This window comes from Amycolatopsis sp. CB00013 (genome assembly GCF_001905755.1).
Classification (GTDB): domain Bacteria; phylum Actinomycetota; class Actinomycetes; order Mycobacteriales; family Pseudonocardiaceae; genus Amycolatopsis; species Amycolatopsis japonica.
Genome location: NZ_LIWC01000004.1, coordinates 1 through 57021, shown reverse-complemented (window position 1 = coordinate 57021; position 57021 = coordinate 1). Strand labels below are relative to the sequence as shown.

Here is a 57021-nt window from a genome sequence, read left to right as displayed (position 1 = left end):
GGCGAGACCGGCGTCGGCGACCGCTTCGGCGATCCCGACCAGCTCCCACGCGGACCGGGAACCGAGGCTCGTCACGACGACGACCCCGTCCGCGTCGGTGTCCGCGACGACCGGCCGTGCCGGGGACACCGTCACGACGGTGAGCCACCGGCCGGCGAGCGCGGCGAGCCGTTCGGCTGCCGCCTGCCCGGCGGGGTCGCCGTCCGCGGCGAGCACGAGCAGCCGCCGGTGCGGCAGCCGGGAGACCAGGCGCCGGTACAGGACGTCGGAGTCGATCTCGTCGGCGGCGACGTCGATCCGCGGGACGTTCCACGGCCTGTCGTCACGGAGGAGTTTGGCCCGCACCGTGGTGCCGGCGGGCGGCCGCTCCACGGCGTCGAAGGTGGCGAGCACCGGGCCGCCGATCGCCGCGGCGATCTCCTCCTCGTCCCGCAGCCGCCGGTCGGTGCGGGCGGTGAAGAGGTGACCGAACAGGCCGATGAGGAAGAACAGCGCCGCGCCGCCGAGGGCGAGCTGCGGGAGCGTGGGCGCCGCCGCCGAGGACGGCAGCTCGGCCGAGCCGAGGACGACCATGTTGCCGAGGCCGCTGGCCGTGTCGGCCGCGTTCAAACTGGACATCGCCGACTCGATCGACGAGCGCAGGCCCTGCAGTTCGGTGCGGAGCTGGACGCTCTCCACGGTCGTCTTGCCTTCGTTGACCTTCGCGGAGAGTTCGCTGATGCGCTGGTTCGTCTGCTGGACCTGCTGGCGCAGCGTCTCGCGGCGTTCCTGCGCCAGCTGGACCGCCGCGTCACCGGAACCGGCGATGATCTGCGTCGAGTACTTCACGAACTCGCTCGCGATCTGATCGGCCATCCGCTGCGTCTGTTCGGCGGTGTCACCGGTGGCCTCGATGGTGATGACATTGCCCTGTGCGACCGAGGTGGCCACCCTGTCCCGCAGCTCGGCGCCGGTCATCCCGTCGCCGAGGCCGGCGGCGGCCCGGTCGAGCACGACCGAACTGGTCGCCACCTCGGCCTGGGTGAGCAGTTCGTCCGCCTCGCGCGGGCCCTGCAGCAGGACACTGGACGTCGTCCGATAGCCGGGCGAAAGGATCACCGACGATCCCGCGCCGATCAGGGCGCCGAGCACGGCGAGGACCACCAAGGTCCGCCATCGCCCGCGCAAGACCTGTCCGATCATGGACAGGCGCACCGTGTCGTCAGTCAAAGCCGGGGTCTCCCATCGGTGCGTGCGGGTGCAGCATCAATCCCGTCGGAGCGACCGCGATGTTGGTTACAGGATTGCCCGAGTCTTGTTCAAAACGCGACCGGGATGTCGATCACCGGACCGCGGCCGCGTAGGCCGCGAGCAGGGCTTTCTGGGAGTTCTCCCACGAGAGCGGACCGGCGACGCGTGCCCGCCCCAGCTCACCCATCTCCGCCCGCTGCTCCGGCGAGTCGAGCAGATGCGCGATCAGCTTCGCGAACTCCGGTTCGTCGTTCGCCGGCGCGTACAGCGCGGCCTCCCCGGCCGAAACGCGGGCCTCCCGCAGTTCGAAGGAGACGATCGGACGGCTCATCGCCATGTACTCCATGATCTTGTTCATGGTCGACACGTCGTTGAGCGGGTTCAGCGGATCCGGCGAAAGGCAGACGTCGGCCGAGGACAGGTAGCGCAGCAGATCCTCGTCGGAGATCCGGCCGGTGAACTCGACCTGATCGTCGAGCTTCAGTTCCTTGGACAACGCCACCATGGCGTCGAAGGCGTCACCGGAACCGATGAAGACGGCATGCCAGTCGTCGCGGCCGACCTCGTCACGCAGCGAAGCGAGCGCGCGCAACGCGTAGTCGACGCCGTCCTGCGGGCCCATCACGCCGAGGTATGCCAGCAGATGCGGCTTGCCCTTCTTCAGTTCGGGCTCGGCAGGCACCAGGTGGAACCGCTCGACCACCGGCGCGCTGCGCACGACGAAGACGTCGTCCGGCGACTTTCCGCCGCGTTTCACGGCGACGTCCTTATAGCTCTCGTTGGTCGCGATGACGACGTCGGCCGTCTTGTAGGTGCGGCGCTCCAGCGCGCAGACCGCGCGGTACAGGAAGTCCTCGCCGCGGTCGAAGCGCGAGAGGTACAGCTCGGGACAGAGGTCGTGCTGGTCGAAGATGAACCTCGCGCCCTGGCGCTTGAGGTACAGCGCGACCAGGAACAGCAGGTCCGGCGGATTGCAGGCGTGCACCACGTCGACCCGGCCGACCTTGCGGGCGAGCCGGAGCGTGTGCCACAGCGCGGATCCGTACTCCTGGACGTATCCGGCCGGACCGCCGGTGGCGGCCTTCAGCGGGTACCGCAGGATGTGGACGCCGTCGATGGTGACCTCGGCTTCGGTGTCCCGTTTCGTCCCTTGTGGACAGATGACGTGGACTTCCCAGCCGGCGTCGCGGAGGGTCTGGCACTCCTGCCAGACGCGGCGATCGAAGGGGACGGAAAGGTTCTCGACGAGGATGAGAGCTTTACCAGGCAAGACCGACATATCCCTCTTCAGCCCGGCGCTCGGCGGCGTCGGGTACGCGGACGAGATCGATGATGGTGTGGCCGCCACCGGCCGGGAGCGCCGCGAGGACCTCCGGGTCGGAGGAGCCGACGAGGCAGACCTCGGCGTGGTCGACGACCTCGCCGATGGAGCCGGCCAGCAGCTGGCCGAGATGCGGCAGCCTGCCCTCGATGTACTCGCGGTTCGCGCCCATCAGCCGCGAAAGGCTGACGTTGGCGTCGTAGATGCGGAGGTCGTAACCCTTGCCGAGCAGCCGCTCCGCGAGCTCGACGAGCGGGCTCTCGCGGAGGTCGTCGGTGCCGGGTTTGAACGACAGGCCGAACAGGCCGATCTTGCGTTTTCCGGTGCGCGCGACCAGGTCGAAGGCGCGCTGGAGGTGTTCGTCGTTGGAGGGCAGCACGTGCGAGAGGATCGGGACGGCGACGTCCGCGCGGTGCGCGGCGTAGACCAGGCCGCGCAGATCCTTGGGGAGGCACGAGCCGCCGAAGGCGAACCCGGGGCGGAGGTAGGCGGGGCTGATGTTGAGCTTGCGGTCGGCGAGGAAGACGTCGATCACCTGGTGCGAGTCGAGCCCCAGCGCGCGGCAGATCGCGCCGAGCTCGTTCGCGAAGCCGATCTTGAGCCCGTGGAAGGAGTTGTCGGCGTACTTCGTCATCTCGGCGACCGGGATCGCGACGCGGAAGACCTCGCCGGGAAGCCCTTCGTACAGCGCCGCGACGACGTCGCCACTGGCCGGGTCGAGCTCGCCGATGACGGTCTTGGGCGGGTCGAAGAAGTCCTTGACGCTGCTCCCCTCGCGCAGGAACTCGGGGTTCACCGCGACGCCGAAGTCGACGCCGGCGGTGCGGCCGGACGACTTCTCGAGGATGGGGACGAGCAGGTCCAGGCAGGTGCCGGGGAGCATGGTGCTGCGGAAGACGACCGTGTGGCGCTCGGTCTTGTTTCGGAGCGCTTCGCCGATTTCCTCGGCGACGCGCTCCAGGAACGCCGTCGACAGGCTGCCGTTCGGCGCGGACGGGGTACCGACACAGATCAGGGAGACTTCGCTGTCCGCGATCGCCTGTCTGACGTCGGTGGTCGCTCTCAACTTGCCCTCGGCGACCACTTGCGCGGTCAGTTCCCCGATCCGCTCCTCGACCACCGGCGCCTTGCCGCTGGAGACGAGTTCGATCTTCACCGGGTTCACGTCGACCCCGACGACCTCGTGCCCGCGTCCGGCCAGGCACGCCGCCGACACGCAACCGACGTAACCGAGCCCGAAGACACTGATCTTCATGACGAATTCCTCCAGCCGCATTCCGCTGCCCGTTGGTCGGCCGTGGGACCGGGTTCGTTACCGGTGTCCGTCGTTCGCCTGCTTTTGGCGGAATGCCTGTGCGGCAAGGGAATTACTCATCGTCCGAGGGGCGCGAAACGCTACAGGGCGCGCGTAAGGGACGCGTAACGATCTCGGGAGCGCGCGGGCTGCGGTGCGGGATGGGTCCGGTTGGTCGTGAGTGGCGTTTCGGGTTCTAACCCGAAACGCCACTCACGACCAACCGGACCCAGCTATCCACAGCCACGTCGTCTCTCACCCTTGTTATCCACAGATCCGTTCCATGCCCGCCACACGTATCGCTCAGCGACGATCGTCGAAGGGTGCCTCTTCACCAACGCTGGTCGGCGGAATCCATCCCGGCCGAACAACGCCCGAGCTGGCCGGTCCTCCTGACGGAACAGCATGGAGTCGTCGACACCCGCCAGCTTCGCGCCTACGGCCACTCTGTCGCCGACATCGAAGCCAATCTCGAGGCCGGACGCTGGCAGCGGGTGCTACCGCGTGTTTATGCGATGTTCACCGGCCCACTCCCCAGGTCTGCCAGGATTCACGCCGCGCTGAGGTACGGCGGCGGCCACGCGGTCTTGAGCCACCGCACCGCCGCCGAGGAGTGGGGGCTGATGCCCGTCATCGAAGGCCCTGTCGAAATCACTGTTCCGTACACGTTCTCGGCGGTTTCCTGCCCACCTCTGGTAATCGTGCACCGTTCACGCGCCCTGCCGCATATCGCGCTCGGGACGTCTCCCCCACGGACCCGGCTGACCGACACGATCCTGGATCTGGCCACCGCGCAGAGAACTCCGAAAAGGGCGACCAATACCGTCGTCGACCTCGTCAGTCGAAGCAAAGTCTCGTTGACGGAGATGGAGGCGTGCGTGTTCTTCCGGCCGCCCTTCCGTTACCGGCCCGCCATCCGCCATGGTCTCGCGCTCCTCGGCGGCGGGCTGATGTCGGCACTCGAAGTGGAGTACAAGGAAGCTGTCGAAGACGCACACGGTCTCCCGCAAGGCAGTCGACAAACGCCTTTCGAGGTGAAAGGCAAGATCCTCTGGGAGGACGTCACCTACGACCCCCACGGTGCCGCGGTGACGGTCAGGCTCGACGGCCGTGCCACCCACGTCATGCCGGACATCGCCTTCCGAGACCGGAATCGGGACAACGCGGCCGAACTGGCCGGCCGGGCACGCCTCGTCTACGGCTGGATCGACGTACGGAACTCCCCTTGCGAGGTCGCAGCCGAGGTCCGGACCATTCTTTGCCGCGAAGGCTGGGAGCCGACCGGCGGCCGCGCCCCGACCTGCGGAAAGTGCGGAAAGCGGGGCCGGTGACAAGAGGGCGGCGGGTGGCGCGTCGGTCCGGTTGGTCGTGAGTGGCGTTTCGGGTTCTAACCCGAAACGCCACTCACGACCAACCGGACCCAAGACTCACCGCAGCCGCCCCTTCCCTTCTGGTCAACCGAACGTTCAGGCTCTAGGTTCGGAATCGTCGACGACGAACGCCGTGGGGGCGCCCGCCAACAGGGCGGGACGTGCGTCCAGGCGTGACTTGGGGGAACTACCGATGCGAAGAACCCTGCCCGGAAGATCGCTCCGCACCGTCGGTGCGATGACCGTGGCCCTGACCGTCACCGGTGTCCTGGCGGCGACACCCGCCTCCGCCGAGCCGGGACCGAACCTCAAGGTGACGGCCACCGTCCAGCAAGGCCGTTGGCTGCCGACGGATTCCATCCCCATCGACCTGACGATCACCAACACCGGTGACGCGACCGCCCAGCAGGTCAAGGGCTACGACTCCCCTCAGTCCGGGGAGTACTTCCAGTTCGCGCAGAACACTTGGGGCGACCTGGAGTACCGAGGCAACGGTACGACCTTCGCGCCGGGCGAAAGCCGGACCTATCGCCTGCACGGCAGCGTCGGCAGTCTCGCCAGCGGCGACCCGGTGCTCGAAATCAGAGTCTCCGGTTCGGCCGAAGCCGATCCTTCGGACAACTTCACGACCGTCACAGTGGGCCTGGTGCCCGCCGGCACGACCGAACGCGTCGCGGGACACCTCTACGCGGACGCGAATCGCGATGGCCTGCCGTCCCCCGGCGAGGACGTGGCCGGAGCGCAAGCCCGGATCGGCGGTCCGGGAATTCCCCAGGATCTGGTCTCGGTCACCGACGCCAACGGCAGGTTCGTGATCGACGGCGTTCCGGCGGGCACCCAGCGCTATCTCTTCTTCTGGGGCCTACCCGACGGCTGGCTGGTCCCGTACCGGCCGGCGTTGCGAATCGACGGCAGCGGCCCGCACACCGGCATCGACAACCCGATCAAACGGCCGCTGTCCGAAGCGATCCAGGCGAGCATCACCCTCGACAAGACGAGCTACCAGCCAGGCGACGCGGTCAAGGCGACGGTCACGCTGACGAACGTCGGAACCGTGCCGCTGACCGGCCTCTATGCCGCCTGCGATCCGGTCGGCGCCGCGAACGCCGTGGAAGTCACACCGTCGAACTGGGGCCCGTTCAGTCCGCTGACCCAGGCCGGCTCGCTCGCGCCCGGCCAGCGTCTCGTCCTCGATGTCGCGGGCAAGGTGCCCGCGAAGGCTCCGTACTTCGGCTCGACCCACCTCCATTGCCTCTTCGAGGGCAAGACCCACCTGAACGGTCCGGGCGCGACAGGCCAGGCCAAGGCTCCGGGTATGAGCGGAGACAGCCGCGGACAGCTGTGGCAGGACAAGAACGGCAACTACCGGCCGGACCCGGGCGAAGGCTTGTCGAACACCACCGTCACCCTGACCCGGGAGGGCGACAAGCGGCTCGTGTCGTTCGCGCGGACGGACGCCGATGGCTTCGCGACCTTCAGGAACGTCGCCATGGGTGAGTACCTGCTTCACGTGACCGGTTCATGGCGGCCGGCCGAGCATTCGATGATCTACCACTACGCCCCGCCGCACGATTTCGGCTGGGATTTCCGGGTCGTACCGAGCTGACCCGCTGAACGAAGAACGGCCCCGGGCGCGAAAGCTCCCGGGGCCGTTCGATTTTCGTTAGCCCTGAACGAACTTCGCCGCGAGCCCCTCCCCAACGGAAGTCGCTTTCCCGTGGTTCTCGATGGGCGAGACCTTCGAGTTCTTGAAACAGATGTACGTGACGCCCGAGTCGACGCCGCCGTTCTTCGGGTCCGGGTTGATGCCCAGCGCCTTCGCGGTCGCGTAGGACGCTTCGCCGATGATGTCCTTCGGGCCGGTGTCACCGATGACGGTGTAGAGCACCTTGTTGTTGTAGATCACCGCGCACGAACCGGCACCCTTGAGACCGGCCTTCTCGAAGTTCCACGTGCTGCTGATGCTCGGCACGACGACGTAGGGCGTCTCGTCGGCGACCAGCGCCTTGCCGTCGGAGCGCGGGTACGCGGTGCCGTCCTGGAACCACGGGTCGGTGTTCTTGTTGCACCGCGCGGTCGGCTGCCCGTCGCAGTCGACGTCCATGTCGGCCTTCCAGAACACGGCGCTCCCCGCGTCGCAGACCGCGATGGTCCGGCCGGTCTCCTCGTCGGTCTTGTACTTGCCGTTCGAGACCTGCTTGCAGCTGGTGGTCTTCGCCAGCAGCTGCTGCGCCGTCGGACCCGCCTGGATCGAAGGGGCGGCCGCGGCCGTCGCCGCGGGGGCCAGTCCGGCGGCGACCACCATCGCCGAGAACAGGAGCAGTTTCCGCATACCGAGCACCCCTTAGTTAATAAAGCTTCTTTATCGAGGGTGCTCAGAATGCCTTCGCCGATCGCTCAGCTCAAGGGTTATTTTCCCACTGCACAAAGAAAACCGGTCAAAAGCGGGCAAGCCTGGCGACCCGCGCCATGGCCCGTCCCGCTCGGCGGCACAGGCCATCCCGGTTACTGAGCACGCCGTCGATCCATTCCTGGTCGATGTCGTGCCGGACCTCCGTGCGCGGCCGCAGCCAGCTGTCGCGCGACACCGCCCCGCCTTCGTGCGTGTAGACCCGCGTCGCGCCGGAACGCCGGAGCCTGCTGAGCACCCGCCGGTCGTAGGCGCCGAACGGCGGCGCGTACGCGCGCACGGGTTCGCCGCTCAGGTCCTCGAGCAGTTTCGGCGCGATTTCGAGTTCGCGCCGGGCGTGCCTGCCGTCGAGCCGCCGCCAGTCGCGGTGCTCCCAGCCGTGCGAACCGATCGACATCCCCGCCTCGACCAGTTCACGAAGGCCGTCGGCGTCGAGGAAACCCCGCTGCCCGATCCGGCCGGCGAGCGGGAAGAACTCGGCCGTGAGATCGCGCTCCACCAGTCTGGGGAGCGCGATCTCGACGTCCGAGACGTTGCCGTCGTCGAAGGTGAGCCCGACGTCTTCGCGTCCGGCCACCGAGTCGAGCACCCGCTCGAACTGCTCGACGGTCACCCATGTTTCGTTTTCGCCTGGATCCAGCGCGCGCACGGGTTTGCCCACGCCGCCAATCGCCAGGATCACCATCCGCGCCTCATTCGGGACCGAGTGTGTTTCCCGATTAATCGCGTTGGCGAATGGAGTAGTTACATGATCCCGCAAGGTGTCCACTAATGGATTACTTGCGGATCTCCAGGGTGCAGCACTTCGGGCCGCCGCCGGCCTTCCGCAGCTCGGAGATGTCCAGGAAGACGACCTCGTAGCCGCGTTCGGTCAGCCGCGCCGCCAATCCGGTCGCCTCGACCGGCAGGACGACGTTGCGGCCGTCGGACACCCCGTTGAGGCCGAAGCACTCCGCGTCGGCACGGTCCGCGATTACCGCGTCGGGGAACATCCGCTCCAGCACCTTCCGCGACCCGGCCGAGAAGGCCTCCGGGTAGTAGGCGATCTGGGCGGACGTCGTGTCGGTCGCCTCGGCCAGCACGAACAGCGCGGTGTCGAGGTGGTAGTAGCTCGGGTCGATCAGCCGCAGCGAGACGACCGGGACGCCGAGGACCTCCTGCGCTTCGGCGTGCGCGGCCGGGTCGGTGCGGAAGCCGGTACCGGCGAGGAGAACCTTGCCAGTCCAGGCGAAATCGCCTTCAGCCTCGTTGATCTTCTCGGGCATGGTGATGTCGCGGTAGCCGTGCTCGACGAACCAGCGGCGGAAGTGCTCGGCCTCGGCGGTGCGCTGCGGGGCGCGGAACCGCGAGCCGAGGACCCGCCCGTCGACGACGGTGCCGGAGTTCGCGGCGAACACCATGTCGGGCAGGCCGGGCTGGGCGTCGATCTCCTCGACGGTGTGGCCGAGGCGTCGGTAGGTGTCGCGGAGTTCGGTCCACTGCGCCATCGCGGCGTCGACGCTGACCGGGACCGACGGGTCCATCCACGGGTTGATGACGTAATCCACCGCGAAGTACCGCGGCGGGCACATGAGGTAGCGGCGCGTCGTGGGTACACGGGGCTGCTGCTCCAGTTCCGGCATACCCGAAGGGTAAGGCTCACCTAATTCCGCAATCAATCGCTGTTCGCTGCGCATATACCTGCTAAACATTGCGTGTGAACACCATCGACCAGCGAATCGTTTCATGCCTGATGGCCAATGCGAGGTCCAGCTACGCCGACATCGGCAAAGTCGTCGGCCTGTCCGCGCCCGCGGTGAAACGACGGGTCGACAGACTGCTCGAAACCGGGGTCCTGCGCGGCTTCACCGCGGTCGTGGACCCCGAGGCGCTGGGCTGGGGCACCGAGGCGTTCGTCGAGATGACCTGCAACGGCAACATCACCCCGGCCCGGATCCGGGCCCGGCTGGAACCGTTGCCCGAGGTCGTCGCGGCCTACACGGTGTCCGGCGCGGCCGACGCGATCGTCCATCTGCGCGCTTCGGACATCCATCACCTGGAGACCGCGCTGGAACGGCTGCGCGGACTGGAGATCGTCGACCGCACGGTGTCCACCGTCGTCCTGTCCCGGTTGCTGGAGCGCCCGCCGACGCCCGAAGCGTGACACCCTCGACCGCGTGACCGATCAGATCCACTCCAGCCATGACGGCGGGGTCGCCGTGCTCACCATCGACGCGCCCGCGACCCGCAACGCACTGACCCTCGACCTGTCCGCCCAGCTGGCCGAGGCCGTCTCGCGCGCCGAAGCCGACGAGAGCGTCCACGCCTTGGTCGTCACCGGCGCGCCGCCGGCGTTCTGCGCGGGTGCCGACCTGGACACGCTCGCCGGCGCCCGGGAGGACGGACTCCGCGCGATCTATGACGGTTTCCTCTCGGTGGCGCGGTGTTCCCTGCCGACGATCGCCGCCGTCGGCGGGGCGGCCGTGGGCGCCGGTTTGAACCTCGCGCTCGCCGCGGACGTCCGCATCGTGGGACCGAGGGCGAAGTTCGTGGCCAGATTTCTCGATCTCGGCATCCATCCCGGCGGCGGGATGACATGGATGATCCAGCGGCTCGTCGGCCCGCAGAAGGCCGCGGCGATGACGCTCTTCGGTGAGGTCGTCGGCGCCGAAGCCGCTGTCGAATGCGGGCTCGCGCTCCGGCTCGTCGAAGGAGATCTGGTCGAGGCCGCCCGTGAACTGGCGAAACCCGCCGTCGACGCTCCGCGAGACGTCCTTCTGGCGACGAAGCGCACGCTTCGGCACACCTCCGCACTGACCGACCATTCGGCCGCCGTCGACGCCGAGATCGAGCCTCAGGTGGCGTCACTCACCGCACCCGCGTTCACCGAAAGGCTCGCCAGGCTGCGGGCGTCGATGACCGGCCGCTGACCGTTCCTCGACCGGACTTCACTACGCTGGAAGGAGATACGGCTCACAATCGAGCCGCATCGCCGACCGTTACCATCGGTAACAGATAAACCGGATAACCCCCGCTCAGCGACGAGCTCAGGACACTCGAGAAGTAGGTCCGGCCCGTTTTTACGGCAACCTGGGAAGTGTCCCGAGGACTAACCTCGGGACATGGCACCTGTGACCTGGCCGACATCGCCGGGCGAGGCACGCCGATCTCCGGCACGGCCGGGGACGACGCACGTCGGGAGAGAGGGAATCCCTGTCCTATGAGCACGAGTGCGAACGGCAACGGCTCCTTGTCGGCCGTCAGGCCCACCGAGGTCGCCAAGCTGGACCGGGTGGTCATCCGGTTCGCCGGCGACTCCGGTGACGGCATGCAGCTGACGGGCGACAGGTTCACCTCGGAAGCGGCCGCCTTCGGCAACGACCTGTCGACCATGCCGAACTTCCCCGCGGAGATCCGCGCACCACAGGGCACCATCCCGGGCGTCTCGAGCTTCCAGGTGCACTTCGCCGACTACGACATCCTGACCCCGGGCGACCGGCCGGACGTCCTCGTCGCGATGAACCCCGCCGCCCTGAAGGCGAACCTCGCCGACGTCCCGGCCGGTGGGACGATCATCCTCAACACCGACGAGTTCTCGAAGCGGAACCTGGTCAAGGTCGGCTTCGAGAACGACCCCCTCGACGACGACACCCTTTCGGCCTATCAAGTCCACCGGGTCGCCATGTCGACCTTGACCAGGGGCGCGCTCGAAGAGACCGGACTGTCCAAAAAGGACGCCGAACGCGCGAAGAACATGTTCGCGCTCGGCCTGCTCTCCTGGATGTACCACCGGCCGACCGAAGGCACGGAACGCTTCCTGCGCGAGAAGTTCGCGAAGAAGGCCGACATCGCCGAGGCCAACATCCTGGCCTTCCGCGCCGGCTGGAACTACGGCGAGACGACGGAGTCGTTCGCGACGACGTACGAGGTCGCGCCCGCGAAGCTGAACCAGGGCACGTACCGCCAGATCACCGGGAACACCGCGCTGGCGTACGGGCTGGTCGCCGCCGGGCAGCAGTCGGGCCTGCAGATCCTGCTGGGCACATACCCGATCACCCCGGCGTCGGACATCCTCCACGAGCTGTCCAAGCACAAGAACTACGGCATCCTCACCTTCCAGGCCGAGGACGAGATCGCCGGTATCGGCGCGGCGCTCGGCGCCTCCTACGGCGGCGCGCTGGGCGTCACCTCGACGTCCGGTCCCGGTGTCGCGCTGAAGTCCGAGGCCATCGGCCTCGCGGTGATGACCGAACTGCCGCTGGTCGTCGTCGACGTCCAGCGCGGCGGCCCGTCGACCGGTCTGCCGACCAAGACCGAACAGGCCGACCTGCTGCAGGCGATGTTCGGCCGCAACGGCGAATCGCCGGTGCCGATCGTCGCGCCGCTGTCCCCCGCGGACTGCTTCGACGCGGCACTGGAGGCCACCCGGATCGCGCTCAAGTACCGCACGCCGGTGTTCCTGCTGTCGGACGGCGCGATCGCGAACGGCTCCGAGCCGTGGCTGATCCCGAACGTCGAGGACCTGCCGGATCTGCGCGTGGAATTCGCCACCGAGCCGAATGCCGAGGACGGTTCCGGGGAATTCTGGCCGTATGTACGCGACCCCGAGACCCTCGCCCGCGAGTGGGCGCTGCCGGGCGCCGCCGGGCTGCAGCATCGCATCGGCGGGCTGGAGAAGGCCGACAAGACCGGCCACATCTCCTACGACCCGGACAACCACGACAAGATGGTCCGGCTGCGCCAGGCCAAGATCGACGGCGTCGACGTCCCCGACCTCGTCGTCGACGATCCGAGCGGCGGCAAGGCGCGGGTGCTGGCACTCGGCTGGGGCTCGTCCTACGGACCGATCGGCGCCGCGTGCCGCCGCGTCCGCAAGGACGGCATGCCGATCGCGCAGGCGCATCTGCGCCATCTCAACCCGTTCCCCGGCAACCTCGGCGACGTACTCCGTTCGTACGACACCGTCGTCGTCCCGGAAATGAACCTCGGCCAGCTTTCGATGCTCTTGAGGGCCAAGTATCTCGTCGACGTGAAGTCGTACACGAAGGTCGCCGGGCTGCCCTTCAAGGCCGAAGAGCTGCAAGGCGTCTTCACGGAGATCATCACCAGTACGGAGGGGGCGAAGTGACCGCGATCGACCTGGGGATCCCCACCCTCGGCGGCTTGGACCTTGTGCCGACCGAGACCGAACCGCAGAAGGCCAAGGACTACAAGTCGGACCAGGAGGTCCGCTGGTGTCCCGGCTGCGGTGACTACGTCGTGCTCAACGCCGTGCAGTCGTTCCTGCCGACGCTCGGCCTCAAGCGCGAGAACATCGTGTTCATCTCGGGCATCGGATGCTCGTCCCGGTTCCCGTACTACCTGAACACCTACGGCATGCACTCGATCCACGGCCGCGCGCCGTCGATCGCGACCGGGCTCGCGACCGCGCGACCGGATCTGTCGGTGTGGGTCGTCACCGGTGACGGCGACGCGCTGTCCATCGGCGGAAACCACCTGATCCACGCGCTGCGGCGCAACGTGAACATCAAGATCCTGCTGTTCAACAACCGGATCTACGGCCTCACCAAGGGCCAGTACTCGCCGACGTCCGGGCCGGGCATGGTCACGAAGTCCACCCCGATGGGCTCGGTCGACACCCCGTTCAACCCGCTTTCGCTGGCGATCGGCGCCGAGGCGTCGTTCGTGGGCCGCGCGCTCGACTCGGACCGCAAGGGCCTCACCGAGGTGCTGGAAGCCGCCGCGAAGCACCGCGGATCGGCGCTGGTGGAGATCTACCAGAACTGCCCGATCTTCAACGACGGCGCCTTCGACGTTCTCAAGGACAAGGACGAGGCCGCCACCCGGCTCATCCCGCTGAAGGCCGGCGAGCCGATCAGGTTCGGTCCGCAGGGCGAATACGGCGTCACGCGCGGCAACTGGGCCGGGCTGGAGGTCGGGAAGGTCGCGAACATCGGCGAGGAGAACCTCGTCGTGCACGACCCCACGATCGAGGACACGGCGTACGCGTTCGCGCTTTCGCGGATCGGCGACCAGAACCTGAACCACGTGCCGACCGGCATCCTGCGGCAGGTCGAGCGGCCCACCTACGACGACCAGGCGCGTGCCCAGGTCGCGGAGGCTCAGGCGGCTCGCAAGCCGGACCTTCAGGGCCTGCTGCGCGGCAAGGACACCTGGACCGTCGTGTAGGTCACCCCTCCCCGAACGCAATGAAAGGTCCTTTCCTCGCAAATTTTGCGAGGAAAGGACCTTTCCTTGCACTCAGGTAAGGGGCCGGAAGCCCACTCGCTCCGCGTCGGCGGCGGTCCGGAACCAGACCTCCGCGACCATCTTCGGGAACTGCTGCGAGTCCTCGGTGCAGTACCGCAGGGCGGTCACGCTGGCCTTGACCGCGAAGTCGTCGGCCGGACGGCCACCACCCGGCCGCGGCATCGCCGAACCGGGACCGAACGGGCCTGGCGGAACGGACTCGGCCACCGGAGCGGAGACCTGCCGCGCGGGCGGAGGCTCCGGCGCCGGCATCGCGTCGCCCGGCTGGACGGCGGGCTCGAACAGCGAACCGCTCTGCCCACCGGACAGCTCCGGCTCACGGCGTTCGATCGCCCGCATCGACGGCTGGATCGGCTGAGGCGGCTCGAAACCGCCGCGGACCGCGCCCCGCGGCGTGCGCTTGGGCAGCACCTGGGTGGCTTCGGCGGGCGTCTCGGGCTCCGAGTCGAGGTGCCCGGCCTTCGCTTCTTCGTCCGACCCGAACGCGTACGCGGGCGGATCGTGCAGCTCCTCTTCCCGCTCGAACCAGTTGGTCTCGACGGGCGCCTGCTCCGTCTCCACGCGCGACGCGGGGCTGAACAGCGACACCGGCTCCGGCTGCGTCTCGACGCCTTCGGGGTCCAGCTGCATCTCCAGACGGGACCGGTACGGCCCTTCGCCCGGCAACGGCGGCTGGGGTTCCGGCTCGGGTTCCGGTTCCGGCTCGAGGTCCAGCTTCGACGCGGGCTGGAGATAGTCGGTCGCCGCGGCGACGTACGGGTTCTCCGGCTCGGGCTCAGGCTCGGGTTCCGGCTCCGGCAAGGCCGCCGGGATGTACTGCGTCCGCTCGGCCGAGGGCTCCGGCTCCGGGTCGGGTTCGAGCTCCGGTTCCGTCTGCTCCGCTGTGCGGTACTCGGCCTCGTACTCTTCTTCGGGCTCGAAGGTCTGCGTCGCGGTCGGGGAATGCTCCGGCTCCTCGGCAACGTCCTGAACAGGCTCCTCGGCAGGCTCGGTCCACTGCTGCGCGGGCTCCTGCTCGGTGAGCGTCTCGGGGTACGCGGGCTTCGGCTCCTCGACCGCCGCGAACTCCTCGTCCAGATCGTCGTGCGACGGCTTCGTGAGGTACGCGGTGCCGCCGGCGACGGCCGCGGCACCCGCGCCGAGGCTCACCCCGGCGGGCAGCCGGGACGTCTCGGCGTGCGCGGTGGCCAGCGAGCTTTCGAGCTCACGGATGCGCTTGCGCGCCGGGATCACCAGCACCAGCCAGGTGAGCAGCGCGCCGACGACGAACGCCAGCAGACTCCACAGCCAAACCTGTCCGAAAATGGACATCTAACCTGCCCTTTGTCAATGCGTTCGCGCGACCAGGTAGTCGGCGACCGATTCGCAGGCGTCCCGGGCGGGCGACGCGGGCAGCGCCGCGAGCTCGGCACGCGCCCGACGAGCGTAGTCGGAAAGAGTTTCGCGTGCGCGTTCGAGTCCGGACGAGGCCCGCAGCAGGCCGAGGGCCTCGGCGACGAGCTTGTCGTCGGAGATCGGGCCGGAGAGCAGCTCGACCAGGCGCGGGTCGGTGGCCGGGTCGGCCAGCGCGTACAGCATCGGAAGCGTGCGGACGCCTTCGCGCAGGTCCGTGCCCTGCGCCTTGCCGAGCTCGTCGGAAGCGGACGCGATGTCGATGACGTCGTCGGAGATCTGGAACGCCGTCCCGATGATGTCGCCGAAGCGGCGAAGCGCGTCGATGTAGTCGTCGGGCGCGCCGGACATCATCCCGCCGAACCGGCCGGAGGTGGCGATCAGCGAACCGGTCTTCTGCGCGATGACCGTGAGGTAGTGCTCGACGGCGTCGTCTCCGTCGGCCGGGCCGACCGTCTCGCGCATCTGACCGGTGACCAGCTCGCCGAAGGTCTCGGCGATGATCCGGGCCGCGTCGGTGCCGAGGTCGGCGACCAGCCGCGAGGCGTGCGCGAACAGGAAGTCGCCGGTCAGGATGGCGATGGTGTTGTCCCAGCGGGCGTTGACGCTCTCCGCGCCGCGGCGCATCGTCGCCTCGTCCATCACGTCGTCGTGGTACAGCGTCGCGAGGTGCACCAGCTCGACGGCCGCGGCGGCGGTGACCACCTGGTCGCCCTGCTTCGGCCCGAACTGCGAGGCCAGCAGCGTGAACAGCGGACGGAAGCGTTTGCCGCCCGCCTCCACCAGGTGCGAAGCGGCGTCCTCGACGGCCTTGACGTCACTGCGGACGACCTCGCGGAGCAGGGTCTCGACGTCGGCGAGACCGGTCGCGAGGGTGCGCAGGAGCTGCTCGTCGGCGATCTGGAGCCCCACGGACGCGCGCAGGTCCTCGATGGCACCACCTGGGGCAGGTGAAGACACAGACACGTCGGCTCCGCTCTCTTTGACACCGTTCGGGGTTGGTCCCAGCGTAGTGGCTACCCGCTGAGGCCTGTTGACGTGCTGTCCTGCGGAAACGGTGACGAAGATGACACCCCCGCCGAGTATCCCGGCCGCTCGGGCGCGAACGGGTCAGCGGCGGCGGATCTTGATGTCGTCCATGCACGTCGCCTTGCCCGCGACGTCGCGATACGGATAGCCCTTGGCGTCCAGCATTCCCATGACCTTCAGCTGGGCCTCGTCGAGCACGTCGCGTTCTTCTTCGCCTTGCAGCGTGATCCGGAAGGTGAACGCACCGAGGTGTGCGCTGTAGGTGAGCAGGCCGTCCTCGGTGAACCCGATCGCCTGATGGTCGCCCAACTCCGCGAGAAGCCGGGTACGGGTGTCGGCGTCGGGGTGGTCGAACTTGCCGTTGACGAGGACGCGGTAGGTCGGCATACGCACGAATATACAGACCTGTATCCGGATACGAATCCGAATATCCAACGGGTGCCCATGATCCACGGTCGAGTGAAACGACCGTCACGCGCGCAACGGGCGAATCCGACACGCAGATAGTGATGACAAAGGAAGAACGGCCAACCGGCTCGCTCTCCGTCACGTGAGGAGGACGTGGAAATGCGCATCACCATCGCAAGCCGGGCAGGCCTCGTCGGCGCACTGCTGCTGGCAGGTCTCGGCGCCGGAGTGTCTCCGGCCGCCGCGTCGAACCCGGCCGGAGTGGCTTCGCTCGGCTCCGCCGCCTTCACCAAGGGCACCTCGGCACCGATCTCCATCGCCTCGCTCGCCGACTGCGCGGTCGAGGGACCGACCAGCAACTCTTCCGGGGTCGTGACCAGGACCGGGATCACGTTCGGTGGCGGTACGACGACGTGCACGACCACCGTCGTCGACCCCGAAAACGACGTGACCACGACGAAGTCGGAAGCCAAGGGGCAGAACTTCGAGCTGTCGGCGCTGGTGTCGTCGAGCGGGCCACGGATCAAGATCAGGTCCTACTCGGTCAGCTGCACGGCGACCCAGACCAGCACGAACGCCAGCTGGACCTACGGCGGCGCGACCGGGCTCGGCACCCTGCCGTCGCCGGTGCCGGTCGGCTACGTCAAGCCGATCACCAAGTCCAACGGCACACTGCTCGCCGAAGCGATCTTCAACGAGCAGAACCTGCCGGGCGACGGCAGCATCGGGCTGACCATGCTGCGGATCAAGTTCGCCCCGGCCTCGAACATCACCGGCGAAGTGGTCATCGGGCGCACAGCCTGCTCCCCCACTCCGTAAGCCATCTCGCCGGGAAAGGGGCGTCCGGAACCTGCCGGGCGCCCCTTTTCCATTCTGGCTTATATAAGCCTCTGCTGATATCTTGGCGGCAGCCGAGCAGAGGAGGGCACCGATGGTCGACGTGACCAGCCAGATCGACTCCGTCCAGCGCAAACTGGGCAAGCGCGTGATCGAAGCGGGCGAGGCGGTGACGGCGACCGTCAGCCAGGTCTACGACACCGGCCTCGACGACCTTTGGGACGCCTGCACCAATCCCGAACGCATCCCGCGCTGGTTCCTGCCGATCAGCGGCGAACTGCGCGTCGGCGGCAAATACCAGCTCGAAGGCAACGCGGGTGGGACGGTCGAACGCTGCGACCCGCCGAAGAGCTTCGCCGCGACCTGGGAGTACGGCGGCGACGTCAGCTGGATCGAACTCCGGCTGAGCCCCGAAGCCGACGGGCGCACCCGCTTCGAACTCGACCACACCGCGGTGCCGAACGAGCACTGGAATCAGTTCGGGCCCGGCGCGGTAGGCATCGGCTGGGACATGATGCTGAACGGGCTCGCGCTCCACCTCGAATCCGGCGAAGCCGCCGATCCCGAAGCGGCCATGGCCTGGATGACCAGCGAAGAAGGCGTGCGGTTCATGACGCTGAGCAACGAGGCCTGGTACGAGGCCGACGTCGCCAACGGGACGGACGCGGCCACCGCCCGCACCCGCGCCGACGCCACCCTGGCCGCTTACACCGCGCCGCCGGAGAGCTGAAGATCTTCGGCGAGCTCCGGGGCGCGAAGCAGGTCGATGAGCTCGTCGTCCGCGCGGAACACGGCGCGGGCGCCCGGCATCCGCGCCTGGCGAAGCATCGCGTGGAGGACGTCGGCGTGCGGCTGGTCGAGCAGGGTCCAGACCATCGCGCGCCGTTTCGCCTCGTCCCCCAGTTCGCGCGCGGTCCACCAGGCGAGGACGAGCGCGCTCACCTGGTTGACCGCGGTTTCCCGCCCCCGCGCCAATTGCGCGCGGTTCAGCCCGCACACCTTGATGGTCTGTTCGCCCTTTTCGGTCAGGGCACGGTAGGTCCCGATCGATAGCACCAGGAACAGGTGCTCCAGCGGATCCTCGGCGGTCGGATCGACGAGCAGGCTGTTGCCGTCGTCGTCCACCGGGAACAAGTCGCGTTTGTGGTGGCTGTTGCAGTATTCGCAGGCGAGCACGTGATTGAGCCAGTCGAAGGCGCGTCCTGGATTCCTCGCGATCGGCTCGAAATGGTCCACAGTGGACCCAAGGCCGTCGCCGCAGTACATGCAGTAGCCGCGGCCGGCGGCCATGATGTCCAGCCCGGCCCGCAAAGAACGCCGCACGGCACGGGAAACCCGCCACAGTCGCCGGGCTTCTTTCGTGTCACCGGAAGGGATCCGCGCCGTCAGCTCTTCGAGATCGGCCACCACCTGCCCCGGCAGCGCGATCCGGCGGATCCCGATCACCGATCGTCGGCCTCGAACCGCCTGGCCACCTCGTCGACCCGGCTCGGCGGTGAACTGCTCAGCATGCCGCGCAGGCGTTCCCATTCCCGGACGCCGTTCGCGTCCGCCCGGCCGGAAGCCACCTGGAATTCGAGCTCGGCGAGATGCTCCCGCAGTTCGACCGCCTGCGGCGAATAGGGCGTGTCCAAGCCGAAAAGGTCGGACAGCACCGCGTCGTCCCCGGAGCCGAACACGACCCGCTCGTACAGCTCCTCGGAGACCACACGCGGCGGAACCTCTTCGTCGGGCCCGGAAAGCCGGATGAGCCCGCCCGGGTCGGCGGCCTGGCAGACGTAAGGGCTGTGCGTGGTGACGATGAACTGAATGCGCGGGAAATGCGCCTTGAACCACGGCCCCATGCGTTTCTGCCACGACACGTGGAGATGCGCGTCCACCTCGTCGATGATCACGACGCCGGGACTCTCGTGATCGAGGCCGGCGCCGTGGAGCTGTTTGAGCAGATCGACCACGAGCGCGGTCACCGTGCGGTAGCCGTCGCTCATCTCGCGCAGCGGGAACCGGTCGCCCCGGTACTCGACCCAGAGCCCGTCCGAATCGACGTCCCGGATCCGGTAACCACCCGGCAGGAGACCGTCCCCGAGGATCTCCAACGCCTTGTCCTTCAGCTCACGCGCGCCCGCTTTTCCTTCCAGGGCACGGAGATGCTGATTGATCAGCCACGTGACACCCTCGGCGAGGGAGGCGTCTTCGTGGAACAGGCTGGCCATCCGCGCCAGCGAACCCGCGCCGCGCATCCACGACTCGGCCTCGCCACTGCCGCCCGCGAGCCGCCGGAACGGTCCATACGCCGCGCAGAACGGCTGGCCGGGAGGAAGTCCGGAGATCGGCAGGAGACCGGAGTCGAGCCAGCGGACCTCGACCGGCGCCGGGCCCTCCTCGCGCATCACCGAAAGCTCGATCGACCCGGACGTCTGGTCCGTCGAGATCCAGCTGCCTGCGTCCGACAACAGGCCCCACGCGACGTCCGGCGCCGCCGCGACCGCGATGGCGCGCAACAACGACGTCTTGCCCGAGCCGTTGCGCCCGGCGAGGACCACCCAGCCGGGGCCGGGCAGCCGGAGGTCGACGGCGCGGGCGCCGCTGAAGCCGCGGATGTTCTCCAGCCGGACCCGCTCGATGTACATGGAGGAAGCTTACGACGGCGTGGACGTCACCTGGGCCCCCGAAAGTGGGTCGCCATCACGAAATCCATCACAGCGAGCGCCTTGCCGACGTCCAGATCCGAAACGACCTTCGAGCGGTCCCAGTCTTTGATGCCTCGCTCATGCTCGGGCACGATCCGCAGCCGGACATGCCCGCGGACGTCGATGTTCCCGAGCGGTGAGGCGTAAAGGGCGAATTCGCGGTCGTCCTGCGTACGGAACGTGACCCCAGGGCTCTCGCCGAACGTGATCAGCTGGTGGTCTTTGTAGGTCTTGTTCGGATCCGCGAGCCATTCCCCCGGCGCACCGCCGTTCGCGGTGGCCCCGGCCTCGATCTGCAACCGGTGTTTCGGCTCGACGAAGTAGCACGATCCCGGCGTGGCGATCGGCGCGAAGTCCGGGCCGAACGCCATCCGGACCGCGTCACGGAACACCGCGCATTCGACGTTCGGATCGGCGGCACCGGCGGCGATGACCGCCTCGGCCCCGGTCGGCACTTCGACCTCGACCGCCGGATCGCAGTTCTCACCCTCTTCAGTGGAGACCCAGTCGGCGCAGGCTCCGACCCGGGCACTGTCTTGACCGTCCGGCGGATAGACGAGGTCGCGAGGCAGTTTCGCGGCGCCCACGGTGGCGAAGTCACGGAGGAGCTCGCAATCCTTGCCCCGGCTGGCGCTGCCGATCTCGAACGTGATCGCGCGCTCGAAGCTCACCGGCACCGTGATCTCGCAACCATCGAGACCACCCATGCGCCGTGTTTCGGTCTGATAGCCCTTCACCCCGCCCAAGTCGATGACGGCACCGTCGACCCGATGGAGTACGAGGTGACTCGGGTCCATATCGCGGACCGAGATGAGGTCGTAGCCCCCGCGGAACAGCGAGCACTGCTTCCTGCCGTGCTTGACCTCCGCTTTCCTCTCGACCGGCCGGGTAACGTCTCCCCTTCTGCGGTCGTAGACGGCGAGGTCGATCAACTCGCAGAGATCCAGCGTCGCGAGCGCCGCATCGACGGCCTTCTCGTCACGATCCGCAGGACGCGGTTGTTTCGGCTGCCATTTCGGAAACTGCGGTGGCGGAGGGGGCGTATCCACGGATTCCGCACAAGCCGTCAGCAGGCCCAGGAGTACTGCGCCGAGAATCACTCTTCGAAACTTCATTACGCAGAGTATGCGAATTCGGCGCGTCTCCTACCAGGTAGAACCCTGTTTCCTGGGGATCATTCACACGATCGGTTTTCACGGATAGTCACTGAGTTGTCCTCGGCTATTCAGCAGGGAACGTGGCTTTATGCAGTCGGGCTCACCGGCCCGGGAACCCTGGTAATCTTCCCGGCGTCGGATTACGCAGGGTGCATCGGGGAGACGCGCCTTGTAGCCACGGGAGGGGCACATGACGACGGTGACTTCGGGACGGCTTCGGCCATTCAGCGGGGAACGGTTCGGCGCCGCGGGGGTGCATGGCCGTGCCTGAGGGATCGCCGGTCTACAAACCTGGCTTCGACCCGGGCTCTGTGTGCAAGGCCCCGCCCACCGGGGGCTCCTACGGGACGCCTGTCGCTGAAGGCGCGGGGTTCAAGTACGACGAGGCGACGCTGCATGAGCTGGTCAAAGAGTGGACCGACCTGGCCAAGGAGTACACGGATGACCGTTTCGATGCAGAGCTGATCGCCGTGGCCCAGCCTCCGGGCCTGGAGTATGCGAGCGGGGACAACGCCGAGATCACCAGGCAATCCGGCAGAGCTCTCATGGAAGCACTGGATCAGCGTGTTGCCTACTGCGAGAACATGGCCGCCAAGTACGTCGCCGCTCTCGGCAAGTACGCCTCAGAGGACGAACGAGCCGCCTCCGCCGTCAACCAACAGCCGAAGGGCATCCTCTGATGCGACGCACCACCATCATCCTCACCCTGACTGCCCTCACGCTTGTTGCCTGCTCCACCCCGCAAAACGGATCCCCCGAACCCACTAGGGCGGGAGTCAGTCCGAGCTCTTCTGCCCCGGCTGGCCCGCCTCCCGGTGTTCCCAAGGTCGAGCACCCGATCGATGTGACACGGTTCAAGCAGGACCCCTGCACCACTCTCGTAAAAAGCCAGGTCGAAGAGCTCCTCGGGCCGAAAACCGAGACCGCTCCTCGGGCGGGTTTGGCGGGACCCGCCTGCAGGTGGTCCATTCCTTCCACCACCAGGCCGCGGATCGACGTGATCTTCCCCGATCTTCCGGACAGCGGCACCGCTTCGTTCTATGCCGCCAAGGGCACGACCTATCAGCTCCTCGAACCACTCGAATCGATTGAGGGCTATCCGCTAACGGCCTACGGGGACAAAGACAAGCGCGCTGAAGGCGAGTGTTCGGTGGCTCTCGGAATCAGTGACACTCAAACGATCGGCATCCCAATGCTGCAGTCGTCGGCGAACATCGGCAAGAAGGACCCGTGCGACGCGGCCCGTGAAGCCGCGATCAGGGTGCTTGCGACCGTTCGAGGAGGCAACTGATGGCGGCAGGACCGCTCACCGCAGCCCAAATCTACGAAATGGTGACCACAGGCGAAGGCACCGATTCCCTGTCCAGGGCACAGGCGGGTGCCCTGAGTCTGGCCTCCCGACACTCAGAGCGCATTCAGCGGATCACCGCCCTCAGCCAGAAGACCGCCAGCGGCTGGCAGGGCGGCGCCAGCGATGCGGCTGTTGCCGCGACCAAGCCATTAGTCGAGGCGGCGACGGACGACGCTATGCACGTGTCGATCGCGCAGAACTCGATCATGAGTCAGATGGGCGCGTTCGGCACGGCCAAGAACTCGGTCAAACCGGTGCCGCCCGAGCAGCCCGCGCCGACGGCCGAGGACGTCAAGGCCGTCATGGGTGGCGGCCTGGTCGGCTACTGGAGCAGGGTTCAGGGGTACCAGGCCGACAGCCAGCACAACATCGACACCTTCGCGTCTTACCACTCCGCCAGTACCGCCAACGGCGACGAATTGCCTGCCCAGTACGCGCAGCTCACCGACCCGGGCGGCAGCGTCACCTTGGACGAGGGCGGCGCCGGGAAGCCCGCGGTGAAGGGGTTCGGCGACGGCTCCGACGGACGCGAGCACGGCGCAGGCGAGCCCTACCGAGGACCGAGCGGACCCAGTGGCCCCAGCGGTCCCAGCACGCCGAGTGGGCCCAGCGGGCCGAGCGCCCCAGCGCCCGACAGCGGCCCTCAGCCCGGCCAAGGGCCTCAGCCTGGCCAGTACCCGGGCCAGCATCAGCCCGGCGCGCAGCAGCCGGACGACGGGACCCGCGCGAATTCGTACACGCCGCCCCAGACCACGCCGGTCGTACCGCCGGCGGCGAACCTCGACTTCGGGCCGACCGGCAAGCCGAGCCCCACATACAACACGCCCGGCGCTTTCCCGCCCGGGTACGGACCCGGGACGAGCGGGCCCGGCGTCTACGGTCCCGGCGGCAGGCCGCCAGGTGCGACAGGCGGCCCCGGCGCGACAGGCAGGCCCGGCGGGACAGGGCAGCAGCCCGGCATGGGTGGCCGTAGCGGTGCCGGGATGCCCGGCGAGGGCGTGGCCGGCCGCGGCACGGCGGGGGCGGCAGGCGCCGCCGGTCGTGGTGGGGCGAACGGCATGCCGATGGGAGCGGGCGCTGGGCGCGGCGGGAAGGGCGAGGAGGACAAGGAGAAGAAGGCTCCGGCGTACCTTCAGAACCCGGATCCCGACGAGACCTTCGGCGGCTACATCGAAAAGCCGACCCCGCCGGTGATCGGCGAGAAGAAGAAGTAGCACCACAGTCCCAGGGGAGGGAGGCACGTGGTGCTCGCGCGCCCGGTCGAAATCACGCTCGACACACTGTTGACCGCGTTCCGTCACGCCGGATGCGGAGATCCGCATCTGATCTTCGCGGGCGGGCTGCGGTACATCCCGCCGTCGTCGCGAAACGGCGAAGACCGGGCGGCGTTCGAGGAACTCGGCGGGCTCGGGTTCACCGAAGGCAAACGGCTGACCAGCGACTTCGAGGACGTTCTGCACATACTCGACCGGCCGAACACCGAGTACTACGCGACGGTCCGCACGGAGACGGAGCAGTACAACGTGCTCGTCGCCGTGCGCGGGCGCGCCGCGGTGACGGCGATCTGCGAAGGAAACCGGGTGTGGCTGAAAGGCGTGCGGACCGCCGACCGCGCGGCCGCGCTCGTGATGAATCTGCCCGAGTACCCGCCCGCGCGATTCTCCCCGTTCTCCTTGCCCCAGGACGATTTCAACGGCGACGGCGGCAACGACCTCTACGACGAACCCGCGTCGCGAAGCCGGGAGGCTCGGCAACTGGACGAAGTGTTCGAGCAGCCCTATTTCGGTGTCGGGTTCTTCGCCGCGGCCATGCGTCCTGACGGGGGAAGACGCACGGAGGCCACGGACGACCTGACCTATCTCGACCTCGACGCCGGCCGGGTGGCCATGCACGTGAGCGGTTCTCCCCGGAACCGGTACATCACCGTCCTCCCCGGCGAACCCACGTTACTGGCGCAAAAGCTCGCCGCGCTGCGGGCGAGCCTCGACCACTGACTCGATCAGGCGCACCGACCGGGCGGGATCCAGCGCGACAGCGTCCACAGTGGACTGGACATAGGGTGCGACATCACAGCGCCGGTGCAGGAACAGCCCGGTTCCCCGGTGTTTCAAGTGGACCAGCGGCCGCGCGGGACCGAATTCCAGCAGAACGTAGTCGCCGCCGGGATACGCTCCGGCGGCGAAGGGGATGACCCGGAGTTCGACGGTGGGCCGTTCGGCCACCTCGATGAGATGCTGGAGCTGGTTCGTCATCACTCTCGGCCCACCGACCTGGCGGCGCAGCACCGCTTCGTCGAGGTAAGCGGCAAGTCTCTTCTGGCCCAGCACCGCGAAAGAAGAGTTCGTAGCCCTCGCGTAGGCAGGTGTTCGGAGCGGCTCGGGAACCAGCGTGGTCCCGAAAGCGACGATCTTGGTGGCCTCCTTTCCATACTGTGCAAGCGTTTCCCGCTGGACGGCCAAGTCGGCGAACCACCAGGGCCCGTTGTCGCGAGCCAGCGAGAGCAGCGTCTCCCGACGCTCCCCCGTGACTTGATAGACGGCGAGCAGCGCCGAAACTTCCTCGGCGGACGCCGCACGCAGGCCGGTTTCGATCCGGCTGATCGTCGACTGGGACCACGCCAGCTTGTCGGCCACTTCGGTCGCGGCCAGCCTGGCGGCCTTCCGGGCGACACGAAGTGCCTCGGCGAGCGCTCTCGCCTGGGGTGTGGGCTTCGACTTCGGCATCGCGAGCACCTTGCCCGGTGCGCCACGGCAAGTCATTCCCCGAGGCGGGCGACCTCGCGAACAGCCCCCGAAATAGCGGTGAAGTCCTTCTTCAGCAGGGCGCCGTGGTTGCTTTCGACCTTCGCGCTCACCTTGATGTTCAGGTTGCGGGCGGTCACCGCGTCGAGCCCGGCGCGGATCTGTTCCTGCTCGTTCCCCTTGCTGCCGAACGAGGTTCCCGACGCGACCACGTACCGGGCCGGGACCTTGATGTCGTCGAGCACCGGTCCCAGCTCCGACTCGCGCGAGAGCTTGCCGAGTTCGATGTTGCTCTCCGCCTGCTGGGCAGCACTCATCCGCGGCGTCAGACCGGTCGGGCGCAGCAGCGGCATGACCAGGTTCAGTCGCTTGAACAGCTTGCGGATTCGTTGTTCCATGGCGTCGTCCAGCCAGTCGTAGGGAAACGCGCCGTCGACGAGCACCGCGCCGATGGTCCGCTCCGGGTTCCGGGCGGCCCAGTGCGCGGCTACGACCGCGCCGTAGGACCAGCCCACCACGACGGCCCGCTCCACTCCGCGGGCCGCAAGGACGGCGTCGACGTCGCGGACTGCGGCCTCGAAGGAGTAGTCGGCCGAACGCCGCGATTTGCCGCGGGCGCGCTCGTCGTAGGTGATGTGGCGGAAGTCCGTGCCCAGGTCGGCGAGGATCCGGCGCCAGTAGCCCTGGGTCGCGAACTGGCCGTTGAGATAAACGATGGGGATGCCGGGGCCGCCGGTGTCCGTGACGGCCAGCGCGGTGTCTTCGACGGGGAGCATTCCGGTCCAGGAAGAGGAAGTCATGAGGGAACTATCGAGGTCCGGCCTGACACCGCTCTGACGTCGCCCTGACACGAAAAAGCCCCCTCACGACAGCGAGGGGGCCTTCCGCGAAGCGAGGACTACTTGAGGGCGAAACCGCCGGAGCCCGCCCAGTCGAGGGCGAAAGCCGGGAGCAACCCCAGCACCAGCGTGACGATGACGCCGAGTGTGATCGCCGTGGTGGTGAACGCGCCGGGCACGGTGACGGTCGGACCGTCGGGCGCCGGCTCGGAGAAGTACATCAGCACGATCACCCGCAGGTAGAAGAACGCGGCGACGGCGCTGAAGATCAGGGCGACGACGACCAGCGGCGCCATCCCGTCGGACAGGGCCGCCGAGAACACCACGAACTTGCCGACGAAGCCGCTGGTCAGCGGGATACCGGCCAGCGCCAGCAGCAGGAAGGTGAACACACCCGCCAGTACCGGAGACCGCTTCGCCAGGCCCGCCCAGGCGGACAGGTGCGTCGCCTCGCCGTTCGCGTCCCGCACCAGCGAGACGACACCGAACGCGGCGAGCGTGGTGAAGCCGTAAGCCAGCAGGTAGAACAGCGTGCTCGACAGGCCTTCCTCGGTCATCGCGATGGCACCGACGAGCAGGAAGCCGGCGTGCGCGATGGACGAGTAGGCGATCATGCGTTTCACGTCGGTCTGCGTCAGGCCCAGCACCGCGCCGATCAGCATCGAGATGATCGCGACGGCCCAGAGCACGCCGCGCCATTCCCAGCTGGTCGACTCGAACGCCACCTGGAACACCCGCAGGATCCCGCCGAACGCGGCGACCTTGGTGCAGGCACCCATGAACGCGGTGACCGGCGTCGGCGCGCCCTGGTAGACGTCCGGGGTCCAGGTGTGGAACGGACCGACCGAACCCTTGAACAGCAGGCCGACCGCGAGCAGCCCGAGCCCGGCGAACAGCAGCGTGTCCGACCGGTCCGAACCGGCGGCGGCGTTGGCGATGTCCGACAGCTTCACGGAGTTCGCGTAGCCGTAGAGCAGCGCGAGACCGTAGAGGAAGAACGCCGACGAGAAAGCGCCGAGCAGGAAGTACTTGACCGCGGATTCCTGCGAGAGCAGGCGACGGCGACGGGCCAGACCGCACATGAGGTACAGCGGCAGGCTCAGCACTTCGAGCGCGATGAACATGGTGAGCAGGTCGTTGGCCGCGACGAACGCCATCATGCCGCCGAGCGCGAACAGCGTCAGCGGGAAGACCTCGGTCTGCATGCCGGTGGTGCCGACCTGCGCGCGGTCCTGGACCGTGCCGGGACGGATACCGGCCTGCGCGACGAACGCGCCACCCGGCTCGACCGAGCGGTCGGCGATCAGCAGCAGCGCACCCAGCGCGAGTGCCAGCAGCGTGCCCCACAGGAACAGCGACGGCCGGTCGACGGCGATGGCGCCGCTGAAGGTCGTGACGCCGCCCTTCGGCGCGGAAGTGCTGGCGTACCAGGCGAGGAAGACGCCCGCCGCCCCGATCCCGACCAGGGACAGGAAGACCTGCGACGGCCACCGCATGTGCTTGGGCAAGAAGGCTTCGAGCAGCACGCTGACACACGCGGCCCCGAGGATGATCAGGATCGGCGTGACGGCGAAGTAGTCGATCGACGGCACCTGCACCGGTGGCGCCTGAGTCAAGAAGAGCACGGTTTACTTGCCTCCCTGCACGGACGACAGAGTCGCCTGCACCGACGGGGTGATCGTGTCGAGCACCGGCTTGGGATAGAACCCGAGCGCGATGATCAGCACGACCATCGGCGCCAGGATCGCGATCTCCCGGCCGCCGAGGTCCTTGATGGCTTTGGTGGCACCGAGTTCCGGAGCCATGGCCGTGCCAGGGCCGCCACCGGCGCCGATCAGGGCGTCACCGCGGACGGGGCCCTGCATGACGCGCTGGTAGAGCCAGAGCACGTAAGCCGCGGCCAGCACCATGCCGACCGTCGCGATGATCGTGTACACCGGGTAGTCCACAAAGGACCCCAGCAGCACCAGGAACTCACTGATGAAGGAGTTCGTGCCGGGCAGGGACAAAGTGGACAGACCGGCGATGAGCAGCATCCCGCCGAGCAGCGGGGTCACCTTCGCCATGCCGCCGTAGTCGGAGATCCTGGTGGATCCGCCGCGCATCACGATCAGGCCGACGACCACGATCAGCATGCCGGTGGCGAGGCTGTGGTTCAGCATGTACGACACCGAGCCGACCATCGCCTGCTCGTTGAAGGTGAAGATGCCCAGTGCGATGAAGCCGAAGTGGGCGATCGACACGTACGCGATGAAGCGCTTCATGTCGCGTTGCCCGGCCGCGAGGATCGATCCATAAAGGACACCCGCGACGGCGAGCACCAGCACCCATGGCGCGAGTTCCTTGCTGGCGTCGGGGAACATCGGGAGGCAGTAGCGCAGGAACCCGAACGTGCCGACCTTGTCCAGCACGCCGACCAGCAGCACCGCGACGCCGATGGGCGCCTGGCCCGCGGCGTCCGGCAGCCAGGTGTGGAACGGCACCAGCGGGGCCTTGATCGCGAACGCGAGGAAGAACCCGAGGAACAGCCAGATCTGCGTGCCCAGCGGGGCGTCGCGGACGACCGTGACGAGGGTTTCCCAGTCGAAGCTGCCCTTGCCGAGCTTGTCCGACGCCAGCGAGTACGCCCCGATCGCCGAGGCCAGCATGATCAGGCCGCCGAGGAACGAGTACAGGAAGAACTTGACCGCCGCGTACTGCCGGTTCGCGCCGCCGTAGCCGCCGATCAGGAAGTACATCGGGATCAGCATGATCTCGAACAGCACGTAGAACAGGAAGACGTCGGTCGCGGCGAACACCGCGATGGTCAGCGCCTCCTGCACCAGGATCAGCGACAGGAACCCGCCCGCCGAGCGCCCGGCCGGGAGCTTGTCGGTCAGGCCCAGCGCGCCGACCACGATCGGCACCAGCAGGCCGATGACCGCGATCATCACCAGCGCGATGCCGTCGATGCCGAACGAGATGTGGATGCCGAAGTTCGGGATCCAGTCCATCGAGGACTTCTGCTGGATGCGGTCCCCCGAAGGCGCGTAGCTCGCCCACATCGGGATCACCAGCAGGAACGTCAGGAGCGACACCACGAGCGCGGTGAGCGTCGCCAGCCTGTCGTTCTTCTTCATCCCCGCGACGACCGCGGCGCCGACCAGCGGCAGCAGGATGGTTGCGAGTACCCAGGTCATCAGGAGAACCTCACCAGCAGGAGTGCCGCCAGAAGCAGGAATGTGCCGCCCAGCATGGACAGTGCGTACGAGCGGACGAAGCCGGTCTGCAGGCGGCGCAGGCGCCCGGATCCGCCGCCGAGCGCGGCGGCGATGCCGTTGACCGCGCCGTCGACGCCGCGGTTGTCCACGTAGACCAGCGCCCTGGCGAGCCAGGTGCCCGGGCGGGCGACCAGCGTCTCGTTCAGGGTGTTGCCGTAGAGGTCGTTGCGCGCGGCCTTGACCACGGCCGAGACCCGCTCGGGGCGTTCCACCGGAACGTCCTTACGGCCGACGAAGAGCCACGCCGCCGCCGCGCCGAGCACCGACAGCGCCACGGTGAGGATCGGGACCAGCGCGTGCGGGATGACACTGTGGCCACCCTCTTCGAGCGGCCCGACCACCGGCGAAAGCCATTCGGCGAACCGGTCTCCGAGGGCGAAGAAAGCACCGGCGCCGACCGAGCCGACGGCCAGGATGATCATCGGCCACTTCATCACCGCGGGCGACTCGTGCGGGTGGAAGTCGCGGCCGTCGCTGGACTTGATCTCCTTCCAGCGCTCCTTGCCGAAGAAGGTCATCACCATCAGGCGGGTCATGTAGAACGCGGTGAGCCCGGCGCCGAGCAGTGCCGCGCCGCCCATCACCCAGCCGCGCCAGCCGCCCTGCGACAGCGCCGCTTCGATGATCGCGTCCTTGGTGAAGAAGCCCGAGAGCGGCGGGATGCCGATCAGCGCCAGGTAGCCGAGGGCGAAGGTCCAGAAGGTGACCGGCAGATGCTTGCGCAGCCCGCCGAACTTCCGCATGTCGACCTCGTCGTTCATGGCGTGCATGACCGAACCGGCCCCGAGGAACAGCCCTGCCTTGAAGAAACCGTGCGCGACCAGGTGCATGATGCCGAGCGCGTAGGCGATCGGTCCGAGGCCGACGGCGAGCATCATGTAACCGATCTGGCTGACCGTGGAGTACGCCAGGACCTTCTTGATGTCGTCGTAGGCGCAACCGATGACGCACCCGATCAGCAGCGTGACCGTGCCGACGAGGGTGACGATCAGGCGGCCGTCCGCGGTGGCGTTGAAGATCTCGTGCGCGCGGGCGACCAGGTAGACGCCGGCGGTGACCATCGTCGCCGCGTGGATGAGGGCCGAGACCGGGGTCGGGCCCTCCATCGCGTCGGGAAGCCAGGCCTGCAGCGGGAACTGGCCGGACTTACCGCAGGCGCCCAGCAGCAGGAGGATCGCGATCGCGGTGACCGCGCCGGTCGGGATCTGGCCGACGGCGCCGAAGACCTCGGCGTACCCGGTGCTCCCGACGTACTTGAACATCAGGAAGATCGCCAGCGCGAGCCCGACGTCACCGACGCGGTTCATCAGGAACGCCTTCTTCGCCGCGGTGGCCGCGGACGGGCGGTCCTGGTACCAGCCGATGAGCAGGTACGACGCGAGACCCACGCCCTCCCAGCCGAGGTACAGCGTCACGAAGCTGTTGCCCAGCACCAGGATCAGCATCGAGGCGACGAACAGGTTGAGGTACGCGAAGAACCTCGACCGATCGCGGTCCTCTGACATGTAGCCGATCGAGTAGAAGTGGATCAGCATGCCGACGCCGGTGATCAGCAGCACGAACGTCAGCGACAGCGCGTCGATCCGCAGCCCGAAGTCGACCTGCAGCGCCGAAACCGGGATCCACGAGAACAGCTTGACGTCGGCGGTGGCCTTCGTGTCGGCCGTGAAGAACAGGATCAGGCCGTACACAAAGGACAGTGAGACGGTCGCGCTGCCGAGGAGGTGTCCCCAGGGACGGGCGCGTTTACCGGCCAGCAGAAGAATCAGGGCGCCGAGGGCGGGAAGGGCCACCAGCAGCCACGATGATGCGGTCACTCTCGGTGCTCCCTAGTACTTCAGCAGGTTGGTGTCGTCGACCGAGGCCGAGCGCCGGGTGCGGAAGATCGCCATGATGATCGCGAGCCCCACCACGACCTCGGCGGCGGCGACGACCATCACGAAGAACGCCATCACCTGGCCGTCCAGCGACCCGTTGATCCGGGCGAACGTGACCAGGGACAGGTTCGCCGCGTTCAGCATCAGCTCGATGCACATGAACACGACGATCGCGTTGCGGCGCACCAGCACCCCGACCGCGCCGATGGCGAACAGCAGCGCGGACAGGAGCAGGTAGTACGTCGGGGTCATTCCTTCTCCCCTTCAGACTTGCCGACCAGAGCGTGGGCGTCGGGACCTTCGTCGGTACCGGCGACCTGCTTCCGTTCGGTTTCCAGCTGTGCGGCCGAAGTCGACTCGATGATCTCCGAAAGCGACTCCCTGGCGATCGAGCCGTCGGGCAGCAGCGCCGGGGTGGCGACCGAGTTGGCCGTGGCGAACACACCCGGGCCGGGCAGCGGCGAAGGCCGGTCGTGCTTGCCGGTGAACCGGTCGACGACGAGTTCCTTCTGGTTCTTCTTGCCGCCCTTGGCGTGCCGGTCGGTGAACGCGAGCACCATCGCGCCGAGCGCGGCGGTGATCAGCAGCGCCGAGGTGAGCTCGAACGGGAACAGGTACTTGGTGAAGATCAGCCGTCCCAGCCCGCCGGGGCCGCCGCCGTCGAGGTTCGCCGGATCGCGCGGCAGCGCCGGGGTGACGTTGGCCAGCGCGCGGGCGAGACCCGCGGCGAGCAGGCCGCCGACGCCGATGCCGAGCAGGGTCGCCATGACCCGCTGCCCGCGCAGCACTTCGACGACCGAGTCGGAACTCTCCCGGCCGACCAGCATCAGCACGAACAGGAACAGCATCATGATCGCGCCGGTGTAGACGATGATCTGCGTGAAGCCGAGGAACGGCGCCTGCTGGATCATGTACAGCGCGCCGAGGCACAGCATCGTGAGGACCAGCCACAGCGCCGAGTGCACGGCGTTGCGGGAGAAGATCATGCCGAGCCCGCCGAGCAGCGCGAGCGGGCCGAGCACCCAGAACGCGATGGTCTCGCCGGTGGTGATCCCGGCCGAAACGTCCGTCTGCGCGAGGAAAGCCGTGATCACTTGACGGCCTCCGCTTCGGTGGCCCCGGTGGGCTTGCGCGCGAGTTCGGGGCCGTTGACGTAGTAGTCCTGCTCGTTGTCGCCCAGCCGCATCGGGTGCGGCGGCTGCTCCATACCGGGCAGCAGCGGCGCGAGGAGGTCTTCCTTGGTGTAGATCAACCGCTGCCGGTCGTCGTCGGCCAGCTCATAGAAGTTGATCATCGTCAGGGACCGGGTCGGGCAGGCCTCGACACACAACCCGCAGCCGATGCAGCGCAGGTAGTTGATCTGGTAGTCGGCGCCGTACCGCTCACCGGGCGAGTACCGCGCCTCTTCGGTGTTGTCGCCGCCTTCGACGAAGATCGCGTCCGCCGGGCAGGCCCACGCGCACAGCTCGCAGCCGACGCATTTCTCCAGCCCGTCCGGATGCCGGTTGAGCTGATGCCTGCCGTGATACCGCGGAGCCGCGGGGGCACCCGCCTCCGGGTACTCCTCGGTGGCGACCTTCTTGAACATCATGCCGAAGGTGACACCGAAACCCTTGATGGGATCAAACATCCCCATCGCCGGCCTCCCTTCCACTGGAAACCGCCGCGGGCTTGCGCTTGGCAGCCCGGGCTTCGGCCTTCGCGAGGGCCTTCTGACGCGGGGTCTTCTCCGGGACCTGCAGGTCGAGCGGCGGCACGGGGAATCCGCCGCCGGTCACCGGGACGTAGTCGTCGTCCGGGACCTTCTTGTCCGGCAGCAGCAGGCTCAGGATGACGACGACGAGGATGAGCGCGCCGCCGCCGATGAGGATCTGCGGGGTGGACAGGCCACCCGAGTTCTTGATCGCGCGGACCGTGACGATCACGACGATCCAGACCAGGTTGACCGGCACCAGGACCTTCCAGCCCAGCCGCATGAACTGGTCGTACCGCAGCCGCGGCAGCGTGCCACGCAGCCAGATGAAGCCGAACAGCAGGATGAACAGCTTCGCGGCGAACCAGATCAGCGGGAGCCAGCCCTGGTTCAGCGCGTGGTCCGCGCCGACGAAGGGGAACTTCCAGCCGCCGAGGAACAACGTGGTCGCGAACGCCGAGACGATCACCATGTTGACGTACTCGGCGAGGAAGAACATCGCGAACTTCATCGAGCTGTACTCGGTGTGGAAACCGCCGACCAGCTCGGATTCGGCCTCGGGGAGGTCGAACGGCGCGCGGTTGGTCTCACCGACCATGGAGATCAGGTAGATCACGAAACTCGGCAGCAGCAGGTAGAAGTACCAGCCGGTCTGCTGGGAATCGACGATCGCCGAAGTGGACATCGAGCCCGAGTAGAGGATGACGCCGACGATCGACAGGCCCATCGCGATCTCGTAGGAGATCACCTGGGCCGCGCTCCGCAGACCGCCGAGCAGCGGGTACGGCGAGCCGGACGACCAGCCCGCCAGCACCAGGCCGTACACCCCGATCGAGGAGCAGGCCAGGATCACCAGCACGCCGACCGGCAGGTCGACCAGCTGGAGCACGGTCCGCTCACCGAAGATCGAGACGACCGGCCCGAACGGGATCGCCGCCAGCGCGATCAGCGCCGGCACCGCGGAGATCACCGGCGCGAGGAAGTACACCTTGCGGTCGGCGGTGTCCGGGATGATCTGTTCCTTGAACGGCAGCTTGATCGCGTCCGCGAGGGACTGCAGGTAGCCGCCGGGCCCGACCCGGTTGGGGCCGGGACGGTTCTGCATCCGGCCGACGGCCTTGCGCTCCCAGACGATCAGGAAGATCGTCAGGATCGGGCCGATCAGCAGGATGACGACCGTCTTGAGCAGGACCAGCCACAACGGGTCGTCCGCCAGCAGCGCCGCCCGCTCGGCGGCGTCCGGCATCTGGCTGAGCAACGGAGTCACTTCTCACCTCCGGTGAGGGTGACGGCCGAACCGTGACCCGCGCTCAGGGAAGCGCGGACGGCCGAGCCGTCGGAGTTGCCCGGGAGCCATACGACGCCGTCCGGCAGGTCGGCGACCTCGATCGGCAACGTGATGGAACCGCGTTCGGTGGAGACCTTGACGCTGCCGCCCAGGCCTTCGGCGGTCTTCGCCGAGAGCTTGGCGACGACCTCGCGCTGCGTGCCCTTGAGGTGCGGCTCGCCGTCCTGCAGCGAACCGTTGTCGATCAGCTGGCGCCAGGTGGCGAGGAGGACCTGGCCGTCCTTGGGCTCGGCGCGTGCAATGAAAGGTCCTTTACTGGCAAATTCTGCAAGGAAGGAGCCTTTCCTAGCAGGCAGCTTCGCGAGATCGGCGGCGGAAGCGGCCGGGGTCTGGGTGAACAGGTCCGCGTCCATCTCGACGGCGAGGGTGTCGAGCACCCGGCAGTCCGGCAGGGCGCCGGTGCCTTCGAGGGTGACGGCGAACTCGCGGCGGCGGCCTTCCCAGTTCAGGTAGCTGCCCGCCTTCTCGACCGCCGGGGCGATCGGGAGGACGACGTCCGCGTGCTCGGTGACCCCGCTGTGCCGCAGTTCCAGGCTCACCACGAACTTCGCGTTCTCGAGCGCGCGGCGGGCCAGGTCCGGATCCGGCAGGTCGTCCGGGTCGACGCCGCCGACCAGCAGGCCGTCGATGTCCTGACCCGAGGCGGCCTTAAGGATGGCGGTGGTGTCACGGCCCTCCGTGGCGGAAAGAGTGACGCCCCAAGCCCTTTCGACCTCGGCGCGAGCCTCGGCGTCGGCGACCGAGCGGCCACCCGGCAACAGCGTCGGCGCCGCGCCCGCCGCCAGGGCACCGCGTTCACCCGCGCGACGCGGGATCCACGCGAGCCGGGCGCCGGTGCGCTCCACCAGCCGGTGCAGGGCCGAGAAGAGACCCGGGACCTCGGCGGCACGTTCGCCGACGAGGATCACGGCTCCTTCCGAAGCCAGTGCCTGGTCGACGTCCTGCGCGTGCTGCGCGATGCCGTCGATCGCGGCGGCCTCGGCACCCGGCGCGCAGGCCAGCAGTTCGCCGAAGGTCTTGCGGACCGACGAGGTGGTCCACTGTCCCAAGTGGACGACGCGCGTGCGGTTCTTGCGGGCCGCCTTGCGCAGCCGCAGGAACACGATCGGCGCTTCGTCCTCCGGCTCGAACGCGACGCACAGCACCGTGCGCGCCCGCTCGATCTCGCCGAAGGTGACTCCGCTTTCCGGCGTCGTCCCGACCACGTGCGACGCGAGGAAGCCCAGCTCCTCGGCCGAATGCGGGCGGGCGCGGAAGTCGATGTCGTTGGTGCCCAAGGCGATCCGCGCGAATTTCGAGTACGCGTAGGCGTCCTCGACGGTCAACCTGCCACCGGTCAGCACCGCGGCGCCCTTGCCGTCGCGTGCCTTGGCCAGCCCTTCGGCGGCCGCGCGCAGCGCGTCGGTCCAGGAAGCCTCTTCGAGCACGCCGTCGGCGTTGCGGACCAGCGGACGGCGGATGCGGTCGTCCGCGGTCGAGTAACGGAACGCGAAGCGGCCCTTGTCGCAGAGCCACTCTTCGTTGACCTCGGGGTCGTCGCCCGCGAGCTTCCGCATGACCTTGCCGCGGCGGAAGTCGGTCCGCTCGGCGCAACCGGACGAGCAGTGCTCGCACACGCTCGGCGAGGAAACCAGGTCGAACGGCCGCGAACGGAACCGGTACGCGGCCGACGTCAGCGCGCCGACCGGGCAGATCTGGATGACGTTGCCGGAGAAGTACGACTGGAACGGCTGGCCCGACGTCGTGCGCGAAGCCAGGTCCAGCACGTCCGCGGTCTCGGCGGTGCCGATCTGCTGGTGGGCGCCGCGTTCGAGGAGCTCGATGAACGGGTCGCCGGCGATCTCGCGGGAGAACCGGGTGCAGCGCTGGCAGAGCACGCAGCGCTCCCGGTCCAGCAGCACCTGCGAGGAGATCGGCAGCGGCTTCGCGAACGTCCGCTTCGTGTCGACGAAGCGGGAGTCCGCGCGGCCGTGCGCGAGCGCCTGGTTCTGCAGCGGGCATTCGCCGCCCTTGTCGCAGATCGGGCAGTCCAGCGGGTGGTTGATGAGCAGCAGCTCCATCACACCCTGCTGGGCCTTGTCCGCGACGGCCGAGGTCAGCTGGGTCTTCACGACCATGCCGTCGGCGACCGTCATGGTGCACGAGGCCTGCGGCTTCGGCATCGGGCGGCCGCCCATTTCGACCTCGACCAGGCACTGGCGGCAGGCGCCCGCCGGGTCGAGCAGCGGGTGGTCGCAGAAGCGCGGGATGACCGTGCCGAGCCGCTCGGCGGTGCGGATCAGCAGCTCGCCCTTGGGCGCGATGACCTCTTCACCGTCGATGACCAGCTTGACGTGGCCCTCGGGGACCGGAGTGTCCTCTGTGGACGTCCCGGGCTTGTCGGGTGCGATCGTCATGCCTGCGCCCCCACCAATTCGCGCTTGTTTGCTTGACACAAAGCCAGGAATTCATCCCGGAAGTACTTGATACCGCTCTGGATCGGCGAGACCGCGCCGTCGCCGAGGGCGCAGAACGAGCGGCCGAGGATGTTGTCGCAGACGTCGAGCAGGGTGTCGATGTCCTCCTCGGTGCCCTTGCCCTCGACCATGCGCTCCAGGATCTGCGCCAGCCAGTACGTGCCCTCACGGCACGGCGTGCACTTGCCGCAGGACTCGTGCTCGTAGAACTGCGTCCACTTCATCACGGCCCACGGCACGGAAACGGTCTCGTTGAAGACCTGCACGGCCGTCGTGCCCAGCATCGACCCGGCTTCCGCCGCGCCTTCGAAGTCCAGGGGAACATCGAGGTGCTCGGCGGTGAACATCGGCGTGGACGAACCACCCGGCGTCCAGAACTTCAGCGGGATGCCGTCCTTCATGCCGCCCGCCATGTCCAGCAGCTCGCGCAGCGTGGTGCCGAGCGGGCATTCGTACTGGCCGGGCTTCTCGACGTGGCCGGAGATCGAGTAGATCTTCGGGCCGGGCGACTTCTCGCGGCCCATCTCGCGGAACCAGCTCGAACCGCCGTTGACGATGTACGGCGCGCTGGCGATGGTCTCGACGTTGTTCACCGTGGTCGGCGCGGCGTAGAGGCCCGCGGCGGCCGGGAACGGCGGCTTGAGCCTCGGCTGGCCGCGACGGCCTTCGAGCGAGTCCAGCAGCGCCGTCTCCTCGCCGCAGATGTACGCCCCGGCGCCCGCGTGCACGGTGATGTCGAGGTCGAATCCGGAGTCGAGGATGTTCTTGCCGAGATAGCCCGCTTCGTACGCCTCGCGCACGGCCGCGTTGAGGCGGCGGATGCAGTGCAGCGCCTCGCCGCGGACGTAGATGAAGCAGTGGTGCGAACGCATCGCGTACGAGGCGATGATGCAGCCCTCGATCAGCGAGTGCGGGTCCGCCATCATCAGCGGGATGTCCTTGCAGGTGCCCGGCTCGCCCTCGTCGGCGTTGATGACGAGGTAGTGCGGCTTGTCCTCGTTCGGCGGCATGAAGGACCACTTGATGCCGGCGGGGAAGCCCGCGCCGCCACGGCCGCGGAGGCCGGAGTCCTTGACCAGCTGGACGATCTGCTCGGGAGTGGCCTTGAGCGCCTTGCGGATCGCGGTGTAGCCCTCAAGGGCTTCGTAGGACTGGATCGTCCAGGAGTTGGGCGAAAGCCAGCGCTTCGTGAGGACCGGAGTGATGGGATCGGCCATTACTTCTTCTCCACTTCCGGAAGCGGAACGTCCTTCATCGCGGGCGCGGTCCAGCCGCGGTCCTGCGCGACCTGCGCGCCCCGCAGGGTTTCGACGGCCTGCGAAGGACCGTCGACGTCCGTGCGGTACTGCTGCGCGTCCTCCGGGAAGAACCCGGCGAGCTGCAGTTCGGCGCCCTTGAAGTTCGTCAGCGGCGCGCCGCGCGTCGGGGACGGCTTCTTGCCCGCCTGCAACGCGTCGACCAGCGCGACGGCCTTGTCCTCGGTCTGGTTGTCGAAGTACTCGTAGTTGACCTGGATGACCGGGGCGAGGTCACAGGCCGCGAGACATTCGGCGTGCTCCAGCGTGATCGAGCCGGGCTCGTTGGGCGTACCCGCGGTCTCGTTGTGCCCCAACGGCTTCTCGTCGGAGCCGAGGTGCGTCTGGAGCTTCTTGTAGATCGCGTCGCCGCCCATGGCCGCGCAAAGGGTGTTGGTGCAGACGCTCACCAGGTGCTCGCCGCACGGGCGGCGCTTGTACATGGTGTAGAACGTCGCGACCGCGCTGACCTCGGCGTCGGACAGATCCAGGTTCTGCGCGCAGAAGGCGATGCCCTCCTGGCTCACGTAACCCTGCACCGACTGCACCAGGTGCAGCATCGGCAGCAGCGCCGACCGCGACTGCGGGTACCGCGCGATCAGGTTCTGGGCCTTCGCGTAGGTGTCGGCGTCGAAGATGTCTTCGAGCTTCGCGTTCTCCAGGATCCCTTCCGCCTCGGCGGGATCCGGCGCGATCGCGATCACGTCGACGTCGCCACCGGCGGCGATGTGGGTCTGCTCGGCCAGGCTGGTGCCGGGCTCGGGCGTGGGTGTCGTTTCGGGCTGGGTGCTCAACGGTCCACTCCCCCCATGACGGGGTCGATCGAGGCGATGGCGGCGATCACGTCCGCCACGAGGCCGCCTTCGGCCATCGCGGGCATCGACTGCAGGTTCACGAAGCTCGGTTCGCGCACGTGGACCCGCAGCGGCCTGGTGCCGCCGTCGGAGACCAGGTGCACGCCGAGTTCGCCGCGCGGCGACTCCACGGAGGTGTAGGTCTGGCCCGGCGGGACCTTGAAGCCCTCGGTGACCAGCTTGAAGTGATGGATCAGCGATTCCATCGACTGGCCCATGATCTTGCGGACGTGCTCGAGCGAGTTGCCCATGCCGTCGCTGCCGATCGAGAGCTGCGCCGGCCAGGCGACCTTCTTGTCCTCGACCATGACCGGGCCCGGCTCGAGCTTCTTGAGGCACTGCTTGATGATCCGCAGGCTCTGGTGCATCTCCTCGACACGCAGCAGGTAGCGCGCCCAGCAGTCCGCCTCGGTGGAGGTCGGGATGTCGAACTCGAACTCCTCGTAGCGGGAGTACGGCTCGGTCTTGCGCATGTCCCACGGGAGACCCGCGCTGCGCAGCACCGGACCGGTGACGCCGAGCGCGAGGCACGCGTCGACCGGCAGGTACCCGACGCCCTTGAGCCGGTTGCGCCAGATCGGCTGACCGGTGAAGAGCTTGTCGTACAAGGGAAGCCGCTCGTCCATCGTCTTGACGAACGCGCTGACCACCTCGTGGTAGTCGGCGGGCATGTCCTGCGCGAGACCGCCGGGGCGGATGAACGCGTGGTTCATCCGGAGACCGGTGAGGTGCTCCAGCAGGTGCAGGACCTCTTCACGCTCACGGAAACCGAGCGTCATCGCCGTGGTGGCGCCGAGTTCCATCCCGCCGGTGGCGATGTAGACCAGGTGCGAACCGATGCGGTTGATCTCCAGCAGCATCACGCGCAGCAGCTCGGCGCGGCGCGGGGCCTGGATGCCGAGCAGCTTCTCGACGCCGAGGCAGTACGCCATCTCCGTCGAGAGCGGGGCGAGGTAGTCCATGCGCGTCACGAAGGTGACGCCCTGGGTCCACGTGCGGTACTCGCAGTTCTTCTCGATCCCGGTGTGCAGGTAGCCGATGACCGAGCGGAGCTGGGTGACGGTCTCGCCCTCCATCTCCAGCACGAGCCGGAGCACGCCGTGCGTCGACGGGTGCTGCGGGCCCATGTTGATGACCATGCGCTCGTCGTGGCGGGAGTCCTCGATGAGGTCTTCCCAGTCACCGCCGGAAACGGTGTAGACGCGGCCTTCGGTCGTGTCGCGGGAGTCGGCTTCGGGAACTTCGGTTGCTTCGTCGTGAATGCTCACGAGTACGACCTCCGCTGGTCCGGCGGCGGGATCTCCGCGCCCTTGTATTCGACCGGGATCCCGCCGAGCGGGTAGTCCTTGCGCTGGGGGTGACCGTCCCAGTCGTCCGGCATGAGGATGCGGGTCAGCGCCGGGTGCCCGTCGTAGACGATGCCGAACATGTCCCAGGTCTCCCGCTCCTGCCAGTCGGCCGTCGGGTAGACCCCGACCAGCGACGGGACGTGCGGGTCTTCGATGTCGAGGGTGACCTCGAGCCGGATGCGGCGCCGGTAGGTCATCGACGTGAAGTGGTAGACCGAGTGCAGCCGCTGCGGGACGTCGACGCCGTAGTCCACACCGGACACCGAGCTGAGCAGTTCGAAGCGGAGACCGGCGTCGTCGCGCAGGACCTTGGCGATCTCGACGAGGTGCTCGCGGGAGACGTAGAAGGTGATCTCGCCGCGGTCGACCGTCGTCTGCTGGATCGCGTTCGCCGGGATCTTGTTGTCCGCCAAGGCCGCGTAGAACTCGTCGGCGAACTCGTCGAACCAGCCGCCGTACGGGCGCTCCGCCGGGGGCGGGCTGTACGCGGGGAGGCGGACGCCGCCGTAACCGGAGGTGTCACCTGTGCCGCGGACACCGAACATGCCCTGGCGCTCTTTACCGGTGACGACCGGCTCGGCCGGGCGGGTGCCCTGCGGCTCGAGACCGCCTTCGGGCCGGTCGGCGCTGGACTGCTCGCCGCCGGTTTCCGGGGTTTCGGGGGAGTTTTCTTCGGGCACGTCGCTCACTTCTTCGCGTACTTGATCGAGGAGGCGATCAGCTCGGTGCGCTCACCGCTGGCGGCGCGGATCGCGGCCCGGCGGGCGTTGATCGGCTCGTCCTGGATCTTGGCGTGCAGCTTCAAAATCGCGTCGAGCAGCATCTCGGGCCGCGGCGGGCAGCCGGGGAGGTACATGTCGACCGGGACGATGTGGTCGACGCCCTGCACCACGGCGTAGTTGTTGAACATGCCGCCGGACGAGGCGCAGACGCCCATCGCCAGCACCCACTTGGGCTCGGCCATCTGGTCGTAGATCTGGCGGAGCACCGGCGCCATCTTCTGCGTGACGCGGCCGGCGACGATCATCAGATCGGCCTGGCGCGGCGTCGCGCTGAAGCGCTCCATGCCGAAGCGGGCGATGTCGTAGCGGGAACCGCCGACGGTCATCATCTCGATCGCGCAGCAGGCGAGACCGAAGGTGGCGGGCCACATGGAGTTCTTGCGGGCCCAGTTCACCAGGCCTTCGAGGCTGGCCAGGAGGATGCCGTTGGGGAGTTTTTCTTCGAGGCCCATGCTTCTCTAGTTCCAATCCAGGCCGCCGCGACGCCACACGTAGGCGTACGCGAAACCGACCGTCGCGATGAACAGCACGATCTCCACCAGGCCGAACATGCCCAGCGCGTCCGCGGAGACCGCGAACGGGTAGAGGAAGACCATCTCGATGTCGAACAGGATGAACAGCATCGCGGTGATGTAGTACGCGACCGGCATCCGGCCGCCGCCGACGACCGGCTGCGGCGACGGTTCGATACCGCATTCGTAGGCCGCGAGCTTCGCCTTGTTGGCCCGGCTCGGGCCGACGAGCGGGCCGAGCAGCACCGAAAGCACCGCGAATCCGAGAGCGAGGACGAACAAGAGGACCAGGGGGAGGTACATGTCCAGGTTCGGCACCGAAGGGGTGCTCGCCTGGGACAGCACGGGCAACATCAGCACGGGGTTTTCGCCATCCTTTCCGCGCCGCTGCGGTTTTCGAGTCGGGGTTCACCGCTTCCCTCGGTCGGCACCCTAAGTCACCTGGGTCACACCGCCGAGGGTTAGGCAACCCTTACGGGCCGTGCATGACGGCCCCCTTGCTTGTGAAATAGTTCACAAGCCTCCCGTCGAGGATGTGAAGCGATTCACAAAGCATGGGGCGAGTGTAGGACGTGACTCACATTCTTGTCCCTAGGCCCCGTGCTATAAGGCTGCCCTAACTTGGCCGCACGGCCAGTACGGTTTCTTCGCACGTGCGGTACCGGTGACCTGCGACGTCGTTCTCAAGATCGGCTTCAGGGGGCTGTTTGACCACATTTGTCCTGTGACCGATACCACTGCGCGGAGTACCCGTGACTGGTCCAGACGTGTGGAACCAGGGCAATTAGTCGACTGCCTGCGGCCGCTTCCGAAGCGCTCGGTGGGACGTCGGACGGGACGTTGTGAAAGCCACTTTCGCAACGCTGAAGGTTGTGAAAGTGGCTTTCACAACCCTCTGAGCAGGGCCGGGTTGCCCGTGACTGGTCCAGACGTGTGGTCGCGGGCCGTGGCACACAGCATTTCGTCCTCTGAGTGCGGTGGTTCGAAGGGCGAACTACCGCAGTCAGAGGACGAAATGCGGGGCGTCAGCGCGGGGAGGGGGTGGCGCGCGCCAGGGCGGCGATCAGGCGGTCGACGCCATCCCCGCCCTTGGCGTCGTAGCAACCCGAAAGTCCCTTGTAGACCAACGGAAGGATCGAGTTGATCCGCAGTCCGTACTTCGTCGCCGCGTGCATGACCTTCGGCTTACCGATCAGCTTCGCGAACACGTTGCCGAGCCGGTAGTAGCCGCCCATCAGCTCCGCGACGGCGCGCGGGTAGCCCTCCAGCGCCCGCTCACGCGAAGGTCCTTCGCGCCGCGCCAGCGCCTGCACGACGAACTCCGACGCCAGCTGCGCGGACTCCATCGCGGCCGAGATGCCCTCGCCGTTGAACGGGCTGACCATGCCGCCCGCGTCGCCGAGCAGCAGCAGGCCGTCGCGGTAGTGCGGGGTGCGGTTGAAGCCCATCGGGAGACCGGCGCCGCCGACCTTGCCGATGGCGTTCTCCTCGCGGTAGCCCCATTCCTCGGGCGTCCCGTCGAGCCACTGACGCAGCAGCGCGCGGTAGTCGGTGCTGCGGAACGCGGCCGACGTCGACAGCATGCCGAGGCCGACGTTCACCGTGCCGTCGCCGAGCGGGAACGCCCAGCCGTAGCCGGGCAGCAGCTTCGGGTCGCGCGGGTCCGAGCGGTCCCACAGCTCCAGGTGGCCCTCGATGAACGGGTCGTCGTGACGCGGGCTCTTGTAGTACTGCCGCACCGCGACGCCCATCGGGCGCTTCTCGTTCTTCTGGATGCCGACGCTCAGCGCGAGCCGCGCGGAGACGCCGTCGCAGGCCAGCACCAGCGGAGCGCGGTAGCTCACCGGCGTCTTTTCCGGGCCGACCTTCGCCTCGACGCCGATCACGCGACCGGCCGGGCTCGTGATGGCGCCGGTGACGGTGGTGCGCTCGTAGAGCCGCGCGCCCGCCTTCACCGCGGTCTTCGCGAGCAGGTCGTCGAAGTCCTGGCGGGTCCGCGAAACGCCGTACGGCGGGTAGCTCGTCAGGTCCGGCCAGTCCAGTTCCAGCGTGAGCTCGCCGGTGAGGATCCGCAGGCCGCGGCTGTGCACCCAGCCCGCGTCCTCGCTGGTGTCGATCCCCAGGTCGATGAGCTGCTTGACGCCGCGCGGGGTCAGGCCGTCGCCGCACACCTTCTCGCGCGGGAACTCGGTCTTCTCCAACAGCAGCACGTCGACGCCCGCGCGGGCGAGGTACGTGGCGGCGGTGGAGCCGGCCGGTCCGGCACCGACGACGATGACTTCGGCGTCGTGGTCTGCGTTGCGACGGGTCATGTCTAAGAATCTACAGAGGGCTTTTTGGCGCGGTGGATGGCGACGACGCCGAACGTGAGGTTCAGCCATTCCACCTCGGTCCACCCGGCGCTCGCGATGATCTCGCCCAGCGTCCGCTGATCCGGCCACGCCAGCATGGATTCGGCCAGGTAGGAGTAGGCCTCGGGGTTCGAGGAGGTCCGGGCGCCGACCCAGGTGAGCAGCTTCGCGATGAACTTCCGGTGCAGGAACCGGATGGGCGGGAATGTGGGCGTCGACACCTCGCAGATCACCAGGCGGCCGCCCGGTTTGACCACCCGCGCGATCTCGGTGAGCGCGGCCTTGGTGTCGACGAAGTTCCGCAGCGCGAGCGAGATGGTCACCGCGTCGAAGCTGCCGTCGGCGAACGGCAGCTTCATCGCGTCGGCGGCCACCATCGGGACGCCGCGATGCTTGCCCGCCTTGAGCATGCCGACCGAGAAGTCCGCCGCGAGGCACCACGCGCCGTTGCGCGCGTACTCGACGGTGGACACGCCGGTGCCCGCCGCGAGGTCCAGCACCTTCTCCCCGCGTTTGGCGTCCAGCACCCGGCCGGTGATGGTGCGCCAGCGGCGGTCGAAGCCGAAGGTCATGAACGAATTCGCGCGGTCGTAGCCGTCCGCGACGTCGTCGAACATGGCGGCGACTTCGTGCGGATCCTTGTCAAGACTCGCTCGGGACATACCCGAACACTAACCCCGAGCCCCTGAGACAGGTCACCCAAGCGGGAGCAAAGCGACAGCCCGTAGGTTCACCTGGCCCGGTGAAGCAACGCCGGGGCACGGTGCGCACCGGCCCCCGCGACCTCGCCGGCGAGGATCCTCCGCTCCAGCAACCGCAGTTCCGGCCCCGGTTCGAGGCCGAGCTGATCGACCGAGATCCGGCGCGCGCGCCGGTACGCCGCCAGCGCGTCGGACGTGCGCCCGGCTCGCCACAGAGCGTCCATCAGGAGGTGCTGGGCACGCTGCCGCAAGGGGTGCCGCCGCACCAGATCGGCCAGTTCGACGGCCGCGCTGGCGTGCCGCCCGAGGTCGAGTTCCGCCTGGTAGAGCTCTTCGAGCAGGACCAAACGGTGCTCCGAAAGCCGCATCGTCTCGTCCGAGAGCAGGGGGACGTCCAAGCCCTCGTACGGCGCTCCGTGCCAGTGCGTGAGGGCCTGCCGGATCAGCGAGGCGCGCTGCGCGGAGTCCGCGGTCTTCAGCGCCTGGCCTGCCAGAGTCTCGAAGGTCTCGACGTCGAGTTCGCCGGGGTGGACCTCCAGCCGGTAGCCGCCGTTGTCGAAGGCGAGCCGGTCGCCCTCGGGCAGGGCCTGCCGCAGCTTGTGGACGTGCCAGTGCAGCTTCGGCACCGCCCGCGGCTCCCACTTGCTGTCCCACAGCGCCTCGGTGAGCACGTTCACCGGGACGAAGGTGTTCGCCCGGACCAGCAGCACGCCGAGGAGCGTTCTCCGCATCCGGCCGTGCAGCGGGACCGACCCCGAACCGGAAGAGATGCTGAACGTTCCCAGTACTTCGAACCTCACGTGCCGTCCTCTCGCTCGATGGCGTGAGGGGACGATGAATGCCGGTTGTACAAAGAAGATACAAATGATCTTGCGGTGATCAAGTGTGCGCGGAGAGCATTCCCCGCACCGCCCGTGGCCAGGCGAATTCCTCCGCGCGAGCCCGCGCCGCCGCACGCCGCGCGTCCTCCGGACTCTCCAGCAGACCGGTGACCGCACCCGCGAACGCGGGGGCGCGATCGTCGACGGCCTCGCCGCAGCCGGGCCGCACGATCTCCCGCAGCGCCGACGACGCCGAGACCACCACCGGTGTGCCCGAAGCGAGCGCCTCCAGCGCGGCCAGCCCGAACGTCTCGTGTGGACCGGGCGCGAGGGAGACGTCGGCGCTGGCCAGCAGCCGCGCGACGTCGCCGCGTCCGGAAAGGAAGCCGAGGAAGGTCACCGGAAGCCCGCGTGCCCGCCGTTCCAGCGCCCGGCGGCGGGGCCCGTCGCCCGCGATGACGAGCCGTACGCGGTGCCCCGCCTCGGTGAGCTCGGCGACGGTGTCCACACTGCGCTCGACGTGCTTCTCCGGTGACAGACGTCCACAGTGGACGATCAGCGCGTCGGCGTTCCCGGTCAGCGTGTGCCGCCAGCCGTCGTCGCGCCGGGCCGGGGCGAAGGTCGTGAGGTCTACGCCGAGCGGGACGCGCCGCACGTTCGGCGCGGCGATCCGGTCGAACTCCGCGCGGGCGAACGCCGTCGTGCAGACCACCGTGTCGTAGTGCCGCGCCATCCGCCGGTTCGCGACGTCCGCGACGCACCGCGCGACGGGTTCGGGCATCAGGAACTGCTCCAGCAGCCGGTCGAGGCGTTCGTGCGAGATCACCATGCTGGGCACGCCGTTGCGCCGCGCCCAGACACCCATGCCTCGGAGGGTGAGCCTGTCGGACACTTCCAGCCTGTCCGGCTCCAGGCGTTTCAGCACCGCGCGCACGCGATGCGGATCGACCGCGCGGTAGCCGCCGGTGCCGGGGATCTGTGGCGCGGGAAGGGAAAACCGGCGTACGCCCGAGGGCAGTGTCTCGTCCGCGTAGCGCTGCCCGGGCACCACGAGGGTGACCTGATGGCCGCTGGCCACGTAACCGGCGCCGAGGTGGTGCAGTGCCGTCCGCAGCCCGCCCGAGCGTGGTCCGTAGAAGTTGGCCAGCTGGACGATGTGCATCACGCTGCGCGAGCGACTTTGCCTTGGACGGCCTCGTAGTGGCCGACCAGTTCGTGGCAGACCGCCGGCCAGGTCCGGCCGAGCACGACCTTGCGCGCCTTCTCCCCCAGCCTGGCCCGGAGCGCTTCGTCACGCAGATCGTTCACCTTGTCCACCAGCGCCGTCGCGAATCCGGCGCGGTCGGCGGGCAGCAGATAGCCGGTGCGGCCGGGCAGGACCAGATCCTTCGGCCCGCCCGCGTCCGGCGCGAGCACGGGGAGACCGGACGCCATCGCCTCCTGGATGGCCTGACAGAACGTCTCGTGTGGTCCTGTGTGGACGAAGACGTCGAGGCTCGCGTACGCGGCGGAAAGCTCCTCGCCGTACCGAGCGCCGAGGAACGCCGCGCCCGGAATCCGTTCGCGCAGCATCGGCAGCTCCGGCCCGTCACCGACGACGACCACGCGGATCCCGTCGACCCCGGCGAGCGCGGTCAGCCGCTCGACCTCCTTCTCGGGTGCGAGCCTGCCGACGAAACCGACCAGCAGTTCGCCGTTCGGCGCCAGTTCGGCGCGCAAGGCCGGATCGGCGTGGACCGGCGAGAACCGCTCGATGTCGACGCCGCGCGCCCAGCGGTGCACCCGCGGGATCCCGTGCAGTTTCAGCTGTTCCACCGAATCCGTCGACGGCGCGAGCGTGCGGTCGGCCCGCGAGTGCAGGCGGCGCACCCAGCGCCAGGCGGCGCGCGCGGCGATGCCGAAGCCATACGCGGCGGCGAATCCGGCGATGTCGGTCTGGTACACCGCGACACACGGCACGCGCAGCCGCCTGGCCGCGGCGAGCCCTCGCGCGCCGACGACGAACGGCGACGCCAGATGCACCACGTCGGGCCCGAAATCGGCCAGTGCGGTGAGCACCGTCCTGGTCGGCACGCCGACCGGAAGGGAGTTCACGCCGGGGAAGTCGAGGGCGGGAATGCGCACGACCGGGGCGCCGAGGTACTCGACGGGACCCGGCCCCGGGGCGATGATCAGCACGTCGTGCGCGCGGTCGCGGAGGTGTTCCACGACGCGGAGCACGGAGTTGGTCACGCCGTTCACCTGGGGCAGGAAACTTTCGGTGACTATCGCGACTCGCACGCGGATCACTGTCGCATCCGGTTGTGACGGCCACGCCAACAAAAACGGAACAGACGACATGTCATCTCAAGGTCGTGTTCCGTAAACCAGGCTCGGCCACACTAGGCAGGCATGACCCTCCTGTCGTCTAGGCCGCCTCAGCCCGTCGAGCCCGGGCTGGTGTCGAGGGCCCTCGAAGTGGCCGGGCGGCTGGCCAACGACGCGACCGACGTGATCACCGCGACCGCCGGCCGGGGCGCCCAGCCCGATCCGAAGGACTCGCCCTTCGACTGGGTGACCGACACGGACCGGATCCTCGAACGCCACACCCGCCGCGTGCTGACCGCGGAGTTCCCCGGCGTCCCCGTCGTCGGCGGCGAATTCGGCGCCGACCACGGTGCCGACGTCGCCGAATACCGCTGGGTGGTCGACCCGGTCGACGGCACCGCGAACTACGTCGCCGGGGTGCCGTGGTGCGCGTACAGCCTCGCGCTGATCGACGCTTCGGGGCCGGTGGTGGGCGTGGTCGCGGATCCATACCGGGCCCAGATCTACGCCGCCGCGCGCGGCCGCGGCGCCCGGGCGAACGGCAAACCGATCAAGCTGACCGATCGGTGCGGGACCGCCGGGGCGATCGTCTGCACGGAGCTCACGCGCAAGGGTGTCTGGCCGGGGATGGGCCAGTTCATCGAACGGGCCGCCGCCGCGCACGCCGGGGTCCGGGTGCTCGGCTCGGCGGCGCTGGCGATCGCGCAGGTCGCCCTGGGGCATGCGGCCGCGGCGGTGCTGCACAGCTACCGCGAATGGGACGTCGCCGGCTCGGTCGCGCTGGCCATCGAGGCCGGGGCCGTGGTGCTGGACCGGCACGGCGAGGACACCGCCCTACCCGTCGACGCCCTCCTGGTGGCTGCCCCCGGGGTGGCGGACGAGGTCCTGGGCTGGTGGCGGGACTCGGTCGGCTGAGTTCCGCCCCCGATCACGCGAGTCCCGCCGCTAATCACGCGAGTCCCGCCCCTGATCACGTGTGTCGTCCGTCTGATCACGCGAGTTCGCCGTTTCCGCACACCGAGCCCGCGTGCCGCACCGGACGACACACGTGATCAGACGGACGACACGCGTGATTGGGCGCGGGACTCACGTGATTGAAGACGGAACTCGCGTGATTGAAGACGGGACTCGCGTGATTGGGGGCGGGACTCGCGTGATCAGGCGGCGGACTCGGCGAGCGAGCGCCGGTAGGCCAGCCGCTGCCGCCGGATCCACCACAGCAGCGGACCGGCGATCAGCCAGGTGAAGAAGATCATGCTGCCCAGCGGCAGCAGCGTGTTCGCCGCCGAACGGCCGGCCACCCGCGCGAGTTCCGGGTCGCCGACGTCGTACTCGATGTTCACCAGCTGACCGGCGGCCAGCCCCGACGGGTAGAGCACGCCGTTGGCCGGGCTGTGCATGATGCCGTCGGGGGTGGCGTAGTTGATGATCGTGCGGTCGAACGTCACCGACTCGACCTGGGCCGTGGCCTGCCCGAGTTCCGCCTCGATCGCGTTGTCGTTGCGGATGGCGGCGAACAGCAGCGAGACACCGAGCACGGTGACGAGTGAGGCGACAACGAGGGCGGCATACCACCCGATGCGCCTCACCCGCTCCGTTTTGGCCGTCACGCCGCGAGCGTATCGCTACCCGTCAGTGGGCGTGTCGCTCGGCGAGGAATTCGTGCGTCGCCTTGATCTGCGGGTAGGACTTCGGTGCGACCGGGGCCACAGCGGCCCGGAAGGCCTGCGCTCCGTTCGGGCCCACCGCGGGCTTGCCCTTGGTGTACAGCCACGTCTGGAACAGGTCGTACAGCGGCTTGCCCGAGATCTTCTCCGCGAGCGCGATGAACTCCGGGATCACCGCCGGCTTGGCCTTCTTCACCTGCTGCCAGGTCTGCAGGATCCGGAAGAACGTGTCGTCGCCCACGGCCTTGCGCAACGCGTGCACGGCGAGCGCGCCGCGGTCGTAGACGGCCGCGTCGAACTGGTTCTCCGCACCCGGGTCGGCGGGCAGGACCTGCCAGAACGGGTCCTCGGCCGGCACCGAGTCGTAGATGTACTGCGCGAGTTCGTCCGCCGTGCCCTCGCCGGTCTCCTCCGACCACAGGAACTCGCCGTAGGACGCGAAGCCCTCGTTCAGCCAGATGTCGCTCCACTTGCCGAGCGTGACGCTGTCACCGAACCACTGGTGCGCCTGCTCGTGCGCGACGACCGAGGTGTTGGAGCCGGACCGGAACGCCCGGGCGCCGTAGACCGGCCGCGTCTGGTTCTCCAGGGCGAAGGTGATGCCGGTGGTGACGACACCGCCCTGCGCCTCGAACGGGTAGGGCCCGAACTTCGAGGCGAGGAACTCGGTGATCTCCGGCGTCCGCTCGACGCTGGCCTTGGCCGCGCCGAGCGATTCGCCGAGGTCGGCGCCGTACGCGGTGATGAACGGCTGACCGTCCGGAGTGGTCTGCTGGTTCACCTCGAACTTGCCGACCTCCAGCGACGTGAGGTAAGTCGCCTGCGGTTTGGTGCTGCGCCAGTTCCAGCGCGTCCACCCGGGCCGCTGCACCGTCTTGCGCACGAGCGTGCCGTTCGACAGCGCCGCGACGTCGTTCGGGACCTCGACCGAGATGTCGTAGGTGGCCAGGTCGGTCGGGTGGTCGTTGGACGGGAACCACCAGGCCGCGCTCTGCGGCTCGTCGACGGCGAGCGCGCCGTCCGGGGTCTTCTTCCAGGCGGTGAAGCCGTCGATCTTCACCTTCGAAGGCGTGTCGGCGTAGGCCACGACGACGGTCGCCGTCTGGCCCTTCTTCAGCGGCGCCGACGGGGTGACGGTCAGCTCACCGGTGCCGTCGGTCGACGTCGCGAACTTCGCGGGCCGGTTGTTCACGCGGACGCTCGACACCTTCAGACCGAAGTCCAGGTTGAACGCCGAGAGGTCCTGCGTCGCGGTGAGCAGGATCGTCGTGGCCCCGGACAGCAGGTCGGTCGCGGGCTGATAGGTCAGCCGCAGGTCGTAGTGACCGACGTCGTAGCCGCCGTTGCCGGCGTGCGGGTAGTACGGGTCGCCGATGCCGATCGAGCCGGGCGCGGGTGCGGCGGCCGCGCTGCCGGCGAGCAGCACCGAGACGACGCCCGCGGTCAATCCGGCGAAGCCGGCGCGAGTCTTCAAGCGCATTGCGAATCCTCCCAGGATTTGTCAGCGCGCTCGAACGTAGCCAGCCGATCATGCTCCAGACACGTCCAAAGGAGGGGTTCCTAACCCCTGGACTGAGATCAAAATCGGCTAGACAGCCCGCACCGCGGAGGAAACCGCCGTACGGAGGCGCGCGTGCAGCTCGCGGTGGCGCGTTCGGTCCACCCGGACCTCCACCACCCGCAGCCCCGGCGCGGGCTTGAGCGCCTCGCGGAACTCGGCCAGCGTCTCGGCGACGACATGCGGCACGCGGTAACCGGCGCACAGCGCGCCCAGATCGGCTCCGTGCGGCGTCCCGAAGACGCGCTCGAAGCTGGCGTCGTGCTCCGGCGCACCCTGCTCCAGCAGGGAGAAGATGCCGCCGCCGTCGTCGTTGAGCACCACGATCGTCAGGTCGGGACGCTGCTCGGCGGGCCCGGTCAGCAGGCCGCTCGCGTCGTGCAGGAACGTCAGATCGCCGAGCAGGGCGTACGAATGTCCCCTGTGGACGGTCGCGGCGCCGATCGCGGTCGAGACCATGCCGTCGATCCCGGCGACGCCGCGGTTGCGGTGCACGAGGACGTCGGGCCGCAGCCGTCCGGCGAGCGCGACGTCACGCGTCGGGTTGGACGAGCCGACGACCAGCAGCGATCCTTCCGGGACCGCGTCGACGAGTTCGGTGGCCAGGCGCAGCCCGCTCGGCCACGGCTCCGCGGCCAGCGCCTCGGCCACCGCGGCCGACGCCGCCCGGTCCGCGCGCTGCCAGCTCGCGAGCCATTCCGGGTCGGCCGGTTTGGACGGCTCGTCGAACCACTGGCCGACCTGGCGGACGTTGTGCGCGGGCGCGGGCCAGTCCGAATCCGGCCGGACCAGCAGCACCTCGACGTCGGGATCGGACAGCACCCGCTGGACCTGCCGGAACACCGTCGGGCGCCCGATGCACAGGACCTGTTCGGGTTTGTGCCGCGAGATGAACTCCTCGACACCGAGCAGCCAAGCGCCGGACGAGATCGCCGTCGCGCCCGCCATCCCGATGCCGCCGGTCTCGGAGACGACCGGCCAGCCGTGCAGTTCGGCCCATTCGCTGGCGGCCTGCACGCCGGTGTCGCACGCGATGACCAGACCGGACCGGGCCGAGGGCACCACGAACGAGGGAAGCGCGCCGAAGTCGGGAAGCTCGGTCCAGCGAGCGCCGTCGGGACGACCTTCGAGTGACTCGTACCACTCGCCGTCGTCGTCGATGTCCGGCACGAGCGGCTCGCGGAACGGGATGTTGAGGTGCACGGGACCGCAGCGCCATTCGCCGTACGCGGCGTTCCAGGCGCGGCAGATCTGGCCGCGCCAGTACGAGTTCTGCCCGGCACGGCGTTCGGCGACGGCGAGCTCGTCGAAGTAGCGGATGGCGTTGCCGTAGAGCTGGTGCTGGTCGATGACCTGGCTCGCGCCGGCGGCCCGCATCTCGGGCGGCCGGTCGGCGGTCAGCACGATCAACGGGACTCCCGCGCGATCGGCCTCCAGCACGGCGGGGTGGAAGTTCGCGGCCGCGGTGCCCGACGTGCACAGCACGGCGACCGGGCGGCCGGTGCGCGCGGCGATGCCGAGGGCGAGGAAGGCGGCGCCGCGTTCGTCGATGCGGACGTGCAACTGGAGGCGTCCGGCGGCCGCCGCGTCGTACAGCGCGATCGACAGCGGGGCGTTGCGTGAGCCCGGGCACAGGACGACGTGGGACACGGTGTTGCGGACGAGTTCGTCGACGATGACCCTGGCCTGCGCGGTGGAAGGATTCACCGGCAGACCTCGGGTTTCACACTACGACTCACGGCCACACGTCCTATTCTCCCAAACGTGGATGACGCCCAGGTTTCCGAGCTGTTCGACCCCGCCTTGTGGACCGAGGTCGAAGGTTTCGACTTCACCGACATCACCTATCACCGCTCCTCTGAGAGCCGCTCAGGCAAACGTGTCGTACGTGTCGCGTTCGACCGTCCCGAGGTCCGCAACGCCTTCCGCCCGCACACCGTCGACGAGCTGTACCGCGCGCTCGACCACGCGCGGATGAGCTCGGACGTCGGCTGCGTCCTGCTCACCGGCAACGGCCCGTCGCCGAAGGACGGCGGCTGGGCGTTCTGCTCCGGCGGTGACCAGCGTATTCGCGGACGCTCCGGGTATCAGTACGCGGACGGGGAGACCTCCGACACGATCGATCCGGCCAGGGCCGGCCGGCTGCACATTCTCGAGGTCCAACGGCTGATCAGGTTCATGCCGAAGGTGGTCATCGCCGTGGTCCCGGGCTGGGCGGCGGGCGGCGGGCATTCGCTGCACGTGGTGTGCGACCTCACGCTGGCCTCGGCCGAGCACGCGCGGTTCAAGCAGACCGACGCCGACGTCGGCTCCTTCGACGGCGGCTACGGCTCGGCGTACCTGGCCAAGCAGGTCGGGCAGAAGTTCGCGCGGGAGATCTTCTTCCTCGGACGCGAGTACACGGCCGAGCAGATGCAGGCGATGGGCGCGGTCAACTCCGCCGTCCCGCACGCGGAACTCGAGGCCGAGGCGCTGGACTGGGCGTGGGCGATCAACGGCAAGTCGCCGACGGCGCAGCGGATGCTCAAGTACGCGTTCAACCTCACCGACGACGGCCTGGTCGGCCAGCAGCTCTTCGCCGGCGAAACGACGCGGCTCGCGTACATGCAGGACGAGGCCGTCGAAGGCCGCGACTCCTTCCTGGAGAAGCGCTCCCCCGACTGGTCGGCGTTCCCGTACTACTACTGACCCCTTTTCGACCACGCGAAAAGGCCTGGAGCAGGGCATTCGGCGGCGCTTACGTTCCTCCTCGAAAGAGAAACCCGACTCATTCGAGGGGGAACGACCATGAAGAAGTCTCTGCGGAGAGCGGCGCTGATGCTGCCGGCCATCGTCGCGGCGGGGCTGGTCGGCGTCGGCGGGGCGGCGCCCGCCCAGGCCGACCCGATCCAGACCCTGAGCTGCAACCACGGTCACACGAACAAGGACAGCGGCGAGGGCCGGACGAAGACGCGGATGCGTTACCGCACCGGCCCGCACACCAGCTGCTCCGCGTACGCCTGGGTCGACAAGGGCACGCTGATCTATTACCACTGCTGGACGACGGGCGAATCCATCGAAGGCAAGCGGACCTGGACCTGGGGCCGGATCGCGGGCACGCAGAAACAGGGCTGGTTCTCGGACTACTACCTCAGCGACGGCGGCGCCACGAAGCAGTGCTGAGCCGGGCGTCCCGTCGGCGTTAGGGTCGTGGGATGCGTGCGGTTGGGGTGGACGGGAGTCCGGAGTCGATCGTCGAGCTGACCGCGGCACTCGCCGGGGCGCTCGACGGCGGCTCGCCCGTCCTCCCCTACTCGTCCGAGGCCCTGCGGGACGCGATGGAACCGGCCCGCCCGGCCGAGCCGGGGACGGCGGTGATCATCGCCACCTCCGGGTCGACCGGCGAACCCAAGGGCGTCCTATTGTCGGCGTCGGCGCTGACCTCGTCGGCTCACGCCACCCACAAGAGGCTCGGCGGGCCGGGACACTGGTTGCTCGCGACCCCGGCGCAGTACGTCGGCGGCCTGCAGGTGCTGGTCCGCTCGCTACTCGCCGGGACGACCCCGGCCGTCCTGCACGCCGCCGGTTTCCGGCCGGACGACTTCGCCGAAGCCGCCGCGCCGCTGCTGTCACTGGACGGCCCGCGCTACACCGCGCTCGTGCCGACTCAGCTCGGGCGGTTGCTCGACGCAGACGGCCCGGGTCTCGCGGCCGCCCGTGCTTTCGACGCGATCATCGTCGGCGCCGCGGCGACCACCGCCGAGCTCCGCGAGCGCGCGGCCGAAGCGGGCGTGAAGATCGTGCCCGCGTACGGCATGAGCGAGACCGCGAGCGGCTGCGTCTACGACGGCGTACCGCTGGACGGAGTACACGTCGAACTCGAGGACGAGCGGGTCTGTATCACGGGTGACGTCCTCGCGCACGGCTACCGGCTGCGACCCGACCTGACCGCGGAGGCCTTCGAGGGCGGCCTGTTCCGTACCTCCGACCGCGGCCGGTGGACGACCGGCGGGCGGTTGGAGATCCTCGGGCGGATCGACGACATGATCAACACCGGCGGGGTGAAGGTGGCCGCCGCGGCCGTCGAGCGGATCTTGACCGCACAGCCCGGAATCCGGGACGCGTGCGTGGTCGGAGTACCCGACCCCGAGTGGGGCGAGGCCGTCGTCGCGCTCGTCGTCGGCGCTGGTTGCGACGTCGAATCGCTGCGTGCCGCCTGCCGTGAAGAAGCCGGTGCGGCGGCCGCTCCGAAGCGGGTCGAATTCGCCGAAGAACTCCCTCTGCGGGGCCCTGGGAAGGTCGACAGGGCGGCCGTCAGGAATCTCCTACGAAGGTCGTGAATTCCCCACCGATTACCGGGACGTTGTTGACACGATCATTACCCGCGGGTTTACGTCTACATATGACGCGCTGGACACGCACAGTATTGGCCTGCACCGCCGTCACGATGGGACTGGTCGCTTTGGCCGGGCCCGCGCTGGCGGACGAACCGGAGACCGCCGTTCCGAACAGCGGCACCCTCACCTGGACCCTGGAAGACACGATCAACGACCTGAAGTAGGGCGGTTCGTCACCTGCTCGCGATGGCCGGGCAGGTGACGAGCCCCGCATACCGGCCAGTAGTGGCCAGGGCCAGAATGGCGGCATGGCGACTGCTGGTGAATGGATCGAAGGGGCGCGCCCGCGGACGCTGCCCAACGCGGTGGCGCCGGTGGTCGCCGGAGTCGGCGCGGCGATCGCGCTCGACGGCTTCTCCTGGCCCCGCTCGATTCTCGCGTTGCTCGTTTCCCTTTCCCTGATCGTCGGTGTCAACTACGCCAACGACTACTCCGACGGGATCCGCGGCACCGACGAGAACCGCGTCGGTCCGCTGCGGCTGGTCGGCTCCGGGGTCGCGAAGCCGAAGGCCGTCCTCGCGGCCGCTCTCGTCGCACTCGGGCTCGCCGGAGTCCTGGGGCTCGTGCTCGTCGCGATCAGCGGACTGTGGTGGCTGCTGGCGATGGGCGCGGTCTGCATCCTGGGCGCCTGGTTCTACACCGGCGGCAAGAAGCCTTACGGCTACTACGGTTTCGGCGAGATCGCGGTCTTCGTCTTCTTCGGGCTGGCCGGCGTGCTGGGCACCGTGTACGTCCAAGCCGGACAGTTGAGCTGGACCGCGCTCGGCTGCGCGGTGGCCGTCGGCTCGTTCTCGACCGGCGTGCTGACCGCCAACAACCTCCGCGACATCCCGACCGACATCGAGTCCGGCAAGCGCACCCTCGCCACCCGGCTCGGTGATGGCGGCACGCGGCGGCTTTACCTGGTGCTGGTCGCCGTCCCGTACGTCGTGAGCATGCTGCTCGCCTTCGTGACGCCGTGGGCGCTGCTCGGTCTGCTGACCGCGCCGTTGCTGCTGAAGTCGGTCAAGGCCGTCGGCGGCGGCGCGCAGGGGCGGGCGCTGATCCCGGCGTTGCGGGACACCGGATTCGCGATGCTGGGGTGGGCGGTGCTGACCGCGGTCGCGCTGGCGCTGTGACCCCTGAGGCGTCACCGGACCTTTGATGCGCGACTGTGTGGATTTCGGGTCGTTGGATGACCCGAAATCCACACAGTGGGCGCGAAAGGTCCGGTCACGCAGCTTCCGCGCCGCGTTCGGTCACTGGGGATGAACGGGCCGTTCATACCTTGAGTTTTTCGCTTCGGGGCACTATCTGCTGTGGTCCAGGAACGGTGCGGTCACCACATGTAGCCCACGTGGTAGCAAAGGTCCCTTGCTCCCTTTGGTGATCCGGCGCCACTTGAGGTAGACCGCCCACCCGGCGTTGCGAAAGCCACTTTCGCAACGTTGAAGGTTGCGAAAGATGCTCCTATTGATGTCAAGGGGTGTGGGTGAGGTTGGCGAGGTCTGCGATGA

Annotated in this window: 54 protein-coding genes (1 of these 54 only partly in view); 18 read left to right on the top strand and 36 right to left on the bottom strand. The window is 68.4% G+C overall.

The features are described from left to right. The 3 genes from AMK34_RS26790 to AMK34_RS26780 all read right to left on the bottom strand — a co-directional run. A protein-coding gene (locus AMK34_RS26790) for an exopolysaccharide biosynthesis protein (protein WP_073847595.1) crosses the window boundary here: on the bottom strand, positions 1–1182 show its 5' portion. It extends 99 nt beyond the left edge of the window; the window shows 1182 of its 1281 coding nt (coding positions 1–1182); it begins with the start codon at positions 1180–1182; its stop codon lies beyond the left edge, outside the window. Positions 1183–1321: 139 nt separating this feature from the next. Next, a complete protein-coding gene (locus tag AMK34_RS26785) occupies positions 1322–2509 on the bottom strand; it encodes a glycosyltransferase family 4 protein (RefSeq protein WP_073847237.1) in 1188 nt (395 codons plus the stop codon). Beyond that, on the bottom strand, positions 2490–3806 hold the full coding sequence (locus AMK34_RS26780) for a nucleotide sugar dehydrogenase (RefSeq protein ID WP_038524540.1): 1317 nt from the start codon (positions 3804–3806) through the stop codon (positions 2490–2492). Before AMK34_RS26780 ends, AMK34_RS26785 begins: the two co-directional genes overlap by 20 nt. Positions 3807–4168: 362 nt before the next feature. Here AMK34_RS26780 and AMK34_RS26775 point away from each other — a divergent pair, with 362 nt between their 5' ends. Both AMK34_RS26775 and AMK34_RS26770 read left to right on the top strand, forming a co-directional pair. After that, positions 4169–5176, top strand: a complete 1008-nt coding sequence (locus AMK34_RS26775) for a hypothetical protein (protein ID WP_073847236.1) — start codon at positions 4169–4171, stop codon at positions 5174–5176. Between the two features lie 277 nt (positions 5177–5453). Beyond that, positions 5454–6821, top strand: a complete 1368-nt coding sequence (locus AMK34_RS26770; protein WP_241832870.1) for a hypothetical protein — start codon at positions 5454–5456, stop codon at positions 6819–6821. A gap of 57 nt (positions 6822–6878) precedes the next feature. Here the strand turns inward: AMK34_RS26770 and AMK34_RS26765 are convergent, their stop codons facing one another. The 3 genes from AMK34_RS26765 to ddaH all read right to left on the bottom strand — a co-directional run bounded on the left by AMK34_RS26765 (position 6879) and on the right by ddaH (position 9247). Next, on the bottom strand, positions 6879–7547 hold the full coding sequence (locus AMK34_RS26765; protein ID WP_073847234.1) for a glycoside hydrolase family 75 protein: 669 nt from the start codon (positions 7545–7547) through the stop codon (positions 6879–6881). Between the two features lie 106 nt (positions 7548–7653). Beyond that, positions 7654–8310 (bottom strand): polysaccharide deacetylase family protein, encoded by a 657-nt coding sequence (locus AMK34_RS26760; RefSeq protein ID WP_073847233.1) that lies wholly within the window; start codon positions 8308–8310, stop codon positions 7654–7656. 91 nt (positions 8311–8401) lie between these two features. Further along, positions 8402–9247 (bottom strand): dimethylargininase, encoded by an 846-nt coding sequence (ddaH, locus tag AMK34_RS26755; RefSeq protein ID WP_172843537.1) that lies wholly within the window; start codon positions 9245–9247, stop codon positions 8402–8404. Between the two features lie 74 nt (positions 9248–9321). On the opposite strand from ddaH, the gene AMK34_RS26750 reads away from it, so the two are divergent. From AMK34_RS26750 to AMK34_RS26735, 4 genes are all read left to right on the top strand, one after another. After that, positions 9322–9768 (top strand): Lrp/AsnC family transcriptional regulator, encoded by a 447-nt coding sequence (locus AMK34_RS26750; protein ID WP_005151923.1) that lies wholly within the window; start codon positions 9322–9324, stop codon positions 9766–9768. A 13-nt stretch (positions 9769–9781) separates the two neighbouring features. Further along, the gene (locus AMK34_RS26745) at positions 9782–10534 is read left to right on the top strand and encodes an enoyl-CoA hydratase (RefSeq protein WP_073847232.1); all 753 of its coding nucleotides are present in this window, start codon (positions 9782–9784) and stop codon (positions 10532–10534) included. 290 nt (positions 10535–10824) lie between these two features. Further along, the gene (locus AMK34_RS26740; RefSeq protein ID WP_073847231.1) at positions 10825–12732 is read left to right on the top strand and encodes a 2-oxoacid:acceptor oxidoreductase subunit alpha; all 1908 of its coding nucleotides are present in this window, start codon (positions 10825–10827) and stop codon (positions 12730–12732) included. Continuing rightward, positions 12729–13793, top strand: a complete 1065-nt coding sequence (locus AMK34_RS26735) for a 2-oxoacid:ferredoxin oxidoreductase subunit beta (RefSeq protein WP_073847230.1) — start codon at positions 12729–12731, stop codon at positions 13791–13793. The genes AMK34_RS26740 and AMK34_RS26735 overlap by 4 nt, the downstream gene beginning before the upstream one ends. Positions 13794–13865: 72 nt before the next feature. Here the strand turns inward: AMK34_RS26735 and AMK34_RS26730 are convergent, their stop codons facing one another. From AMK34_RS26730 to AMK34_RS26720, 3 genes are all read right to left on the bottom strand, one after another. Beyond that, a complete protein-coding gene (locus AMK34_RS26730) occupies positions 13866–15185 on the bottom strand; it encodes a sunset domain-containing protein (protein ID WP_073847229.1) in 1320 nt (439 codons plus the stop codon). 15 nt (positions 15186–15200) lie between these two features. Beyond that, positions 15201–16226 (bottom strand): polyprenyl synthetase family protein, encoded by a 1026-nt coding sequence (locus AMK34_RS26725; protein ID WP_038520027.1) that lies wholly within the window; start codon positions 16224–16226, stop codon positions 15201–15203. Between the two features lie 150 nt (positions 16227–16376). Continuing rightward, positions 16377–16682 carry a DUF6204 family protein gene (locus AMK34_RS26720; protein ID WP_073847228.1) on the bottom strand — a complete coding sequence of 102 codons (306 nt, stop codon included), beginning with the start codon at positions 16680–16682 and terminating at the stop codon, positions 16377–16379. A gap of 180 nt (positions 16683–16862) precedes the next feature. Between AMK34_RS26720 and AMK34_RS26715 the strand changes: the two genes are divergently transcribed. Together AMK34_RS26715 and AMK34_RS26710 are read left to right on the top strand one after the other, a co-directional pair. Beyond that, positions 16863–17522: a hypothetical protein gene (locus AMK34_RS26715; RefSeq protein ID WP_073847227.1), complete on the top strand. Its 660-nt coding sequence runs from the start codon at positions 16863–16865 to the stop codon at positions 17520–17522. Positions 17523–17634: 112 nt separating this feature from the next. Further along, positions 17635–18270 (top strand): SRPBCC family protein, encoded by a 636-nt coding sequence (locus AMK34_RS26710; protein ID WP_073847226.1) that lies wholly within the window; start codon positions 17635–17637, stop codon positions 18268–18270. Here the strand turns inward: AMK34_RS26710 and AMK34_RS26705 are convergent. From AMK34_RS26705 to AMK34_RS26695, 3 genes are read right to left on the bottom strand one after another with little or no spacing between them, the layout of a single operon-like run. Next, positions 18246–18986, bottom strand: coding sequence for an HNH endonuclease (locus AMK34_RS26705; RefSeq protein WP_073847225.1), 741 nt, complete (start codon positions 18984–18986; stop codon positions 18246–18248). The two genes, AMK34_RS26710 and AMK34_RS26705, sit on opposite strands and share 25 nt — an antisense overlap. Then, positions 18983–20170, bottom strand: a complete 1188-nt coding sequence (locus tag AMK34_RS26700) for an AAA family ATPase (protein WP_038520041.1) — start codon at positions 20168–20170, stop codon at positions 18983–18985. Before AMK34_RS26700 ends, AMK34_RS26705 begins: the two co-directional genes overlap by 4 nt. Before the next feature lie 26 nt (positions 20171–20196). Further along, positions 20197–21345: a hypothetical protein gene (locus AMK34_RS26695; protein WP_241832869.1), complete on the bottom strand. Its 1149-nt coding sequence runs from the start codon at positions 21343–21345 to the stop codon at positions 20197–20199. Positions 21346–21644: 299 nt separating this feature from the next. Here AMK34_RS26695 and AMK34_RS26690 point away from each other — a divergent pair, with 299 nt between their 5' ends. From AMK34_RS26690 to AMK34_RS26675, 4 genes are read left to right on the top strand one after another with little or no spacing between them, the layout of a single operon-like run. Beyond that, a complete protein-coding gene (locus tag AMK34_RS26690; RefSeq protein ID WP_073847223.1) occupies positions 21645–22067 on the top strand; it encodes a hypothetical protein in 423 nt (140 codons plus the stop codon). Further along, a complete protein-coding gene (locus tag AMK34_RS26685) occupies positions 22067–22678 on the top strand; it encodes a DUF3558 domain-containing protein (RefSeq protein ID WP_073847222.1) in 612 nt (203 codons plus the stop codon). Before AMK34_RS26690 ends, AMK34_RS26685 begins: the two co-directional genes overlap by 1 nt. Next, positions 22678–23952: a PPE domain-containing protein gene (locus AMK34_RS26680; protein WP_073847221.1), complete on the top strand. Its 1275-nt coding sequence runs from the start codon at positions 22678–22680 to the stop codon at positions 23950–23952. The genes AMK34_RS26685 and AMK34_RS26680 overlap by 1 nt, the downstream gene beginning before the upstream one ends. A 27-nt stretch (positions 23953–23979) precedes the next feature. Next, positions 23980–24732 (top strand): ESX secretion-associated protein EspG, encoded by a 753-nt coding sequence (locus tag AMK34_RS26675; protein ID WP_073847220.1) that lies wholly within the window; start codon positions 23980–23982, stop codon positions 24730–24732. Here the strand turns inward: AMK34_RS26675 and AMK34_RS26670 are convergent. The 21 genes from AMK34_RS26670 to AMK34_RS26570 form a co-directional block, all read right to left on the bottom strand. Then, the gene (locus tag AMK34_RS26670; RefSeq protein WP_073847594.1) at positions 24685–25461 is read right to left on the bottom strand and encodes a helix-turn-helix domain-containing protein; all 777 of its coding nucleotides are present in this window, start codon (positions 25459–25461) and stop codon (positions 24685–24687) included. The genes AMK34_RS26675 and AMK34_RS26670 overlap by 48 nt on opposite strands. A gap of 32 nt (positions 25462–25493) precedes the next feature. Then, the gene (locus tag AMK34_RS26665; protein ID WP_038520051.1) at positions 25494–26279 is read right to left on the bottom strand and encodes an alpha/beta fold hydrolase; all 786 of its coding nucleotides are present in this window, start codon (positions 26277–26279) and stop codon (positions 25494–25496) included. A gap of 98 nt (positions 26280–26377) precedes the next feature. After that, positions 26378–27943, bottom strand: coding sequence for an NADH-quinone oxidoreductase subunit NuoN (gene nuoN / locus AMK34_RS26660; protein ID WP_038520052.1), 1566 nt, complete (start codon positions 27941–27943; stop codon positions 26378–26380). A gap of 3 nt (positions 27944–27946) precedes the next feature. Next, positions 27947–29497 carry an NADH-quinone oxidoreductase subunit M gene (locus AMK34_RS26655; protein WP_038520055.1) on the bottom strand — a complete coding sequence of 517 codons (1551 nt, stop codon included), beginning with the start codon at positions 29495–29497 and terminating at the stop codon, positions 27947–27949. Then, positions 29497–31395 carry an NADH-quinone oxidoreductase subunit L gene (gene nuoL / locus AMK34_RS26650; protein WP_073847219.1) on the bottom strand — a complete coding sequence of 633 codons (1899 nt, stop codon included), beginning with the start codon at positions 31393–31395 and terminating at the stop codon, positions 29497–29499. The genes AMK34_RS26655 and nuoL overlap by 1 nt, the downstream gene beginning before the upstream one ends. Before the next feature lie 12 nt (positions 31396–31407). Then, positions 31408–31707 (bottom strand): NADH-quinone oxidoreductase subunit NuoK, encoded by a 300-nt coding sequence (gene nuoK, locus AMK34_RS26645; RefSeq protein ID WP_005151882.1) that lies wholly within the window; start codon positions 31705–31707, stop codon positions 31408–31410. Then, positions 31704–32549 (bottom strand): NADH-quinone oxidoreductase subunit J, encoded by an 846-nt coding sequence (locus AMK34_RS26640; protein ID WP_016330968.1) that lies wholly within the window; start codon positions 32547–32549, stop codon positions 31704–31706. Before AMK34_RS26640 ends, nuoK begins: the two co-directional genes overlap by 4 nt. Beyond that, entirely contained in the window at positions 32546–33091 is a 546-nt protein-coding gene (gene nuoI / locus AMK34_RS26635; RefSeq protein WP_038520061.1) for an NADH-quinone oxidoreductase subunit NuoI, read from the bottom strand. The genes AMK34_RS26640 and nuoI overlap by 4 nt, the downstream gene beginning before the upstream one ends. Then, positions 33078–34415 (bottom strand): NADH-quinone oxidoreductase subunit NuoH, encoded by a 1338-nt coding sequence (gene nuoH, locus AMK34_RS26630; RefSeq protein ID WP_073847218.1) that lies wholly within the window; start codon positions 34413–34415, stop codon positions 33078–33080. Before nuoH ends, nuoI begins: the two co-directional genes overlap by 14 nt. After that, complete coding sequence (locus tag AMK34_RS26625) at positions 34412–36892, bottom strand: NADH-quinone oxidoreductase subunit G (protein WP_073847217.1); 2481 nt, start codon at positions 36890–36892, stop codon at positions 34412–34414. Before AMK34_RS26625 ends, nuoH begins: the two co-directional genes overlap by 4 nt. Then, the gene (gene nuoF / locus AMK34_RS26620; RefSeq protein WP_016330964.1) at positions 36889–38169 is read right to left on the bottom strand and encodes an NADH-quinone oxidoreductase subunit NuoF; all 1281 of its coding nucleotides are present in this window, start codon (positions 38167–38169) and stop codon (positions 36889–36891) included. Before nuoF ends, AMK34_RS26625 begins: the two co-directional genes overlap by 4 nt. Further along, complete coding sequence (gene nuoE, locus AMK34_RS26615; RefSeq protein ID WP_073847216.1) at positions 38169–39041, bottom strand: NADH-quinone oxidoreductase subunit NuoE; 873 nt, start codon at positions 39039–39041, stop codon at positions 38169–38171. Before nuoE ends, nuoF begins: the two co-directional genes overlap by 1 nt. Then, entirely contained in the window at positions 39038–40369 is a 1332-nt protein-coding gene (locus tag AMK34_RS26610; protein WP_073847215.1) for an NADH-quinone oxidoreductase subunit D, read from the bottom strand. The genes nuoE and AMK34_RS26610 overlap by 4 nt, the downstream gene beginning before the upstream one ends. After that, positions 40366–41130 carry an NADH-quinone oxidoreductase subunit C gene (locus tag AMK34_RS26605; RefSeq protein WP_038524549.1) on the bottom strand — a complete coding sequence of 255 codons (765 nt, stop codon included), beginning with the start codon at positions 41128–41130 and terminating at the stop codon, positions 40366–40368. The genes AMK34_RS26610 and AMK34_RS26605 overlap by 4 nt, the downstream gene beginning before the upstream one ends. A 5-nt stretch (positions 41131–41135) precedes the next feature. Next, positions 41136–41684 (bottom strand): NuoB/complex I 20 kDa subunit family protein, encoded by a 549-nt coding sequence (locus tag AMK34_RS26600; RefSeq protein ID WP_005151847.1) that lies wholly within the window; start codon positions 41682–41684, stop codon positions 41136–41138. Between the two features lie 6 nt (positions 41685–41690). Then, complete coding sequence (locus AMK34_RS26595; RefSeq protein ID WP_038524552.1) at positions 41691–42098, bottom strand: NADH-quinone oxidoreductase subunit A; 408 nt, start codon at positions 42096–42098, stop codon at positions 41691–41693. A 671-nt stretch (positions 42099–42769) separates the two neighbouring features. Next, positions 42770–44056 carry a geranylgeranyl reductase family protein gene (locus AMK34_RS26590; protein ID WP_038520070.1) on the bottom strand — a complete coding sequence of 429 codons (1287 nt, stop codon included), beginning with the start codon at positions 44054–44056 and terminating at the stop codon, positions 42770–42772. Between the two features lie 2 nt (positions 44057–44058). Beyond that, entirely contained in the window at positions 44059–44757 is a 699-nt protein-coding gene (locus AMK34_RS26585) for a class I SAM-dependent methyltransferase (protein WP_063272804.1), read from the bottom strand. A gap of 68 nt (positions 44758–44825) precedes the next feature. After that, positions 44826–45596 carry an AfsR/SARP family transcriptional regulator gene (locus tag AMK34_RS26580; protein WP_038520074.1) on the bottom strand — a complete coding sequence of 257 codons (771 nt, stop codon included), beginning with the start codon at positions 45594–45596 and terminating at the stop codon, positions 44826–44828. A 79-nt stretch (positions 45597–45675) separates the two neighbouring features. Beyond that, complete coding sequence (locus AMK34_RS26575; protein WP_073847214.1) at positions 45676–46779, bottom strand: glycosyltransferase family 4 protein; 1104 nt, start codon at positions 46777–46779, stop codon at positions 45676–45678. Next, positions 46779–47897 (bottom strand): glycosyltransferase family 4 protein, encoded by a 1119-nt coding sequence (locus tag AMK34_RS26570; protein ID WP_198941757.1) that lies wholly within the window; start codon positions 47895–47897, stop codon positions 46779–46781. Before AMK34_RS26570 ends, AMK34_RS26575 begins: the two co-directional genes overlap by 1 nt. Positions 47898–48008: 111 nt before the next feature. Here AMK34_RS26570 and AMK34_RS26565 point away from each other — a divergent pair, with 111 nt between their 5' ends. Next, positions 48009–48839 carry an inositol monophosphatase family protein gene (locus tag AMK34_RS26565; RefSeq protein ID WP_073847212.1) on the top strand — a complete coding sequence of 277 codons (831 nt, stop codon included), beginning with the start codon at positions 48009–48011 and terminating at the stop codon, positions 48837–48839. A 242-nt stretch (positions 48840–49081) separates the two neighbouring features. Here AMK34_RS26565 and AMK34_RS26560 read toward each other — a convergent pair whose 3' ends face one another. The 3 genes from AMK34_RS26560 to menD form a co-directional block, all read right to left on the bottom strand. Continuing rightward, positions 49082–49534, bottom strand: coding sequence for a DUF3592 domain-containing protein (locus tag AMK34_RS26560; protein ID WP_038520083.1), 453 nt, complete (start codon positions 49532–49534; stop codon positions 49082–49084). A 22-nt stretch (positions 49535–49556) separates the two neighbouring features. Then, positions 49557–51071: a M1 family metallopeptidase gene (locus tag AMK34_RS26555; RefSeq protein ID WP_073847211.1), complete on the bottom strand. Its 1515-nt coding sequence runs from the start codon at positions 51069–51071 to the stop codon at positions 49557–49559. Between the two features lie 108 nt (positions 51072–51179). Beyond that, positions 51180–52856 carry a 2-succinyl-5-enolpyruvyl-6-hydroxy-3-cyclohexene-1-carboxylic-acid synthase gene (gene menD / locus AMK34_RS26550; protein WP_038520087.1) on the bottom strand — a complete coding sequence of 559 codons (1677 nt, stop codon included), beginning with the start codon at positions 52854–52856 and terminating at the stop codon, positions 51180–51182. A 57-nt stretch (positions 52857–52913) separates the two neighbouring features. Here menD and AMK34_RS26545 point away from each other — a divergent pair, with 57 nt between their 5' ends. The 5 genes from AMK34_RS26545 to AMK34_RS26530 all read left to right on the top strand — a co-directional run bounded on the left by AMK34_RS26545 (position 52914) and on the right by AMK34_RS26530 (position 56643). Next, positions 52914–53837 (top strand): 1,4-dihydroxy-2-naphthoyl-CoA synthase, encoded by a 924-nt coding sequence (locus AMK34_RS26545; protein WP_038520089.1) that lies wholly within the window; start codon positions 52914–52916, stop codon positions 53835–53837. A 99-nt stretch (positions 53838–53936) separates the two neighbouring features. Further along, entirely contained in the window at positions 53937–54311 is a 375-nt protein-coding gene (locus AMK34_RS26540; RefSeq protein ID WP_073847210.1) for a hypothetical protein, read from the top strand. 32 nt (positions 54312–54343) lie between these two features. Further along, positions 54344–55468 (top strand): o-succinylbenzoate--CoA ligase, encoded by a 1125-nt coding sequence (gene menE, locus AMK34_RS26535; RefSeq protein WP_073847209.1) that lies wholly within the window; start codon positions 54344–54346, stop codon positions 55466–55468. 62 nt (positions 55469–55530) lie between these two features. Next, positions 55531–55689 (top strand): hypothetical protein, encoded by a 159-nt coding sequence (locus AMK34_RS43270; RefSeq protein ID WP_167333169.1) that lies wholly within the window; start codon positions 55531–55533, stop codon positions 55687–55689. Between the two features lie 84 nt (positions 55690–55773). After that, entirely contained in the window at positions 55774–56643 is an 870-nt protein-coding gene (locus AMK34_RS26530) for a 1,4-dihydroxy-2-naphthoate polyprenyltransferase (RefSeq protein WP_073847208.1), read from the top strand. Positions 56644–57021 lie beyond the last annotated feature (378 nt).

Bases quoted from the DNA above. Each gene is read 5' to 3' on its own strand.
- AMK34_RS26785 (WP_073847237.1), bottom strand. From the start codon at position 2,509: ATGTCGGTCTTGCCTGGTAAAGCTCTCATCCTCGTCGAGAACCTTTCC.
- AMK34_RS26780 (WP_038524540.1), bottom strand. From the start codon at position 3,806: ATGAAGATCAGTGTCTTCGGGCTCGGTTACGTCGGTTGCGTGTCGGCG.
- AMK34_RS26770 (WP_241832870.1), top strand. From the start codon at position 5,454: ATGACCGTGGCCCTGACCGTCACCGGTGTCCTGGCGGCGACACCCGCC.
- AMK34_RS26765 (WP_073847234.1), bottom strand. From the start codon at position 7,547: ATGCGGAAACTGCTCCTGTTCTCGGCGATGGTGGTCGCCGCCGGACTG.
- AMK34_RS26760 (WP_073847233.1), bottom strand. From the start codon at position 8,310: ATGGTGATCCTGGCGATTGGCGGCGTGGGCAAACCCGTGCGCGCGCTG.
- ddaH (WP_172843537.1), bottom strand. From the start codon at position 9,247: ATGCCGGAACTGGAGCAGCAGCCCCGTGTACCCACGACGCGCCGCTAC.
- AMK34_RS26740 (WP_073847231.1), top strand. From the start codon at position 10,825: ATGAGCACGAGTGCGAACGGCAACGGCTCCTTGTCGGCCGTCAGGCCC.
- AMK34_RS26730 (WP_073847229.1), bottom strand. From the start codon at position 15,185: ATGTCCATTTTCGGACAGGTTTGGCTGTGGAGTCTGCTGGCGTTCGTC.
- AMK34_RS26720 (WP_073847228.1), bottom strand. From the start codon at position 16,682: ATGCCGACCTACCGCGTCCTCGTCAACGGCAAGTTCGACCACCCCGAC.
- AMK34_RS26715 (WP_073847227.1), top strand. From the start codon at position 16,863: ATGCGCATCACCATCGCAAGCCGGGCAGGCCTCGTCGGCGCACTGCTG.
- AMK34_RS26710 (WP_073847226.1), top strand. From the start codon at position 17,635: ATGGTCGACGTGACCAGCCAGATCGACTCCGTCCAGCGCAAACTGGGC.
- AMK34_RS26700 (WP_038520041.1), bottom strand. From the start codon at position 20,170: ATGTACATCGAGCGGGTCCGGCTGGAGAACATCCGCGGCTTCAGCGGC.
- AMK34_RS26695 (WP_241832869.1), bottom strand. From the start codon at position 21,345: ATGAAGTTTCGAAGAGTGATTCTCGGCGCAGTACTCCTGGGCCTGCTG.
- AMK34_RS26690 (WP_073847223.1), top strand. From the start codon at position 21,645: ATGGCCGTGCCTGAGGGATCGCCGGTCTACAAACCTGGCTTCGACCCG.
- AMK34_RS26685 (WP_073847222.1), top strand. From the start codon at position 22,067: ATGCGACGCACCACCATCATCCTCACCCTGACTGCCCTCACGCTTGTT.
- AMK34_RS26680 (WP_073847221.1), top strand. From the start codon at position 22,678: ATGGCGGCAGGACCGCTCACCGCAGCCCAAATCTACGAAATGGTGACC.
- AMK34_RS26670 (WP_073847594.1), bottom strand. From the start codon at position 25,461: ATGCCGAAGTCGAAGCCCACACCCCAGGCGAGAGCGCTCGCCGAGGCA.
- AMK34_RS26665 (WP_038520051.1), bottom strand. From the start codon at position 26,279: ATGACTTCCTCTTCCTGGACCGGAATGCTCCCCGTCGAAGACACCGCG.
- AMK34_RS26655 (WP_038520055.1), bottom strand. From the start codon at position 29,497: ATGACCTGGGTACTCGCAACCATCCTGCTGCCGCTGGTCGGCGCCGCG.
- nuoK (WP_005151882.1), bottom strand. From the start codon at position 31,707: ATGACCCCGACGTACTACCTGCTCCTGTCCGCGCTGCTGTTCGCCATC.
- nuoI (WP_038520061.1), bottom strand. From the start codon at position 33,091: ATGGGGATGTTTGATCCCATCAAGGGTTTCGGTGTCACCTTCGGCATG.
- AMK34_RS26625 (WP_073847217.1), bottom strand. From the start codon at position 36,892: ATGACGATCGCACCCGACAAGCCCGGGACGTCCACAGAGGACACTCCG.
- nuoF (WP_016330964.1), bottom strand. From the start codon at position 38,169: ATGGCCGATCCCATCACTCCGGTCCTCACGAAGCGCTGGCTTTCGCCC.
- AMK34_RS26600 (WP_005151847.1), bottom strand. From the start codon at position 41,684: ATGGGCCTCGAAGAAAAACTCCCCAACGGCATCCTCCTGGCCAGCCTC.
- AMK34_RS26595 (WP_038524552.1), bottom strand. From the start codon at position 42,098: ATGTTGCCCGTGCTGTCCCAGGCGAGCACCCCTTCGGTGCCGAACCTG.
- AMK34_RS26590 (WP_038520070.1), bottom strand. From the start codon at position 44,056: ATGACCCGTCGCAACGCAGACCACGACGCCGAAGTCATCGTCGTCGGT.
- AMK34_RS26585 (WP_063272804.1), bottom strand. From the start codon at position 44,757: ATGTCCCGAGCGAGTCTTGACAAGGATCCGCACGAAGTCGCCGCCATG.
- AMK34_RS26575 (WP_073847214.1), bottom strand. From the start codon at position 46,779: ATGCACATCGTCCAGCTGGCCAACTTCTACGGACCACGCTCGGGCGGG.
- AMK34_RS26565 (WP_073847212.1), top strand. From the start codon at position 48,009: ATGACCCTCCTGTCGTCTAGGCCGCCTCAGCCCGTCGAGCCCGGGCTG.
- AMK34_RS26555 (WP_073847211.1), bottom strand. From the start codon at position 51,071: ATGCGCTTGAAGACTCGCGCCGGCTTCGCCGGATTGACCGCGGGCGTC.
- AMK34_RS26540 (WP_073847210.1), top strand. From the start codon at position 53,937: ATGAAGAAGTCTCTGCGGAGAGCGGCGCTGATGCTGCCGGCCATCGTC.
- menE (WP_073847209.1), top strand. From the start codon at position 54,344: ATGCGTGCGGTTGGGGTGGACGGGAGTCCGGAGTCGATCGTCGAGCTG.
- AMK34_RS43270 (WP_167333169.1), top strand. From the start codon at position 55,531: ATGACGCGCTGGACACGCACAGTATTGGCCTGCACCGCCGTCACGATG.
- AMK34_RS26530 (WP_073847208.1), top strand. From the start codon at position 55,774: ATGGCGACTGCTGGTGAATGGATCGAAGGGGCGCGCCCGCGGACGCTG.